This window comes from Brevundimonas sp., assembly GCF_032055285.1.
GTDB lineage: Bacteria > Pseudomonadota > Alphaproteobacteria > Caulobacterales > Caulobacteraceae > Brevundimonas.
Genome location: NZ_DAMBRE010000007.1, coordinates 1 through 55,610, shown reverse-complemented (window position 1 = coordinate 55,610; position 55,610 = coordinate 1). Strand labels below are relative to the sequence as shown.

Here is a 55,610-nt window from a genome sequence, read left to right as displayed (position 1 = left end):
GCTCCGGCCGTGGCCGCGCTCGACCTGGGCCAGTCCAAGGTCGCTTGCTTCATCATGAAGCCCGAGGGCGTGCGCCACGCCGACCGCACCATCCGCGTCGCCGGGGCCAGCCACGTTCAGTCGCGCGGCGTGCGCGGCGGGGCCATCGTCAACATGGACGAGGCGGCCCAGGCCATCGGTCACGCCGTCGAGCGGGCGGAACGCGCCGCCGGTTCACCCGTCTCCGGCGTCATCGTCACCACGGCGATCGGCCAGATGGCCAGCCACCGGGTCCAGGCCCGCGTTTCGCTCGGCGCCCATCCAATCAGCGACAGCGACCTGGCGCGCGCCATCGGCATGGCCCTGGCCCAGATCCGCCTGCCCAACCGCCGCCCGATCCACGTCCTGCCCATCGCCTGGTCGGTGGACGGGGCGCGCGGCGTCCATGACCCTCGCTCGATGCGCGGCGGTTCGCTCGGCCTCGATCTGCTGGTCGTCTCCATGTCCGAGGGCTCCTTCGGTGCCCTCAGCCACTGCTTGGAGTTGGCCCACCTCGACCTGCAAGGCGTCGCCGCCGCCCCCGTCGTCTCCTCGCTCGCCGCGCTGGAAGAGGACGAGATGGAGCTGGGCAGCGTCTGCATCGACATGGGCGGCGGCTCGACCTCGGCGGCGGTCTGGGGCGGGCGCAGCCTGCTGCATATCGAATCGCTGAACGTCGGCGGCGATCACGTCACCGCCGACATCGCGCGCGGCCTGTCGACCTCCAAGGTCGGCGCCGAGCGCCTGAAGACCTTGCATGGCTCCGCCATGGCTTCGGCGAACGAGGACCGCGAGATGCTGGAGGCCCCGCCGCGCGGCGAGGACCCGTCCGCCGGTCCCGTCATCGTCCCGCGCGCCATGCTGAAGACCGTCATCGCCCCGCGCGTCGAGGAGACGCTGGAGCTCCTGCGCGACCGGCTGAAGCACGCCGGCGTCGGCATGGACCCCGGCGCGGGCATCGTCCTGACCGGCGGCGCCAGCCAGTTGAACGGCGTGCGTGAACTGGCCGTGCGCGTGTTCGACCGCCCGGTCCGTCTGGGCAAGCCGCAACGCGCGCCCCACCTGGCCGACGCCGCGTCCGGTCCGGCCTTCTGCTCGGCCTCGGGCGTCCTGCTGCGCGCCGCCTACGGCCCGCGCGAGGCCGTCTCCGCCCGCAAGCTGATGTCCCGTCAGATCACCGCCGCCGACGCCCCCAAGGTGCACCGCGGCGGCATGGTGGCCCGCGCCGCCGGCTGGCTGCGCGACAACTTGTAGCGCTTTGGCGGCGCTGACGCGCCGTTCACGCCGTAATTTGGACCTATTTACGCAATCGTCGTCACGCGAGTGTAGACGAACAATTTCGTCCATTGGCGATTTATAGGCAAAATAAGCCTCAAATTGATCGAAATTTGAGCCAATTTTCGTTCAGTGAACAGGTTTCGGTCATATGTGACCTTGGTGTGTCCTGATTGTTACAGGTTTGACGCTCAATGGCCCGATTTGGGTCACAAAGCTTGTCCGTGGTTCATTTTGCATTAGAGGGGGACTTCTGTCGGGGGGACGCCTGCGCGTCTTCGCCGTGCTGCAGTTCAATTTAGGTTGGGGCCAGAATCCAAATGCATTTGAAGCGCAACTATCTATTCGGGACGACCGTCCTGGCCGGCTTGATCGCCGTTTCGGCTCCGGCCTTCGCCCAGCAGGCGGAAGAACGTCCGGTTGTGATCGCCCCTGTTCAGGTGAACGAACAGGCGACCCAGGTCGGCGAGATCGTCGTCACGGGTTCGCGTATCCGTCGTGACCCGGTCAACGCCCCGACGCCGCTGATCCAAGTGAGCCAGCAGCAGCTGATGGACACTGGCATGACCAGCGTCATCGACTATCTGGCGACCATTCCGGCCCTGTCGAACTCCCTGGTTCCGTCGGACACCACCGGTTCGCTGAACATCGCCGGCGTTTCGGCCGCCAACCTGCGCACGCTGGGCACGGACCGCGTGCTGACGCTGATCGACGGTCGCCGTCAGGTCGGTGCTCAGGTCGGCCGCCTGCTGGTCGACGTCGACACCATTCCGCGCCTGCTGATCGAGAACATCGAGATCATCACCGGCGGCGCTTCGTCGGTTTACGGCGCTGACGCCGTTTCGGGCGTGCTGAACTACAACCTGCGCAAGGACTTCGAAGGCCTCGAGATCGACGCCAACGTGGGTCAGATCGCGGGCGACGACTTCGACGCGCCGCTGACGCGCCGCATCTCGGGCTTGATCGGTAAGAACTTCTTTGACGACCGTCTGAACCTCTACGCCTTCGCTGAATACGAGAAGATCGACCACGTCGAGGGTGAAGACCTGGCCTGGCTGCGCGACGGCCGCACGGTCGTCGCCGTGGACGCGGATCCGACCAACCCGGCGATCGGCCCTGCTGCTGACGGCAACTACGACAACGGTCTGTTCTACGACGTGCGCTACGTCGGTCGTCCGCGCTGGGGCGTCACCAACGTGGCCAACAGCCAGCAGCCTTCGGCGACTTCGAACCCGCTGATCCCGCTGGCCAACTGCACCAGCTTCACCGCAGCCGCCTGCTTCGCCATCGATCCGGCCAAGACCTACTGGTACGAAAACGGCCAGGCGCGCCTCGTCAATATGGGTACGCGTATCGGCGCGGTCGGCACCAACCGCCCGTTCAACATCGGCGGCGACGGCGACAACTCGAACACCACTTTTGGGGGCTTCTCGCGGACGCCGGAATCGGAGTCGGCGCGCTTCCAGGTCGGCGCCAACTTCAAGGTGACCGACAATGTCACCGCCTATGTCGAAGCCAAGTATGTGGATGAAGAGAGCTTCATCCGCACCCAGCCCAGCTTCTTCGACGTCTATATCTCGAACACCTACACGGCGAACGCCGTTCAGCCGCTGTTGAGCTCGTCGGCCTTCACGACGCGTATCGACGACAACGCCTTCCTGCCGGCCATCGTGCGCGCCGCCCTGCAGAACAACGTCGTCAACACCTATGGTTCGCCGACGGCTACGACGCCGGGCGTCGTCACCGGCACGGCGGTTCGCAACTTCGCGCGTCACCAGGCCTTCGGCATCGACCGCACCCAGGAAAACTCGCGTCAGGTTCAGCGCTACGTCGCGGCCCTGAACGGCAGCTATGACCAGGTCGGCTTCATCCGCAACTTCGGATGGGACGTGTCCTACACCTTCGGGCAGATGGACAACTACAACCAGGAAACCGGCATGGACGTGCTGCGGACGGCGCTTGCGCTGGACGCCGTCGTCGACAGCGCGGGCATCGTGGCCGGCAAGCCGGGCCAGATCGTCTGCCGCGCCCAACTGCTGGCCGCCCAAGGCCGTCCGGTCGACAACTGGAGTGGCAACCTGGACGACAAGCGTGAGTTCCTGTCCAAGACCGATCCGGAAGTCGCCCAGTGCGCTCCGCTGAACGTCTTCGGCGCCGGCAACCAGTCGGCCGAAGCCATCGACTACATCACGGCGTCGATCTTCCTGGACGAGCGCAACCGTCAGCAGAACTTCATCGCTTCGCAGTCGGGTCAGCTGTGGGACTTCTGGGGCGCCGGTCCGCTGGGCTACGCCGTGGGCGTCGAATGGCGCAAGGAAGAGGCTCAGGGCCTCGGCCGCACCAACTCTACGGCGGGTCGTTACCTGCAGTTGAACACGGGCGGCGACTTCCTGCCGTCCTCGTACGACAGCAACGAAGCCTTCGCTGAAATCGCGATCCCCCTGCTGCGTGACAGCTGGCTGGGCGAGTTCGCCGAACTGAGCGGTTCCTACCGCTACTTCGACTACTCGCAGGCCGGAACGGGCGACGTCTATGGCGTGAACCTGATCTATCGTCCGATCCAGGACATCACGTTCAAGACCAGCTTCAACACCTCGTTCCGTTCGCCGAACCTGGCTGAAACCAACTCGCCGCTGACCCAGACGTTCGCCAACGGCTTCGTCGATCCTTGCGACACGCGTCAGATCAACTCGTCGGCGCGTACCGGCGACGAGCGCGCCAACCGCATCGCCAACTGTCAGGCGCTGGCTGCGGCCAAGGGTCTGTCGTTCAACTGGACCGACATCACGGCGGCCAACGCCTATCTGCCGACCTACTCGTCGGGCATCGCCGGCGTGAACGGCGGCAACCCGGAACTGAAGCCGGAAACCTCGGAATCCTTCACCTTCTCGACGGTTCTGCAGCCGCGCTTCATCCCGAACTTCTCGGTCGTTCTCGACTACTATGAGATCAAGATCGAGAACGTCATCCAGTCGGTTTCGGCTCAGATCCTGGCCAACCAGTGCGTTGATGGTCCGGCTCTGGACACCTTCGCCTGCGAGCGCATCTTCCGCGAAACGGGCGCGGCTGACGCCACGGAAGCCTTCAAGGTGGGTCGCCCCAGCGGCGACGCAGTCGGCGGCTTCATCCAGGTGCCGCTGAACTACGCACGTCGTGAAGTCCGCGGTCTGGACTTCAAGGCCCGCTACGGCATCGAAACGGCTGACGTCATCGGTCGCGACTGGGGTTCGATCACCTGGGATCTGGGTGGTTCGTGGCTCATCGAGCAGAAGAACTACAACAGCTTCACCTCGCCGGACACCTTCACGGAATCGGCTTCGGCGCTGTACTATCCGCGCGTGCGCATGACGAACCGGTTCACCTGGCAGCCGACCCCGGACCTGTCGATGACCTGGACCACCGACTGGCAGACCGCGCAGAACATCATCTTCATGCGTGACTTCGTCGCCGGCGGTAACACGGACTCGCGTCCGGTCGACAAGCTGGATACGGGCAACTTCGCTCGTAACGACTTCTCGGTCCGTTACTCGGTGAACGATGAAGTCACGGTTCGTGCTGGTGTGACGAACATCTTCAACAAGGAGCAGAACCCCTGGCTGGGCGATGCTCTCTACTCGAACTTCGACCCCTACGGTCGTCGCTTCTACCTCGGCCTGAACTTCCGTCCCTGGTAAGTTCGGTTCGATCCGACAACGGAAAGGGCGGCTCGCAGGAGCCGCCCTTTTTGCATCTCGAGACCGAAGCGCTCGAAAAAATGAAGGATATCTGCGGCCAAGCTAGAGAACAGGCTGTCACAATCGCCGACTCATATTACCGAGGTAACACTCCGTTAACGCAAAGAGGGTTTTCCTTAACGCGCTCATAACCAATGCGATTCGGCGGGGATTTCGCATTGGGGTTAACGGGCAGGGTCGGAAAGTCGGAACAACAATCATGTCTCTCTCGCTGGTGAAGCCGCAACACACGGAACTGAAGCCCCGGATCGTCGTCTTCGGCGTCGGCGGCGCGGGCGGAAACGCCGTGAACAACATGATCGACGCCGGCCTCGAAGGGGTCGAGTTCGTCGTCGCCAACACCGACGCCCAGCACCTCAGCTTCGCCAAGACCGATCGCCGCATTCAACTGGGCGAGACCATCACCCAGGGCCTCGGCGCCGGCGCCCACCCCGAAGTCGGCATGAACGCCGCCGAGGAGAGCGCTGATGAAATCCACGCGCATCTGGACGGCGCGCACATGGTCTTCATCACCTGCGGCATGGGCGGCGGCACCGGCACCGGCGCGGCCCCCGTCATCGCCAAGTGCGCGCGCGATCGCGGCATCCTGACCGTCGGCGTCGTGACCAAGCCCTTCACCTTTGAAGGCCGTCACCGCATGCGTCTGGCGGACTCGGGCGTGGCCGAGCTGCAACGCTACGTCGACACCCTGATCGTCATTCCGAACCAGAACCTGTTCCGCGTCGCCAACGAGCGCACGACCTTCGCCGACGCCTTCGGCATGGCTGACCAGGTCCTGCACTCGGGCGTGCGCTCGATCACCGACCTGATGATCCTGCCGGGCCTGATCAACCTCGACTTCGCCGACGTCCGCGCCGTCATGTCCGAAATGGGCAAGGCGATGATGGGCACGGGCGAGGCCACCGGCGACGATCGCGCCCTTCTGGCCGCCCAGAACGCCATCGCCAATCCGCTGCTGGACGAGACCAGCCTCAAGGGCGCCAAGGCCGTGCTGGTGAACATCACCGGCGGCCTGGACATGACCCTGCTGGAAGTGGATGAGGCCGCCAACGCCATCGCCGCCGAAGTGGACGGCGACGCCAACATCATTTTCGGCGCCGCCTTCGACCCGGCCCTGGACGGCAAGATCCGCGTCTCGGTCGTCGCGACCGGCATGGACGAGGCCGTCATCCAGAAGATCGAACCCCAGGGCTCGGCCTTCTCGGACCGGCGTCCGGCGACGACCGCCGCGGCGCCGCGCCAGCCCGAAGTCCGCATCGACCCGGTTCGCGAACCGGTCCGCGCGCCCGAGCCCGCCCCGGTCTATGAGGCCCCGGCCGCCCGCGCCGCGCCCGAGCCGCGTCCCGATCCGGTCATCCATGACGCGCCCCGCAATCTGGAGCCGATCGTCGATCCCTGGGTCGAGGAATACGAATCCGGCGCCGTCCGCGCTCAACCGGCCGCCGCCTCGCAGGGCGACCTCTACTTCGACCGCGCCCAGCCTGAGCAGCCGGCGGCCCGTCCGGCCCCGCGTCGCGAAGAGCCGGTGGCTGAAGAAGAATACTACGACGACCGCGATCACCGCCGCAGCGGCTGGAGCCTGTTCGGCAAGAAGCGCCAACAGCCGCAACAGCAACAGCAGCAGCCGTCCTACGCGCCGCCGCCGTCGTCGAACCGCACGACCCAGCAACTGCGCCAGTCCCAGTCCGTCCAGCCGACCCTGGACTATCAGGCCGGCCAGGCTGAAGACGACGACCTGGAAATCCCGTCCTTCCTTCGCCGTCTCGCGAACTGATCGGACGAAAGCCTGATTGAAACGCCCCGGAGCCCGGCTCCGGGGCGTTTTTCATTGTTACGCCCTGTCGTCAGACCGAAACATTTCGAAACCCATCTTTCATTTCGCGCTTGAGCCGTCGTGGTTAAACGACAGGCGAGGCGAACTCCGCACGACTGCGCGGAGCCGCGCAACACAGAGAGTTTCAGCTTGTCGGTCCGCAACGACCATCACGAACAGACCATCGTCGCCCCGGCCATCACGGCCGGCGTGGGCGTTCATACCGGCCAGCGCGTCAAGCTGGTCGTGCGTCCGGCTGCGCCCGGCGCGGGCATCGTCTTCGTGCGCACCGACATCACCGACCGGGACAACCGCATCCCCGTCTCGGGCGAGGCCGTCGTCGACGCCCGCCTGAACACCATGATCGAGAATGCGGCGGGCGTGCGCCTGTCGACCATCGAGCACCTGATGGCCGCCTTGTGCGCGCTTGGCGTCTCCAACGCCGTGATCGAGGTCGATGGTCCTGAGCTGCCGATCCTGGACGGTTCGGCCCTGCAGTTCGTGCAACTGCTCGATCGCGCCGGCTTCCGCCGTCAGGAAGCCCCGATCCGCTACATCGAGATCCTGAAGCCGATCCGGGTGGAGGAGGGCGACAAGTCCGCCGTTCTTCTGCCCTGCGACCGCTATGAGATGCGCTTCGAGATCGACTTCCCCACGCCGGTCATCGGCAATCAGGTGGTGGACTTCGTCGTGGACGAGGCGACCTTCCGCTCGGACATCATGGCCGCCCGCACCTTTGGCTTCGCCCACGAGGTCGAGGCCCTGCGTCAGGCCGGTCTGGCCCGCGGCGGTTCGCTGGAAAACGCCGTGGTCATCGACGGCGACGAGATCCTGAACCCCGGCGGTCTGCGCATGGAACGCGAGTTCGTGCGTCACAAGGCCCTGGACGCCATCGGCGACCTCTACGTCCTCGGCGCGCCCCTGCTGGGCCGCTACGAAGGCGTCAAGGCGGGCCACGCCCTGAACAACAAGCTGGTCCGCGCCCTGCTGGCCCAGCCCGACGCCTGGCGCGTCACCACCCGCGTCCCCGACATGGCCATGGCGGGCTAGTTCAGCCCAGGCTGATCGTCGAAATCAGCCGCCCGAAATCAGGCTCTCCCGCCAGAAACGCCCGACGGTTCGAGTAGAACCGCGCCGCGTCCGCGCGCGTGTCGTCGCCGGTCCAGGCGGCATCGCCGACGCCGGACTGCTCCAGCCGCCACAGGACGAAGCCGGGCAGGTCGAACAGGCGCTTGTCCTGGGCGCCGCCGGGGGTGAAGAAGCGTTCGCTGCCGGGATCATGGTGGGCGAAGCGCTCTTGATAGTCGGCGCCGACCTCATAGCTGGCCTGGGCGATGCAGGGGCCGACCACGGCGACCATGCGCTCGGGCCGGGCACCCAGGGCCTCCATGGCGGCCACCGTCGAGTGGATGATCCCTCCCAGCGCCCCTTTCCAGCCCGCATGGGCCGCGCCGACCACGCCCGCCTCGGCGTCGGCGAACAGGACGGGCGCGCAATCGGCAGTCAGAACGGAGGCGATGGGGCCGCGCACGGCGCTGACCACGGCGTCGCCTTCCGGCCGTTCGCCCGCCCAGCCCGCCTCGGCTACCCGGGCCACGGCGGAGTGGATCTGATAGCAGCCGCACAGGTCGTCGAGCCCGCCGCCCATCCATTCGGCCACACGGCGACGGTTTTCGGCCACCAGCGCGGGCTCGTCCTTGGACCCCACGCCGGTGTTCAGCCCGGCGTAGATGCCCTCGGACACGCCGCCCTCGCGGGTGAAGAAGCCGTGACGGACCCCGGCCTTGTCCAGCAGGGGATGGGTGATGGGGTTCAGGCTCATGCGGCCTCCAGCGAGGTACGGGCGGCGGCGACGGCGGCCTCGATGGCCTTGCGGGCCTGGGGGCTGTTCTTCCAGCAGGTCGAGCCGACACTGACGGCGGCCCCGGCGCAAATCGCGGCGGGGTCGGCCTGCGCCAGCCGCTCGAAGGCGCCCAACCCCTGTTCCTCCAGCCGCTCGACCACTTTCGGTCCAACGCCTTTGACGGCCAGAAGCACGGCCCGTTCCCGGTCGGAAAAACGCATCGTCTCACTCCCTGCGGAAATCGTCCGCAGTCCTCAGAAGCCTGGCAGGGCCAGCGCGCGGGGCGAGAAGATCGCCGCCGCCTTGAACAGCTCGCCCATCTGGTCCGGCGCGGTCAGGCGGTCCAGTTGGCGCTGGATGACCGGCGCGGCGTCCGGGCGGGCCTGCATCAACTTCTGGGCCCGGGCTTCGATCCCCAAGGCCTTGAGGAAGGCGCCCTGGCTGACGCAGCCGGTGACGTCGGCGCCGGTCCGCACGGCGGCCTCCAGCACCAGCGGATAGTCGGCCCATTGCGTCAGGTCGGCCTCGCCGGGGGTGGCCAGAGGGTCGACCTTCTGGTGCCGTCTCAGGCCCTGCAGGGTGTCGCCCGCGCCGGGCTGGCTGCGGCCATAGTCGATCAGCAGGGCGGCGCCGGAAGCCGCCTTCACGAGCGTCGCCAGATCGCGGGCGAAGGCGGCCTGCTGTTCCGAAATCTCGACCACCTGACCCGGCTCGACGTCGTACTCGGGCCGGTCGAAGCCGCCGGAAATGGCGACCAGGCCGAAGGTCAGATCATTGTCGTCGGTGACGCCGACGCGGCGCTCGGCCCAACCGCCTTCGGTCTTCATGAACTGGCGCGCGGGCATGCAGTCCAGCACCTCGTTGCCGATAAGAATGATCGGGGCGTCGGTCTCGATCTGGTGCAGGGCGCTGAGCCAGCGCGGATGGACGTCGGCGTCGGCCAGCCGCCGCGCCTGCTCGGCGCGCAGCGGGGCGCTGGGCTCGATCAGGATCAGGTCCACGGCCTCGAGGAAGCCGGGAACCAGCCGCGCGGCGCGCAGGGCGTCGGACATCAGCGTCCCGTCGCCGGGCCCGACCTCGACCAGCCGCACCCGCTCGGGCGCGCCCAGGCGGCTCCAGGTCTCGACGGCCCACAGGCCGATCAGCTCGCCGAACATTTGGCTGACGAGAGGGGCGGTGATGAAGTCGCCGCCTTCGCCCAGGGCCGGACGCGTGGCGTAGTAGCCGCCCTTGGGGTCGTGAAGGCAGCGGGTGACATAGTCCGCCACCGTCATCGGCCCGGTCAGCACGATCTCGCGGACCAGACGGTCCTTGAGGGTCTCGGTCATGACGCCTTACGCCTCCGTGACGGCCGGCTTCTTCAGCGCCCGCCAGATCAGCCAGGCGCCGACCAGCATCATCGGGATCGACAGGATCATGCCCATGGTCAGGCCCAGCGGCAGGTGCTCGAACCCGACGTCGGGCTGGCGCACGTTCTCCAGCGCGGCGCGGCACACGCCGTAGCCCAGAAGGAACAGGCCGGTGACGAAGCCCGGACGCTTCAGCATCTTCCACTTCCAGATGGCCAGGGACAGGATGACGAACAGCAGCAGGCCCTCGAGGCCGGCTTCATACAGCTGGCTGGGGTGGCGCGGCTCGTTGCCGGCGGGGCAGAAGCCGTACATCTGTTCGATGCGGGCGTTGCAGAAGCGGATGGCCCAGGGAACCGTCGTCTCGCGGCCCCACAGCTCGCCGTTGATGAAGTTGGCGATGCGGCCGAAGAACAGGCCCAGCGGCGCGACCGGCGCGATCAGGTCGCCCAGGCTCAGCGGATTGATCTTCTGGCGGTTGGCGTAGATCGCAATGGCGATGACGACGCCCAGGAAGCCGCCGTGGAAGCTCATCCCGCCGGTCCACAGCTGCAGCAGCTCCAGCCGTTCGCCCCAGCTGTCGCCGGTGAACAACTGGGCGAACATCGCCGGCTTGTAGAAGAGGGCGTAGCCGAAACGGCCGCCCAGGATGACGCCGAGCGTGATCCACAGCACGAGGTCGTCCAGTTGCGGTCCCGTCACCGGCGGCTTGCCCGGCGCCCACAGCCGTTCCGTCTTGGCCAGGCGTGAGGCGTACCACCAGCCCAGCACGATCCCGGCGACATAGGCCAGGGCGTACCAGCGGATGGGAAGGGGGCCGAGATGGATCAGGACAGGGTCGAATTCGGGGAAGGGCACAGAGCCTCCGTCAGCGCCGTTTGGGACCCGAAATCATCTAGCAAGCGAGACTGCATTCGTCGCGCGCTTTTCCCGCGAAGCAGTTTATAGCCGGTTCGGACGGCAAGGTTTCGTTCACCCAATTTACGGCGCCATTAACCATATACTGGTGTGGCAAAGACGCGAGATTTCATCATGCAGACGCGCAATCCGATCCTCGACGAGTTCGCCAAGCTGACGACGGGCGCCATGGGTCTGGCCCAGGCCGCGGGCGACGAGGCCAAGGCCGCCTGGCGGGCCCAGACCGATCGTTTCGTCGCCGAGATGGACCTGGTTCGCCGCGACGAGTTCGACGTGCTGAAGGACGAGATCGCCGCCCTGCGCGCCGAGTTGGCGGAGCTTAAGGCTCAGAAATCGCCGACGAAAAAGGCGTCGGCCGGAACGTCCACAGCCGCGAAGCCTGACGTCGATACAGCCGGTTGAGCCGAATCTGCGAACACGTTTACCGTTCGTTTGCAGGTCGTGAGTCGCGACCCCCGAGTAAGAATGTGAACTCCTGATGGATGCAGCCCGGCCCGAAGAGGTCGACGTTCCCTACGACCCCCTGGATGTCGTGGAGCACGTCCTCAACGCGGAGAACCTGCCGTTCGACCGCACGGACGACGGCGACCTGGCCTTCGCCCTCGCGGGCGACTGGAAGGACTATGAGCTGTGGTTCGCCTGGCGGCCCGAGGGCGACTGCCTTCAGCTGTGCTGTGCGCTCGATCTTCGCGTCATGAAGACGCGCCGCGCCGCCGCCTATGAACTGGTGTCGATGATCAATCAGCGCACCTGGCTGGGGCATTTCGAGATCTGGCCGGACGAGGGCGAGATCGTGTTCCGTCATTCCCTGGCCCTGCCGCACAGTGAGCGCCCAACCCTGGCCCAGGCCGCGTCCATGATCGACGCCGCTATCGAGGCCGCCGACCGTTACTATCCCGCTTTCGACTTCATGGTGCGCGGCTCCAAGAAGGCGCAGGAAGCCATCGACGCCTGCCTCTTCGAAACCGTGGGCACCGCGTAATGAGTCGCCCTGTCGTCCTGCAAGGCGTGGGGCGGCTGGGCTCGGCCATCCTCGAAGGCTGGCTCAAGACCGGCGCGGTCGATCCCGCCGATCTCATCATCCTGACCCCGTCCGAGAAGCCCGCCGCCGAGGCCGCGCGGGTCCTGGGCGCGCGGATCAATCCGCCGCTGGACGCCCTGGCCGAGGCCCGCGCTTTCGTCATCGGCGTCAAACCGGCCAAGTGGTTCGAGGCCTCGCGCCCCATCCTGCCGCACCTGGCGCCCGACGCCGTCATCGTCTCGGTCATGGCCGGGGTGAGGGGCGAGACCATTTCCGAGGGTTTCGGGGGTCGTTCCGTCGTCCGCATCATGCCGACGACGGGCGTGGCTCAAGCCCAGGGTGTGGCCACCCTTTGGGCCGCTGACGTCGCCGCGCGCTCAGTGGGCGAGGCCCTGTTCGCGCCCATCGCCGAGACCGTCCATCTGGACGACGAGGCCGCCATGCACGCGGCGACCGCCGTGTCCGGCTGCGGCCCGGCCTACTACTTCGCCTTCACTCGCGCCCTGGCTCAGGCCGGGGTCGAGGAGGGCCTGACGCCGGAGGCCGCCGTGCGATTGGCGCGCGCCACCCTTCGGTCCGCCGCGGCGGGCGTTGAAGGGACGGAAGCCCTGGACGCCCTGATCGACCGCGTGGCCTCGCCCGGCGGCGTGACCCAGGCCGGGCTTGCAGCCCTGAACGAAAACGGCGCTCTCGACCGGGCGGTCGAGAGCGCCGTTCAGGCGGCTGTGGCCAAGTCGACCGAACTCAGCGGGTGACGTAGCGTCCGGAGGCCAGATTGCGCGCCAGCCGGTCATAGGCGGTGTTGGCGTCCTGCCAGGTGGAGTAGCCGCGGACATCGGCCAGGGTATTGGAATAATAGTCGTACTTGACCGGGTGGACCTCGCCCGAAGCGGTCATGACCCTACCCTCGATGGCGGCTCCGCCGATCGAGATGCTGCGAATGGGGTCCAGGCCGGGCTTGTCGCTGATCTGCTGCATCGTCGGCCGGTTCGGCTTCAGGTCGGTGATGACCAGCTCGATGCGGGCGCCGTCCAAGGCTTGGCGGTCGGTCAGCACGCGTTCGACCTTTCGCGTCAGGTCCTCGATCTGTTGCTGGACATCGCGCTGGCCGAGTTCTTCGGCGGTCTTGGCGAAGTCGGGGCTGACGGTGACGACGACGGCGGAAGGTTGGGCTGCGGCGGCGCCGGCGAGGGTCAGAGCGGCGGTGAGCGGTGCGAAAAACGTAAAACGACGCATTATGCGGACTCCTGATCCAGGCCCCCCTGGAACAGGTACAAGATGGCGATGATTTTACAGTCACGCCAGAGGGGCGCGGCGATTTATCCCGGCAGGCGGATCGAGGCCTTCAGCCCGCCGAGGTCGCTGCGGCTCAGGGTGATGTCGCCGCCGTGGCCACGCGCCACGTCGCGGGCGATGGCCAGCCCCAGGCCGACGCCCTTGCTGTTCTGATTGCGCGAGGCGTCCAGTCGGGAGAAGGGCCGGAAGGCCTCTTCATGCATGTCTTCGGGGATGCCCGGACCGTCGTCCTCGACGGCGATCTCGAGTCCGCCCGAAGGCAGGGGGCGGGCCGACAGGCGCACATGTTCGCCATGGACGGCGGCGTTGCCGGCCAGGTTGTTCAGGGCGCGACGGAAGGCGAGGGGGCGAAGTTGGGCGTCCAGTTCGTCGGGCGTCTCGACCGTGACCTCGGCGCCGGCGCGACGGGCGTCCTCGGCGGCGCGACGCAGCATCTCGGGCACCGACACGGCCTGCATGGCTTCTCCGGCCTCGCCACGCGCGAAGGCCAGGTATTCGTCGATCATGTGCTCCATCTCGTCCAGGTCGCCTTTCATGGCCTCGGCGCGCTTGAAGGGCGGGGCCAGGGCCAGTTCGAGGCGCAGGCGGGTCAGGGGCGTGCGCAGGTCATGGCTGACCGAGGCCAGCAGGGCTGTGCGCTGGTCGATATGGCGCTGGATGCGGGCGCGCATGTCGAGGAAGGCCGAGGCGGCGGCGCGCACCTCGCGCGCGCCGTGCGGCTTGAAGCGCGGCACGCTTTCGCCCCGGCCAAAGGCTTCGGCGGCGTCGGCCAGGCGCTCGATGGCCCGCACCTGATTGCGGATGAACAGCACCGCCACGCCCAGCAGCAGGATGGTGGCGATCATCAGCCACAGGACGAAGATATGGGCCTGGGTCGCCACGGCCCGTTCGCGCGGTGCGATGACGCGCAGCACCCCGCCCGGCTCCTGCACCCGGATGTCGACATAGGCGGGGTAGCGGGTCGTATCGAACCAGAAGGGTTGATCCAGGCGTGAGGCCAGGGCCTTCTCCATGGCGCGATCGACCACGCCGATGGCCCCGCGACGCTGTTCCTTGGGCAGGATCGCGCCTTCCTGGAAGGCGACGGACAACTGCATGGAACGCTCGGCCCTGTCGGCGATGACGTGCAGGTTCTGCGGCGTCGGCTGGTCGCGATAGCTTTCGGCCGCCCAAGCCACGTCCCCGGCCAGACCCTCGGACAGGCGCGCGGTCACCGCCTGCCAGTGGGCGTCGAAGAAGGCCCAGGTCACGGCCCCCTGCATGATCAACACCGGCAGGACGATGATCAGCAGCGACCGACCCCATAGCGAGGTCGGCAGGCGGCGCTTGATCATTCGCGCCCAGAGAGGAAGGGGCAGCAGCCTCATGACCGGATCAGTCCGGGGCCAGCATATAGCCGACGCCGCGCACGGTCTGCAGATAGCGCGGGTTCTTGGGGTCGGCCTCCAGCTTGCGGCGCAGGCGGGTCACCTGGACGTCCACGGCGCGGCCAGTGATGTCGGCGGTGTCGGGCGACAGGTTCATTCGCTCGACCGGCGAGTGGGCGTGAATGGCCAGGGTCTTGAGCAGTTGAGCCTCGGCCTCGGTCAGGCGCTGCAGTTCGCCGTCGCGGGTCAGCTCCAGCCGCTCCATGTCGAAGACCGCCGGCCCCATGCGAATCTCGCGCGGGGTCATCGGCTTGCCGCCGGTGCGGCGCAGGATGGCTTCGACCCGCAGCGCCAGTTCGCGCGGGTCGAAGGGCTTGGACATGTAATCGTCGGCGCCGCGCGACAGGCCCTCGATGCGATCGTCGGGATCGCCCTTGGCGGTCAGCAGCAGGACCGGCGTCTTGGACAGGGTGGCCTGGCTGCGGATCCAGCTGGTCAGGTCGAAGCCGGTCTCGCCCGGCATCATGACGTCCAGCACGATCAGGTCGAACTCGATCAACTCGACCAGGCGCCGCGCCGCGCCCGCGTGGGCGGCGCCGGTGACGCGATAGCCTTCGCGGGTCAGGAACTCTTTCAGCAGCTCACGGATTCTGTCGTCGTCGTCGACAACCAGCAGATGGCGGCCGGCGCCGGGAGCAGCGATGGGGCCGGAGCGGCCGTTCGAGCGCGTATCAGTCATGTCTTAGGCGATCCTGCCGAACGCAAAGGCGTTGACGGCGGCGGGAGAGAAGAGTGTAACCGGACCACATCCCGAGGAGACGTTATTCAATGGCCTTCGTTCCTTTCGACGATCGTGACGGCTGGATCTGGTTTGACGGCGCGTTCGTGCCCTGGAGGGACGCGAAAACGCACGTTCTGACCCATGGCCTTCACTACGGCTCGTCGGTGTTCGAGGGTGAGCGTATGTATGGCGGCGAAATCTTCAAGCTGACGGCGCACAGCCAACGGCTGAAGCGCTCGGCCGAGCTGCTGGACTTCGACATTCCCTACAGCGTGGCCGAGATCGACGCCGCCTGCAAGGAAACCTGTGAAAAGAACGGTCTGACCGACTGCTACATCCGTCCTGTGGCCTATCTGGGCGCCGAACAGCTGAGCGTCTCCTCGTTGAATAGCAAGGTCCACCTGGCCATCGCGGCGTGGGAATGGCCCAGCTATTTCGACCCCGAGGTCAAGAAGAAGGGCATCCGTCTGGAGTGGGCCAAGTGGCGCCGTCCTGACCCGGCCACCGCCCCCTCGACGGCCAAGGCCGGCGGCCTCTACATGATCTGCACCATGTCCAAGACGGCGGCCGAGAAGCGCGGCTTCGCCGACGCCATGATGCTGGACTGGCGCGGCTATGTCGCCGAAGCCACCGGCGCCAACGTCTTTTTCGTCCAGAACGGCGCCCTGCACACCCCGCGCGTCGACCACATCCTGGACGGCATCACCCGCCAGACCGTGATCGAGATGGCCCAGGCCAAGGGCATCGAGGTCGTGATCCGCGACATCCTGCCGGAAGAGCTGTCGGACTTCTCGGAATGCTTCCTCACCGGCTCGGCCGCCGAGGTCACGCCGGTCAGCGAGATCGGCGACTATCGCTTCACGCCGGGCGAACTGTCGCTGAGCCTGATGGACGACTACGGAAAGCTGGTCCGCGGCCAGCTCTGAGCCATCTCCCCATGGAATGGGGAGGAAAGAAAAGTGCGATCAGGCGGAGGGTTCACCCTCCGCCTTTTTCGTGCGCGCCGCCTCGGCGGTCTTGCGGATGCGCACGCTCTTGCGCCAGCGCCACAGCAGCCAGATCAGCGGAACCCCGACCAGCAGGACCGGCAGGACGCTGGCGACGAGCAGGATCAGCACCCCCAGCGACGACATGAAGGCGTAGGAAGCCGAGTTCAGGGCGTCCACGACCGGCCGCACCGCGCTGTCCGGCGCCAACCGCCCCGCCGCGCTGTAGGTCACGTCCAGCTTCGAGGTCTGCACCCGCGTCCGCATGACGGCCAGGGCCGAGCGCGTCGCGTCCAGTTCGCCCTGCACCCGCGCCAGCTCGCGCTCGACCTGCAGCAACTGCTCCAGCGTGCCGCTACGCGTGGCCAGAAGTTGCTGCAGCCGGTCGCGCAGGGTCTCCATCGCCCGCATCCGGGCCTCAGTGTCGATCAGTTGGCGGGTCAGGTCCTCGCTCTCGACGGTCTGCTGGGCCACGCGCCCGCCTGCGCCCTTGGTCTCCCCGTCCAGCGCCGCGCGGAAGCGGGCGACATAGGCGGGGGTCGCTCGCATCTCGAGGCGGGCCTCGATGGAATCGCGGCCCACGCGGCTGGAGCTCGCGCCGATCACCTGACAGACCGCCGGCCCGGCGGCGACGCAGGCCTGTTCGTGTCGCTCCATGACGGTCGGCACGGCGTCGGCCGGAAGCTCAAGCCCGAAACGATAGGCGTAGGCGATACTGGGCGCGACGATGGGGACGTCGGCGCTGCTCGGCGCGGACGCGGCGGTCTCAGCGGTCGGCGCCGGTTCCATCAGGGCCGTGTCGACAGACTCTTCAAGGTGCTGGCGCGACGCATCCTGACATCCCGCGAGCAAGGCGCTCGCCGCCGCCGCCCAGATCAGTTCCTTGCGCATCCGACCTCTCCCCGTTGATGACATAACGGTGATTGACATATCGCATAACGGCGAAGTTTGGGCCGCGGCGAGGCTTTGGCGCGGCAGGACGCCGCATGCGCTCTTGACCAGAAGGCGCGCGGTAGCGTTCAAGCAGCTTTCAAGGGCGGCTGCTGGCCGTCGGCCGGTCGCGGAGCCGCCTTTCCCCATGTTCAGCCTTCTGAATCTGCAGAGCCTGTTCGGCCTGGTCGTCATCATCGCCGTCTGCTGGGCGATGTCCGAGAACCGCAAGGTCTTCCCGTGGCGGTTGGCCATCGGGGCGGTGCTGGTGCAGGCGGCGCTGATCCTGGCGACCTTCGCCATTCCCGGCTCGCAGGTGGTGCTGGACGGGATCAACAACGCCGTGAAGGGGCTGGAGCTGGCCACCGAGGAGGGAACCAAGTTCGTCTTCGGCTACCTGGCGGGCGGGGATCAGCCCTATGCCGTGGCCAACGAAGGCGCCCTGTTCACCTTCGCCTTCAAGGTCCTGCCGCTGATCCTGGTCATCTCGGCCCTGTCGGCCCTGCTGTGGCACTGGAAGATCCTGAAGTGGATCACCCTGGGCTTCGGCTTCCTGTTCCAGCGCACCATGGGTCTGGGCGGCGCCTCGGCCCTGGCGGTCGCGGCCAATGTCTTCCTGGGCATGATCGAGAGCCCCATCGTCATCCGCGCCTATCTGGACAAGCTGACCCGGTCGGAACTCTATCTGATGATGGTGGTCGGTCTGGCCACCGTCGCCGGATCGACCATGGTGGCCTACGCGACCATACTGGCGCCGGTCCTGACCAATGCGGCGGGGCATGTCCTAGTGGCCTCCATCGTCTCGGCCCCGGCCGGCGTCCTTTTGGCCCGCGTCATCATCCCCGAGAAGCCGGGCGAGGGCGGCGCGGTCGCCGACTACAACTCGGCGCTGAAATACGACAGCGCCATCGACGCCATCGTAAAAGGCACGTCCGACGGCCTGATGGTGGTGCTGAACATCTCGGCCGTGCTGATCGTCTTCGTGGCCCTGGTCGCCCTGGCCAATGTCATGCTGGGCGCCTTCTGGATCGGCGGCGAGGCCTTGAGCGTCGAGCGCATCCTGGGCGTGGTCTTCTCGCCCGTGGCCTGGCTGATCGGGGTGGAATGGGCCGACGCGCAGAAGGCCGGATGGCTGCTGGGCGTCAAGCTGACGCTGACCGAGTTCGTCGCCTTCATCAAACTGGGCGCGGTGCCGGACGGCGACATGAGCGAACGCACGCGGATGCTGATGACCTACGCCCTGTGTGGTTTCGCCAACATCGGCTCGGTCGGCATCACGGTCACCGGCCTGTCGGTGCTGATGCCGGAGCGCCGTGAGGAAGTCCTGGGTCTGGTGTGGAAGGCCTTGTTCGCAGGCTTCCTGGCCACCCTGATGACCGCCTGCATCGTCGGGGCCATGCCGGCCTCGGTGTTCGGGCAATAGGGTTCGTCTGCAGGGTTTCTGACCCCCATCGGAGGGCTGTTCCATGAAGCTGTATGAAAGCCGCCGCGCCCCCAATCCGCGCCGCGTTCGATGGGTCATGGCGGAAAAGGGCGTCACCGACGTCGAAGGGGTTGAGATCGACCTGCTGGCGGGGGAGCATCGCACCGTAGCCTATCGCGCCAAGTTCGGCGTACCGCATGTTCCGGCCCTGGAGTTGGACGATGGAACCTGCATCTCTGAATCCATCGCCATCTGCCGCTATCTGGAGGCTCTGCATCCCGAGCCGAACCTGTTCGGCCGCGATCCGAAGGAACAGGCGCTGATCGAGATGTGGACGCGTCGGTGCGAAATGTACCTGGCCAATCCCATGATGCTGAACGTGCGCTTCAGCCATCCGGCCCTGGCTGCGCTGGAGGCCCCGCAACCGCAGGTGGCGGAATACAGCCGCCTCGGCGCCGAGAAGTTCATGCGCCTGCTGGATCGTCAACTGGCCGAGCATGAGTTCATCGCCGCCGATCGCTTCACCATCGCCGACATCGTCGCGGCGGTCGGTCTGGACTTCGCTCGACTGGTCAAATACCGCCCGCCGGAAGAGTTCACCCATCTGGCTCGCTGGCTCGAGGCCTGCCGCGCCCGCCCGGCGGCGAAAGCCGGGGTCTAGAGGCTTTTCGACCCCCGTTCGTCGTGCCAAGCTGTGCGGCATGAACAGAGCCGTCACCATCGCCCTTGTCCTTGGTCTCGCCGTATCGGCCGCCGCCTGCACGGAAAGCCGGCGTGCGCGCAATGACGCGACCTTCAGCGACCGCCCCGCCGACATCACCTGCTGGACCTATGGCGTCGAGACCTTCAAGGGCCGCTCGACCGGCAAGGTCGAGTATAACGACGGCGGCCGCATCGCCTTCGTGGACGCCGCCAGCGGCCGTTACACCACGGTCGACGGCGAGTGCCGCGTGGTCTACGCGGCGCCGGCCAAGTAGGGACCTCAGTCTCGCGGCGTGAACTTTCGGATCACGCCCGAGAAGGTCATCAGCAGCCGCTCGCCGGTGGTGATCTGGCCCCGCACGAAGATCAGGCTCTTGCCCGCCTTGGTGACCTGGCCGGTCGCTTCGATCAGTTCGCCCACATAGGCGCCGTCGATGAAGGTGGAATCCAGCTGAACCGTCACGCCAGACGCCCCCTCCATCTCCTGATAGGCGATCTGGAACATGGCGATGTCGGCGAAGGTCATCAGGCAGCCGCCGTGCATCCGCCCGCCGAAATTCATGTGCTTCTGTTCGGCGCGGAAGGCGCAGCGCATCGACCCGTCGGGGTCTGGCTTGCGATAGAAGGGGCCGACGGTGGAATCGAAGGTGGTGTTCGAGATTTCATAGGTCGTCCAGCCGGCGAACTCGCCTTCGCTGACTGTGATTTTCTCGACCATGTCGGTTTCGCCTTCTTTCCGGTCCTGCAGTGCAGCATATAGGCGCAATGAGCGATCCAATCGAAGCGGCCATTTTCGAAAAACTGGCCAAGGCCGACCCCAAGAACGTCGGCGGCAAGAGCATTGAACCGGCCGAGGTGGCCAAGGACCTGCAGCCCGAGCAGTGGCAGCGCATGCTGCCCAAGGTGCGCGCCGTGGCCTTGGGCTTGATGCGTCAGGGCAAGCTGACCATTACCAAGAAGGGCAAGGCGGTCGACCCGAACGCCTTCAAGGGCGTGATCCGTCTGCGTCTGCCGACCGAGGCCGAGACGGCCGCGGCTCTGGCGGCCCTGCCGCCGGTCGAAGCCTCGGATGACGATTTCGACTGAAACGGACACCGGCCTGGATGACCTCCTGGCCGAAATCCGCGCCTGCCGGGCGTGTCTGGGGCAGTTGCCCCACACGCCGCGCCCGGTGGTCATGGTTGCGCCCGAAACGCGCCTGCTGATCTGCGGCCAGGCGCCGGGACGACGGGTGCATGAAAGCGGTCTGCCCTTTACCGATCCGTCCGGCGACCGTCTGCGCGACTGGCTGGGCGTGGATCAGGCGACCTTCTATGGCGATCTGCGCCTCGGCGTTGCGGCCCAGGCCTTCTGTTTTCCCGGCACAGACCCCAAAGGCGGCGACTATCCCCCGCCACGCCGCTGCGCCGAGCTGTGGCGGCCCCGCCTGCTGGCCGCACTGCCGAACGTCGAGCTGACCCTGCTGGTCGGCGGCTACGCCCAGGCCTGGGCGCTGGGCGACCGGGCCAGGGCCACCATGACCGAGACGGTTCGCGCCTGGCGCGACTACGCCCCTGCCGTCCTGCCCCTGCCGCACCCCTCATGGCGCAATACCGCCTGGCTGAAGAAAAACCCGTGGTTCGAGGTCGAGGTTCTGCCCTACCTTCGCCAGAGGACAGCGGAGATTCTGGCGTGACCATTTGGCGTAGCGGACTGACGGCAGGCCTTCTGGCCCTCTCCCTCGCCCTGTCCGCCTGCGCCACGCCGCATCTGCAAGGACCGGAAACGCCTCCGGTCGGCTTCAACGGTCCGCGCATCGAGGCTGGAACCGAAGGGCGCGGCGCCTTCGTGGTTCAGGACGGCGCGCGGCTGCCCTATCTGCGCTGGAGTCCGCAGGATCAGCAGCCCTGGGCCGTCATCGTCGCCCTGCATGGCTTCAACGACCACTACGCCTCCTTCCGGCTGGCGGGGCCGTGGTGGGCGACGCGGGGCATCGAGACCTGGGCCTATGATCAGCGCGGCTTTGGCCTGTCGCCCCATCGCGGCGAGTTTGCGCCCGAAAGCCTGACCAGCGCCGACCTGCGCACCATCGTGTCTCTGGTGCGCGCCGAACGGCCCAACGCCATGATCGTGGTGGCGGGGGAAAGCATGGGCGGCTCCTCGACCATCGCCGCCTTCGGGGGCGAAGCGCCGCCCGACGCCGATCGGGTCGTCCTGCTCGCCCCCGGTGTCTGGGGCTGGTCCAGCCAGAGCCCGTTCAACCGCGCCGGCCTGTGGGCCGCCGCCCGTCTGATGGGCGGAAAGGCGGTCGAACCGCCAGCCTTCGCCGTCCGTAACATTCGCGCCTCCGACAATACCCTGGAGCTGATCCGCAACGGGCGCGATCCGCAGAGCATCATCTCCACCCGCTTTGATTCCATGCACGGCCTGGTCGACCTGATGGAGGCGGCGTCGTTGCGTCTGGGCGCGGTCGAGAAGCCGACCCTGCTGCTCTACGGCGCCCACGACCAGATCGTGCGCAAGGGGCCGATGCGGCTGGCGCTGGAGCGGGCGGGCGAGCGGCCCAACCTGCGCACGGGCTATTATCCGAACGGCTGGCACATCCTGAACCGCGACCTGCAGGGTGAGGTCGTCTATCGGGATGTCGAGGCCTGGTTGCGCGACGCCGCCGCCCCCTTGCCGTCCGGCGCCGGACCGGTGCTTCCGGCCCTGCGGGCTGACCCCAAGGCGCGCTGAACCCGCCTTTTCCTGACGCGAAACCGACACGCTTGCCCTGTAGGCGGGCGCGGCGTATCTCCACGCGCATAAAAAATACCCCAGGAAAGGCCTGTCATGGGCAAGACGCTGTTTGATTCCCCCTCTTTCTCGAACCATGAAGGCGTCCACGCCTTCCATGACGAGAAAACCGGCCTGAAGGCCATCGTCGCGGTTCACTCCACCGCGCGCGGTCCGGCCGTCGGCGGCACCCGCATGTGGAACTACGCCACCGCCGCCGAGGCGCTGGAGGACGTCCTGCGTCTGTCCAAGGGCATGAGCTACAAGAACGCCGTCGCGGACCTGGAAATGGGCGGCGGCAAGTCGGTCATCATCGGCGACAGCCGCACCCAGAAGTCGCCAGAGCTGTTCCGCGCCTTCGGCCGCGCCCTGAACGGCCTGGGCGGCAACTACTACGCCGCCGAAGACGTCGGCACCTCGGTCGAGGACATCGCCGAGGCCCGCAAGGTCACGGAATACGTCCTGGGCCTGAAGGACGGCCCGGAAGCCTCGGGCGACCCGAGCCCTGTCACCGCCGAGGGCGTGTTCCGCTCGAACCTGGTCGTGGCTCGTCGCCTGTTCAAGCAGGACGACATGACCGGCCTGACCGTCGCCATCCAGGGCGTGGGCCACGTCGGCGCCTATCTGGCCGAGAAGCTGCACAAGGCCGGCGCCAGGCTGATCATCACCGACGTCAACCAGGCCAATCTGGAAGCCGTCGCCGCCGCGACCGGCGCCGAGATCGTCGCCCCGGACGCCATCTATGATGTCGCCGCCGACATCTATGCGCCCTGCGCCCTGGGCGCGACGTTGAACCTGCAGACCCTGGACCGCCTCAAGGTCAAGGCCGTCTGCGGCGCCGCCAACAACCAGCTGGCCACGGCCGACATCGGCGACGAACTGTTCCGTCGCGGCGTGCTCTACGCCCCCGACTACGTCGTCAACGGCGGCGGCATCATCAACGTCGCCTCGGAAATGAACGCCCGCCAGTCGGGCGGCGTCTATGACGCCTCGTGGGTCGAAGGCAAGCTGTCGCGCCTGATGGAGACCTTCGAGGAGATCCTCGAACGCTCGGTCGTCGAGAACAAGCCGACCCACCTGATCGCCGACGCCATCGCCGAAGCTCGCATCCATGCAGCGGCGGATCAGAAGGCCGAACTGCTGAAGGCGGCCTAAGCGCAAATATGCGTCCTTCTCCCCTTGAGGGAGAAGGTGGGCGCCGCAGGCGCTCGGATGAGGGGTGTGAGCATTGCCGGTGCCGGCAGGGCCGCACCCCTTTTTCGTGCCTGACTCTCGTCGGTCGCGCCGCCACCCCTCATCCGTCTCGCTTCGCGGTCCCCCTCCCCATGCAATGGGGAGGAAAGGCAAAGTCGGATTCCCTCAATCTTTAACGCATCTTAACGCGGCGTTTACCATCCAGGCGGCAGTTTCTGCCTAGCGGGGCCAGTTCGACCCGCCAGTGGATGGGCGGGGACGCGTGGGCGGCTTCACGGCGGCGTTGCAGAAGTTCGGGATCGGCCGCTTGGCCGCGTTGCTTGGCGTCGCCGCGGGCGTTGCAGCCGTGCTGGTCGCCGTCATGCTGCGGGTGGGCCAGGCGCCTGATGCGCTGCTTTATTCCAACCTCGACCTGCGCGAAGCCTCCGAGATCACCGCCGCCCTGGACCAGGCCGCGATCAAGTACAGCTCCAAGGGCGACGGCTCGACCATCTTTGTCAGCCGCGATGAAGTCGGCACGGCGCGTCTGCTGCTGGCCGGCAAGGGGCTCGTGACCTCGGGCAGCGTCGGCTACGAGATCTTCGACAACCAGTCGGTGCTGGGCCAGACCGAGTTCCAGCAGAATCTGAACGAGCAGCGCGCCCTGCAAGGCGAGCTGTCGCGCACCATCATGTCGATGCGCGGCATCACCTCGGCCCGCGTCCACATCACCATGCCGCGCCGGGAAATGTTCCAGGCCGCCGCCGCCGACCCGACCGCCGCCGTGGTCGTGGGCGTGGGCGGTCGTGACCTTTCCGCCGACCAGGTCCGCGCCATCCGCAACGTCGTCGCCTCCTCGGTGCCGAACCTGAAGCCGGACAAGGTCACGGTGACGGACCAGTCGAACCGCACGCTCGCAGCGGGTTCAGAAGACACCGGCTTCACCTCGGCCACCGCCGAGGCGGCCAAGGCCACGACCGAGGCCCAACTGCAGACCCGCATCAAGGACATCGTCGAGGGCGTCGTCGGCGCCGGCGCGGCTCGCGTCCAGGTGACGGCCGACATCGACCACAGCCGCTCGACCACCCAGGAGCAGAAGTTCGATCCCGACGGCCAGGTCGTCCGCTCGACCTCGACCAACGGTTCGCAGTCCCAGGACACGACCGGCCAGGCCGACGGCGGCGTCACCGCCACCAACAACATCCCCGGCGGTCAGGCCCCGAACACCACGCCGATCGGCTCGACCAACTCGGAAAACACCGAGACGACCAACTACGAGATCTCCAACACCACCACCACGACGGTCAAGGAGCCGGGCGAGGTCAAGAAGCTGTCGGTCTCGGTCGCCGTGGACGGCAAATACACCCCCGCCGCGGACGGCAAGGGCGAGCCGACCTACGCCCCGCGCACGGCGGAAGAAGTCCAGCAGATCAAGACCCTGGTCGCCGCCGCCGTCGGCATCGACGAGACGCGGGGCGACAAGATCGAGGTGGTCAACGTGCGCTTCAACCGCGAGCCCTCGGCGGCGCCGGGCGCGGACGAAGGCTCGTCGATGTTCAACTTCGACAAGAACGACATCATGCGCGGGGTAGAGCTGCTGGTCCTGCTGATCACCGGTCTGCTGCTGATCTTCTTCGTCGTGCGCCCCCTGCTGAAGACGGCCTCGGGCGGCGCTGGCGCACCGGCTCTGGCCGGCGCCAACGGCATGCCGGTGACGCCGCTGGACACCCAGCTGGTCGGCGGCGTCCTGCCGGGCCAGCCTCAGATGCTGGCCGGTCCTAGCGAAATGGATCAGCGCCTGGACATCGCCCGCATCGAGGGGCAGGTGAAGGCCTCCTCGATCAAGAAGGTCGCTGACTTCGTGGACACCCATCCGGAGGAATCCACCGCGATCCTCCGCTCCTGGGTGCATGAAAGCTGATGACCCGGCTTGTGGAAAAAAAGGGTCCGATCGACGACATCCGCAAGCTGACGGGGCCTGAAAAGGCGGCTGTCGTCCTGCTGTCGCTGGGCGAAGAACATACCATTCTCTGGCAGCAGCTCGACGAGGAGGAGATCAAGGAGATCTCCCAGGCCATGGCCGGTCTTGGCACCGTGGCCGCCCAGGTGGTCGAGGAGGTCCTGGTCGAGTTCGTCTCGGGCATCGGCGGCGCGGGCGCCCTGATGGGCAGCTACGAGCAGACCCAGCGTCTGCTGGCCTCCTTCATGCCGGGCGACCGCGTGGACGCCCTGATGGAGGAGATCCGCGGCCCCGCCGGGCGGACCATGTGGGACAAGCTCGGCAATGTGAACGAGGCCGTCCTCGCCAACTATCTGAAGAACGAATATCCGCAGACGGTCGCCGTCATCCTGTCCAAGGTGAAGCCCGACCACGCCTCGCGCGTGCTGACGGCCCTGCCGGAGGACTTCGCCCTGGAATGCGTCCAGCGGATGCTGCGCATGGAGCCGGTGCAGCGCGACATCCTCGACAAGATCGAGCAGACCCTGCGCACCGAGTTCATGTCCAACCTGGCCCGCACCTCCAAGCGCGACAGCCACGAACTGATGGCGGACATCTTCAACAGCTTCGACCGTCAGACCGAGGCCCGGTTCATCGGCGCCCTGGAGGAGCGCAGCCGCGACTCGGCCGAGCGCATCCGCTCGCTGATGTTCGTCTTCGAGGATCTGTCCAAGCTGGACCCAGGCGGCGTCCAGACCCTGCTGCGGGCGGTCGAGAAGGACCAGCTGGGCCTGGCGCTGAAGGGCGCCTCGGAATCCTTGCGGGAAATGTTCTTCTCCAACATGTCCGAACGCGCCTCGAAGATCATGCGCGAGGACATGGAGTCGATGGGGCCTGTCCGCCTCAAGGACGTCGACGCCGCCCAGATGACCATGGTCCAGGTGGCCAAGGATCTGGCTGCGCGCGGCGACATCATGCTGGCCGGCCAGGGCGCTGACGACGAGTTGATCTACTGACATGACCGGCATCCCCTCCACCGCGCGTCCCTTCATCTTCGACACCGAGTTCGACGCCTCGGGCGACGTCGTGCGCCCCTCGGCCTGGCAGCCGGTCAAGCGGTCGTTCGCCCCCGCCGAGGTCGACGCCCTGGTCGCCCAGGCCCGTCTGGAAGCCCGCCAGCAGGCCCTGGCCGAGGTCGAGGCCCTGCGCGCCGACGCCCTGTCGACCCTGGCCCAGCAGGCAGCCCATGCCGCCGGCGCCCTCAGCACCATCGCCGAGGCCCATCGTCGTCAGTCGGCCGAGCTGGCGGTCGCCGCCGCCCGCGTCCTGGCCTCGGCCGCCTTCGACCGCTTCCCGCGCCGTCCGCTGGAGGCCGCCATCGAGCAACTGGGCCAGGAGATCGACGCCTCGCCGCGCCTGCTGGTCCGCGCCGCCGGTCTGGACGAGACGACCCGCGCCCATATCGAGGCCCTGTGCGCCGACGCCGGCTTCACCGGCCTGATCGCCTTCCGCGAGGATGTCGGCGCGCCCGCCGCCGCCTTCGCCCTGGAATGGGCCGACGGCCGCGCCGAGTTCGATCCCGAGGGCGTCGCCGCCCGCGTTTCCGCCGCCCTGGAGGCCGCGCTCGCGGCCGAGGCCGGCCATGCTGAATCCCTCGACAGGAGCGCCTTCTGATGGCCACCGACGATCTCTCGCTGGAAGAGTTCGGCGACTCCACCGCCCTGACCCTCGCCGACGAGGGCGGGGACAAGTCCGCTGCCGACCTGGCCACCGTCTTCGACGTGCCGGTCAACATCTCCGCCGTTTTGGGCAAGGCCCACATGTCGGTCGCCCAGCTGCTGAAGCTGAACCGCGGCAGCGTGCTGGAGCTGGACCGCAAGGTCGGCGAGGCCATCGACATCTTCGTCAACAACCGCCTGGTCGCCCGCGGGGAGGTCGTCGTCGTCGAGGACCGCCTGGGCGTGACCATGACGGAAATCATCAAGACCGAGGATTCTGGCGCCTGATCGGCCGCCGGATCCTGATGCAGAATTAGAGGAGAAGACCCATGCGGCTTCTGGTGGTTGGCAGGCTCAGCGGACAGCTGGCGACGGCGGTGAAGATGGCCATGGCGCACGGCGCCAAGGTCCAGCACGTCGAACGCGCCGATCAGGCGACCGAGCAACTGCGGCGCGGGCAGGGGGCCGACCTGATGATGGTCGACTACCGCATCGACATCGCCGCCCTGATCGCCGCCAACGACGCCGAGCGCATCCACGTCCCGGTCGTGGCCTGCGGCGTGGACGCCGACGCTCGCGAAGCCGCCGACGCCATCCGCGCCGGGGCCAAGGAGTTCATCCCCCTGCCGCCCGAGGCGGACCTGATCGCCGCCGTCCTCTCGGCCGTGGCCGACGACGAACGGCCGATGATTTCGGCCGACCCGGCGATGAAGGCGGTCATCAGCTTGGCCGATCAGGTGGCGCGTTCGGAAGCCTCCATCCTGATCACCGGCGAAAGCGGCGTCGGCAAGGAGGTGATGGCCCGTCACCTGCACACTGGCTCGAAGCGCGCGGACAAGCCCTTCATCAGCGTCAACTGCGCCGCCATTCCAGACAACCTGCTGGAATCCGAACTGTTCGGCCATGAGAAGGGCGCCTTCACCGGCGCCGTGGCCCGCCGCATCGGCAAGTTCGAAGAGGCCGACGGCGGCACCCTGCTGCTGGACGAAATCAGCGAGATGGATGCACGGCTTCAGGCCAAGCTGCTGCGCGCCATCCAGGAACGGGTCATCGACCGCGTCGGCGGCTCCAAGCCCGTGCCGGTCAACATCCGCATCATCGCCACCTCTAACCGCGACCTGGCCAAGGCCGTGGCCGAGGGCACGTTCCGCGAAGACCTGCTGTACCGCCTGAACGTGGTGAACCTGCGTCTGCCCAGCTTGCGCGAGCGTCCGGGCGATATCGCCGTCCTGTGCGACCACTTCATCCGCAAGTACGCTGCCGCCAACGGCGTGCCGCCGCGCCCGATCTCGGTCGAAGCCCGCCGCGCCCTGGTCGGCCACCGCTGGCCCGGCAACGTGCGCGAGCTGGAAAACGCCATGCACCGCGCCGTCCTGCTGGCGACCGGGGCCGAGATCGACATCGACGCCATCCGCCTGCCGGACGGTCGTCCCCTGCTGGAAGGCGGCGCGGCGGCTCCGTCGCCCATCGCCTCGACCTATGACGCCGGCGTCGCCGGCCATGCGGCCCAGATGGCCGACGCCATGACCCGCAGCTTCGTCGGTCAGACCGTGGCCGAGATGGAAAAGACCCTGATCCTGGACACCCTGAACCACTGCCTGGGCAACCGCACCCATGCGGCGACCATCCTGGGCATCTCGATCCGCACCCTGCGCAACAAGCTCAACGAATACGCCGACGAGGGCACGGCCATTCCGGCGCCCCAGTCGGGCGTGGCCGCCGCTTACGGCGCGGCGGGCTAGGCCCATGCGCGCCGACCGCCGCACGGTTCTGCTGGGCGCGGGCGCGCTTGGCCTGACGGCGGGGTGCGCCGAGGAGGTCCCGTCCAAGGTCGATCAGGCGCTGGACCTTTCAGGGCTGGAGGCCCGTCACGGCGGACGCCTCGGCTTCGTCCTGCAAGGGCCGCACGGCCGTCTGCTGTGGCGCGCCGACGAACGCTTCACCTATTGTTCGACCTTCAAGCTTTTCCTGGCGGCGGCCACCCTGCAACGGGTGGCGCGAGGCGAGGAGCGGCTGGATCGCGCCATCCCCATAACCGCCGCCGACATGATCAGCCACGCTCCGGTGACGGAACCGGCGGTCGGCTCAAGCCTGACTATTCAGAAGCTCTGCGAGGCGGCTGTGACGGTCAGCGACAACCCCGCCGCCAACATCCTGATCCGCGAGATGGGCGGGCTGGACGCCTGGCGGATGTGGTATCGCACGATCGGCGATCAGGTCACGCGGGTCGATCGCTGGGAGCCGCAGCTCAACATCGTTGGCGACGATCTGGATACGACCACGCCAGCGCAGACGGCGCATAATCTGGCCTGGCTCATTCCCGAGATAGTCGGCGCGGCCGGTCCGCCTCTTCTGATGGCGTGGCTGACCGCGACCAAGACGGGCGCCGAGCGGATAAGGGCCGCCGCGCCTGCAGATTGGCACGTGATGCATAAGACAGGGACCGGCGGTTCCGGGCCTACGAATGACATCGGCTATTTGCGACCGCCCGGTGAAGCGCCGATGCCTATCGCCGTCTATTATGAGGCGACGTCGGCATCGACGCAGGAACAACGGGACGCCGTCATCGCCGACGCGACCCGTCTGGCGCTCAAGGCGCTGGGGCATGGCTGAGACCACGCGAATCCTGTCATCTGGCCCGATGACCCTCGTCCGCCGCCATGGTTGATGCGCCGATCCTGATGAAGGACGGCTATGCGCGCCCCACCGGGCGCGACGCGCTCGGCTGGCTGCTGCGCGGCGACGTGGGGCTGGCGATCGGCGTGATCGGCGTGATCATGCTGCTGATCCTGCCGATCCCGAAGATGTTTCTGGATCTGCTGCTGGCGATCTCGCTGGTGTCCAGCGTGCTGATCCTGATGACGGCCGTGATGATGAAGCGGCCGCTGGACTTCGCCATCTTCCCTACGGTGTTGCTGGTTTCGACCCTGTACCGGCTGGGGCTCAACCTGGCCTCGACGCGCCTGATCCTGACCCACGGTCAGGAAGGTCACGACAGCGCCGGTCAGGTCATCAACGCCTTTGGCGAGCTGATGATGGGCGGCAACTTCATCATCGGGGTGATCATCTTCGCCATCATCCTGGTGGTGAACTTCGTCGTCATCACCAAGGGCTCGACCCGTATCGCCGAGGTTTCGGCCCGCTTCACCCTGGACTCCATGCCGGGCAAGCAGATGGCCATCGACGCCGACCTGTCGTCGGGCTTGATCGACGAGGAGCAGGCCAAGCTGCGCCGCAAGGAGCTGGAACAGGAGTCCACCTTCTTCGGGGCCATGGACGGTGCGTCCAAATTCGTGCGCGGCGACGCCGTGGCGGGCCTGATCATCACCTTCATCAACGCCATCGGCGGTCTGCTGATCGGGGTGACGCAGCACGGCATGCCGGTAGGCGAGGCGGCCAACACCTATGTCCAGCTGACCGTCGGCGACGGTCTGGTGACCCAGATCCCGGCCATCATCGTCTCGGTCGCCGCCGGCTTCCTGGTGTCGAAGGCGGGCGTCGAGGGCTCGGCGGACAAGGCCCTGGTCAGCCAGCTGGCCAGCAACCCGGTCAGTCTAGGCGTCGTCTCCGGCGCGGCGGGCCTGATCGGCCTGATCCCCGGCATGCCGCTGATCCCCTTCGCGGCCCTGGCTCTGGGCTCGGGCTTCATGGCCTGGAAGTTGGGGCGTGATCGTCTGAAGCCCGCCCCCGTTGAGGGGGCCGTGGACCTGGGCAAACCCAAGGAAGACGTCGAGGAGCCGATCTCGACCGCTCTGACCATCGACGAGGTCAAGATCGAGCTGGGCTACGCCCTGCTGTCCCTGATCAATGACCTGGAAGGCCGCCGCCTGACCGACCAGATCCGCGCCCTGCGCCGCTCGCTGGCCCAGGAGTATGGCTTCGTCATGCCCAGCGTGCGCATCCTCGACAACATGCGCCTGCCCAATCAGGGCTACGCCATCCGCATCAAGGAAATGGAGGCCGGGGCCGGCGAGGTGCGTTTGTCGTCCCTGATGGCCATGGACCCGGCCGGCCGTCAGGTCGAACTGCCGGGCGAGCACACGCGCGAGCCCGCCTTCGGCCTGCCCGCCACCTGGATTGACGAGAGCTTGCGCGAAGAGGCCACCTTCCGCGGCTACACCCTGGTCGATCCCTCGACGGTGCTGACCACGCACCTGACCGAGATCCTCAAGGAGAACATGGCCGAGCTGCTGTCCTACGCCGAGGTGCAGAAGCTGCTCAACGAACTGAACGGCGAAGAGAAGAAGCTGGTCGAGGAGTTGATCCCCGGCGTGGTCACCGTCACCACCCTGCAGCGCGTCCTGCAGAGCCTGCTGCGCGAGAAGGTCTCGATCCGCGACCTGCCAGCCATCCTGGAAGGTCTGGCCGAGGCCGCGCCCCACACCACCAGCGTCACCACCCTGGTCGAGCACGTCCGCACCCGCCTGGCGCGCCAGCTGTGCTGGGCCAACCGCGGCGACGATGGGGCTCTGCCCATCATCACCCTGTCGCCGGACTGGGAGCAGGCCTTCGCCGAGAGCCTGATCGGCCCCGGCGAGGACAAGCAACTGGCCATGGCTCCGAGCCGCCTGCAGGACTTCATCCGCAACGTTCGCGACGTCTTCGAGCGCGCCGCCATGGCGGGCGAGAATCCGGTCCTGCTGACGGGCCCCCAGGTCCGCCCCTACGTCCGTTCCATCATCGAGCGTTTCCGCGGCCAGACGGTGGTGATGAGCCAGAACGAGGTCCACCCCAAGGCCCGCCTGCGCACCGTCGGTTCGGTCTGACCGGGATCGAGGTTAACGACTGGACTCAAGGGGTTCGGTCGATAAGCTGGCGCCCATGAAACGTATTCGGCCGGCCCTGCGGACCCTTGGCGCCTTTTTGCGCACGCCGACCCTCAGTCGTTCGATCATCGCTCTGTTGGCCCTGGCCATCCTGCTGCTGCTGGCGGTGAACGCCGCCACCTTCGTCATGATCCAGCGGACGACGGCCTATAACGACACCGTGGATCACAGTCAGCAGGTCCGGCTGGCGGCCAAGGACATGCTCAGCCTTCTGGTCGACGCCGAAACCGGCCAGCGGGGCTTCATGCTGACGGCGCGGTCCGAGTATCTCACGGTGCACGATCGCGCCGTGGCCGCCTTGCCGGCGGTGATGACGCGGTTGGAAGATCTGATCGGCGAGGATCCGGAATTGTCGCCTCGCCTGGGCTTGGTTCAGACGCTGTATCACGATCGCATGACGCTGATGGGCGAGACGATCGACCTGACGCGCGCGGGTCGGATCGGCGAGGCCGTGTCGCTGATCCGAGGCGGGCGCGGAAAGGCCTTGATGGACGCCATGCGCGTCGAGCTGACGGAGATCGACGCCGTCGAGGCGCGCCGCCTGGTCGAACGCACGCGTCAGTCAGAACGGGCTTCGGCGGTCACAGTCTCGGTCAACGCCCTGGCGGGAATCCTGATCCTGATCCTTGCCGGCATCAGCGTCTGGCTGGTGCGGCGCTATGTCGATGAGATCCAAACCGCACACTTTGAGCTGGATCGGCTGAACGCGGGCCTGGAAGATCAAGTGCGCGACCGCACCGCTGAACTGACCCGCGCCAATGAGGAAATCCAGCGCTTCGCCTATATCGTCAGCCACGACCTGCGTTCGCCCCTGGTCAATGTCATGGGCTACACCTCAGAGCTGGAACAGGTCGGCAAGGTCTTCGATCGCCAACTGACCCTGCTCGAAGAATCCCATCCTGACGCCATCGAGCCCGAGGCCATCCGCGCCGTGCGCGAAGACGTGCCCGAGGCCGTAGGCTTCATCCGCGCCTCGACGGCCAAGATGGACCGCCTGATCAACGCCATCTTGCAACTGTCGCGTCAGGGGCGCAGGGCCCTGACGCCGGAGACACTGCCGATGACCGCCCTGGTTCAGGCCATTGCCGACAGTGTCCATCACCAGGTCGCCGAGGCGGGCGGCGAAATCCTGGTGCGCAACTTGCCCGTTCTGGAGAGCGACAGACTGTCGATCGAGCAGATCTTCGGCAATCTGATGGACAATGCGGTCAAGTATCAGGAGCCGGGACGTCCCGTCCGCATCGTGGTCGAGGGCGAACTCGGGGATGATCAGCATGTTCACTACCGCATCATCGACAACGGCCGAGGCGTATCCGAGCGCGATCACGAGCGGATCTTCGAACTGTTCCGTCGGGCCGGAAAGCAGGACCAGCCCGGCGAAGGCCTCGGCCTGGCCTTCGTCCGCAGCAGCGTCCGCCGTCTGGGCGGGTCGATCTCACTGGAGTCCGCCCTGGGCCAGGGCTCGACATTCCACCTGAAATTCCCCACACGCTTAATGGTGTTGGGGACCGCCGGAGACAATCTATGAGCCATTCCGTGAAGATCGTCATGGTCGAGGACGACCACGGCCACGCCAAGCTCATCGAAAAGAACATCCGTCGCGCCAATATCGCCAACGACATCGTCCACTTCGATCATGGCGACGCCGCCTTGAACTATCTGTTCAGCGAAGAGGTGCGCGCCCACGGGCCGCTGCTGATCCTGCTGGACCTCAACCTGCCGGACATGTCGGGCACCGACATCCTGGAGAAGGTGAAGTCGGATGAGCGCCTGCGCCGCGCGCCGGTGGTCATCCTGACCACGACCGACGACAAGATCGAAATCCAGCGCTGCTACGATCTTGGCTGCAACGTCTACATCACCAAGCCGGTGGACTATGAGGCCTTCGCTGGAGCGATCCAGCAGTTGGGCCTCTTCCTGTCCGTCATGCAGGCGCCGGAGATCTGAACCGCGTGATCGATACGGGGGCTTCCATCCGCCTGCTCTACATCGACGACGACCGCGGCTTGTCCCGGCTGGTCCAGAAGGAACTGAGCCGCCACGGCTATGAGGTGACCTGCGCGCCTGACGCCGACAGCGGCTATGAGGCCCTTCAGGCCGGAGAGTACGACGTCTGCGCCCTGGATCATTACATGCCGGGTCGCGAAGGGCTGGACGTCCTGCCCGACATCCTGGCGCTGCCGAGCCCGCCGCCGGTGGTCTACGTCACCGGAGCGCAGGATGGGCGCATCGCCGTGGCGGCCCTGCGGGCTGGCGCCGCCGACTATGTCATCAAGGACGTGTCGGAGGACTTCACGGCCCTGCTGCGTTCGGCCGTCGAGGACGCCTTGCTGCGCCGCCGTCTGGAACGCGAGAACGAGGCCGCCCAGGAAGAGGTTCGGCTCGCCCGTGATCGCGCCGAGGCCATGCTGCGTGAGGTCAATCATCGCGTCGGCAACTCCCTGCAACTGGTGTCCAGCTTCATCTCGCTGCAACTGCGCCAACTGGCGGACGAGGGCGCTCGATCGGCCTTGCGCGAGGCCCAGGTGCGGATCGAGGCCGTGGCTCATGTTCACCGCCGCCTCTACACTTCGTCGGACATGGCCACCGTCGCGATGGACGAATACCTGGCGGGGTTGGTGGATGAGTTGGCCAAGTCGGTGGGGCCGGACGATGCGTCTCCCAAGCTGTCCCTGCGCGCAGACGCCATGCGGGTGAGCACTGACCAGGCCGTCTCCTTGGGCGTCATCGTCACGGAGCTGGTCACCAACGCCGTCAAGTACGCCTATGAACCGGGTGAGGGCGGCGAGATCCGCGTGGTGCTGGAAACCGCCGCGGAAGGGCGCGCTATCCTGACCGTTGAAGACGATGGACCCGGCCTGGGCGGCGGCGCGCCCAAGGGGACGGGTCTGGGGGCCAAGATCGTGTCGGCCATGGCCGGCGGCCTGCGTTCGGCGGTGGAGTTCGACGCCGACCATCCTGGTGTGCGGGCGCGGCTGGTCTTCGACCTCTAGGGCCTTTCGCATCAGCTTCGCGGCGCGTTAGTCTGTGGGCATGCAGCTTCAGTTTGGAACGGCCCGACCCGGCCTTGATTACCTTCATCGCCCTGCGACTTTCGGCCTGGCCCTAAAAGACGGCAAGCTGGCCTGTGTGCGCGTGGATCGCGGCGAGGGCAGCTACTTCGACCTGCCCGGCGGCGCCGTCGACGGCGAGGAAAGCGAGCAGCAGGCCATCGTTCGCGAGTTCGCCGAGGAAACCGGCCTGATCGTCGAACCCGAGGATCGCCTGGCCGAAGCCGCCCAGTATTTCCGCAAGACGGATGGCTCCCCAGTCAACAACGCCGGGGGTTTCTGGACAGTTCGTTTGAGCGGTTTCGATCCCTCGACCCAGTGCGAGGCCGACCACGAACTGGTCTGGCTGGAGCCGCTGGAAGCGATCGCTCGCCTGCGCCACGAAGCCCACGCCTGGGCCGTGGCCAGGTGGCTGCGGTCTCGCGGATAGATGCCGTTATATTGCCAAGCTTGACCCGTCCTGTAGCGTCGCACCCAGGTGAAGCGGAGGAGCGGCAGGCTCATGGTGTCACGTCGATCGGTATTTCTGGCGGTCGCCGGGCTGAGCCTGACGCCTGCGGCGCCGGGGATCGCGCAGGAGGCCTTGTCGAATGATGATCGGCTCTACGCCGAAGGCCGCTATCTGCCGGCCTACCTGGACCTGAAGGCCCGGTCTGAAGCCGGCGACGAGGCTGCGCGTCAGATGCTGAGCCAGTTCGCCTCCTTCCTCGGCGACGAAGCTACCGCTGTCGGGGTGGTGGAACGACCCCCGCATCCTTCGCTCGCTCGCCCCGATCTCAATGACGCCTTGGCGCGTGACGCGATCGAGGCGATCGTGGAGGCGGCGCGCAACACGCGCATCGTCATTCTCAATGAGGCCCATAATGTTTCCGGACACCGCGCCTTCGCGGCCCAGGTAATCCGGGCGCTGCGCCCGCTAGGCTACGACTGGTTCGCAGCCGAGACATTCACGTCGCCACAGCCCGAGCCCTATGTTCGGATCGCCAGCTATGCACAGGGTGCGCCCTTTCTGGCGAGCTATGGCTACTATACCCACGATCCCGTTTTCGCTGAAACGGTAAGGGAGGCGGCGCAACTCGGCTATCGCTTCGCTGACTATGAGCAACGCTTCGATCAGAGGGCGTCGGACGACGCAGCCGGCGAAGTACAGATCGCGACACGCGAAGAGGCTCAGGCCGACAACCTGATCGCCAATGTCCTCGCCGCCCACCCCGAAGCACGCGTCTTTGTCTTCGTTGGCTACAGCCACGCCATGGAGAAGCCTGGTCGGGGCGGAACCTGGTTCGCCGCGCGACTCAAGGCGAAGACGGGGGTTGACCCATTGACGATCGAGCAGTCGATGAACTGGCCGGCGATCATGCCCGAGAACGACGCACCGCATGTGGCGGCCGTCCTGGAGCGCTTTGCGCCTGACAAGTCCATTGTGGTGTCGCGAGGCGGCGTGAGCGTCGCATCGCCTCGCTATGCCGGCCAGATGGATATGTCGGTCTTCCATCCTCGCAGGGCGCCCGTTGCGGGGCGGCCCGGCTGGCTGGCGGCGGACCCTGAACGCCGCAAGGTCGCGATTACAGTTCCGCCCTTGGATGAAGTCGTGCTGATCCAGGCTCTGCGGATGCAGGAGGGGACCGCCGGGCCGCCCTCGGACCACTATCTGCTGCCGCCAGGTGCGACAGAGGCGACCTTCTTCCTTCGGCCTGGCCGCTATGTCTTCCGTCAGGAGACGGCGGCCGGAATACACCCAGCCCTTGGCTCCATAAGCATCGACTAGGCGCTCAGTCGCCGCCCAGTCGAATGCGCAAGCCATCCTGCGCGCGTACGTCTCCCGGCGCCGGACGGCATTCGCTGTTGAAGGCTATGGCGCCGCTGGGGGTGCGCTGGGGGCGGCTGTCGCAGATCTTTTCCGGGGGGGCGGCGCGCCTAGGGCCGCCACCGGGCGCGGCCCGCACTGGATGGCGTAGCCGTTCGCCGCCGTGCCGGGGGTGCAGTTCTCCAGCGCCTTCGACGGACGCAGGCCGTCAGGCAGGCGGTCGCCCATGGCGGCGGCCAACGTCACCCGCACCCTGGCCTGGCAATGCTCCAGCGGTTCGTCCTTGCGGATGAAGGGGCTGCACTGCGACCGCTCCCAGCCATAGGGATCGGCCAGGGCGTGGGCCGGCAGGACGGGAAGGGGCGCGGCGACGGCGACCTCTTCGACGGGGGCGGGCGGATCGTCCGACCAGACCACGCCGGGCGCGGCCTGTTGCAGAACCAGGGCGAAAAGCAGAGCCGTCGTCATCGCGTCCCTCCTTGATCGGGGTCTCCCAGACCAGACCTCTACCGTGTCAGCGCGCGCATGGCCTTGTCCAGCCCGTCCAGCGTCAGGGGGAACATCCTCTGATCCATGACCTCGCGGATCAGGCCGACCGACTGGGTGTAGCTCCAGTAGCGTTCGGTCACCGGGTTCAGCCAGACCGACTTATCCCACTGCTGGCGGGCGCGTTTCAGCCAGACGGCGCCGGCCTCCTCGTTCCAGTGCTCGACCGAGCCGCCCGGCATGGTGATTTCATAGGGGGACATGGTGGCGTCGCCGACGAAGATGGCGCGCCAGTCGCCGGGGTATTTGTTCAGCACGTCCCAGGTCGGGGTCTTTTCATTGTGACGCCGCCGGTTGTCCTTCCACACCCCCTCATAGAGGCAGTTGTGGAAATAGAAGAACTCCAGGTTCTTGAACTCGGTCCTGGCCGCCGAGAACAGTTCCTCGCATAGCTTGATATGGCCATCCATCGAGCCGCCGATGTCGAGGAAGAGCAGGACCTTGATGGTGTTGCGCCGCTCGGGCCGCATCTGGATGTCCAGCCAGCCCTGACGCGCCGTGCCGTCGATGGTGCCGTCCAGATCCAGTTCCTCGGCCGCGCCCTCGCGCGCAAAGCGGCGCAGACGGCGCAGGGCCACCTTGATGTTGCGGGTGCCCAACTCGACCGTGTCGTCCAGGTTCCTGTATTCGCGCTTTTCCCAGACCTTCACCGCGCGGCCATGCTTGCCGGGGCCGCCGATGCGCACGCCTTCGGGATTATAGCCGCCGTGGCCGAAGGGGCTGGTCCCGCCGGTGCCGATCCAGCGATTGCCGCCTTCGTGTCGGCCCTTCTGCTCCTCCAGACGCTGCTTCAGCGTCTCCATCAGCTTGTCGAAGCCGCCGAGCGCCTCGATCTGGGCCTTCTCCTCGTCAGTCAGGAACTTTTCCGTCAGCAGCCGCAGCCAGTCCTCGGGAATATCGGTGGTCAGGTCCTCGCCCGCGCCCACCGTCTCCAGCCCGTTGAACACCTTGGCGAAGACCTGATCGAACCGGTCATAGTGTTTCTCGTCCTTGACCAGCACCGCCCGCGACAGGTGGTAGAAGGCCTCGACGTCCCGCCCGGCCACATCCTTGTCCATGGCCTCCATCAGATGGAGCCATTCCTTCAGCGAAACCGGCACACGGGCTTCGCGCAGGGCGGTGAAGAAGGGCAGGAGCATTAGTGGTTTCTCGAAGGTGTTTCGCACGACCAGCGGGCGCAGTATCGGCCCCTCAAGCTGATCCACTTGGCCTCATCGCCTTCGTCTGGAAAGTCCGAGGTGACGCGCATCCAGTCGTCGTTGGACGGCGTCGCGGAAGGGGTTCCGTCTGAAAGATAGGCAGACATTTCCTCCTCCGAGGACAGGCGCGCGATAGCTAATGCCGATCTCTCGACGTATTTTTCGTCTCCTAGGGGGCGCTTCTCCCGCATCCACCCACGTACGATTTCGATGCGGTCGGGCGCGAGGCCATCCAGAAGGTAATCCTCTTCATTCGCAACTATCTCCTCGAGATCCCGGATGACGATCCGTTTCGCCAACGCCAGGGCGGCGGCTGAGGGTGGCGGTCCGGTATACGCGACGGGCAGATTCGACGTCTCTTCGATGGTTTCCGTTTGAAACAGGATGTTGAAGGCAATCCGTTTCGGCACTTGCACGCCGTCCACGACTGCGGGCCTGACTATGCCCGTTGCGGCTACGGCGAGGCCTGCTCTATCGAAGCCGAGTCCTTCTGGTGCAACTGCCGTGACTCTGCAGTTTCGAGGCGGCCCGGAAGCGACCGCCACGCATTCCAAAGATACCCTGCCTGAAATCCCGATGGCGCTGGCGAAGCCGGGGTAATTCTCGGCCACGGCGTCGGGGGAGGGCGGGGTGCGCCAACCGGGATTGGCAAGATTGACGGCAGAGGGGGGCTGCTGGAGCTCCATCCGTACCCCAGCCGTGCTTGGCGCTGTCATGCTGACTGTCAGGGCGCCTGCGAGTGCGACTTTGGCCAACATCGGTTGCCCTTTGGACTTTTTATATGTTCACCATCCCCATAAATGCGGCAAATCAGCCCCGCCGCAAGATGAACTCGTGGTCGTTCCAGGCGCCGACCGGGTAGTCGTATTCGCCGGCCTTCTCGAAGCCGTAGGCGGCATACAGCTTCTGGGCCTTCTCGTTGCCGCTCCAGACGCCGACCCACAGGGGGCCGTCGGTGTTCGCCTCCATCCAGTCCAGGGCCAGTTTCAGCAGTTGGGTGCCCAGCCCCAGGCCTTGGGCGTGGCGGCCGATGTAGAGACGGCGCAGTTCGGCGTGGCTGGGTCGCGCGTCGGGATGGGGCAGGGTGTTCGGCCCGGTGTTGGCGAAGCCCAGGATTTCGCCGTCGCGGTCGGCCACCCACCAGGCGGAGCCGGGCTCGGCTAGCTTGGCCGAAATGGTCTCGACGCTGAAGCTCTTGTCGAGGAAGGCGGCCAGGTCGTCGGCGGGGTAGGGGATGCCGAAACCCGTCACGAAGGTGTCCACGAACGTCTGTCGCCCCAGCACGGCCAGGGCGGCGGCGTCGTCGGGTCGGGCGGGGCGGATCAGGGCTTCGGTCATGGCTTCGGCCATAGCGCCGCCGAAGGCCGCGGTCGAGGCCGCAGGGGCTGCTCGCGAGCCTGTCATAGCTTGGTGGTTGCAGGGGCGCGCGGCGGGAGCTACCACCATCTTCCAAGGGGCGGACGACATGCCTGCCCCGTCAACCGCAATCGGGGGGATTGAGGGACGCCAAAGCCTTGATTTCACAGGCTGCTCCCCGTGCTATGACGTCTCCCGCTCTCATGACTCACACCGAATCCGCCGCATCGACGCCTTCTGAGGCGCCCCGCGCCATCCAGGCGACGCCGGCCTTCGGCGCCATCATCCTGGCCCGCCACGGCGAGCCGGCCCTGTCGCGCAAATGTCTGATCACTTCGGATGATTATCGTGACTGGTGGGGCCGTTATGAGGTTGGCGGCCTGCGCGCCGGTCAGACTCCGCCCCAGGCCCTGCTGAGCGCCGCCGAGGGCGCGGGGGCCATCTACGCCTCCACTCGTCCGCGCGCCCAGGAAACGGCCCGCGCCGTGGCCCGGGACCGAGAAGTCCTGGTCGACGCCCTGTTCATCGAGGCGCCCCTGCCGCCGCCGCATTTCCCGGCGTGGATCAAGCTGTCGCCGCGCTACTGGGGCGTGATCTCGCGCTTCTGGTGGCACGTCTTCAACCACCACGAAGGCCAGGAAACTCGCGCCGAGGCCGAAGCCCGCGCTGATCAAGCCGCCCGCGTCCTGATCGCCCGCGCCTCGGAAGGCCATGACGTCCTGGTTCTGGCCCATGGCTATTTCAACCACATGGTCGGCCAGAAGTTGAAGCTCCACGGCTGGCGCCTGGCCCACAACCAGGGCTTCAAATACTGGTCACAACGTCGCTACGAGAAGCGCTGACGCCTTTCGTCGTTGATGCGCCGCGCCTGCCTCTCTAGGTTGCGGCCATCATGACCGACGTCTCCGCTTCCCCCGCCGTTTCCACCGATCTCAGCTTCGAGGACGCCCTGTCGCGCCTGGAGGGCATCGTCTCGCGTCTGGAGTCCGGCCAGGCCCCGCTGGAAGAGTCCATCGCCCTTTACGAAGAAGGCGCGCGCCTCAAGGCCCACTGCGAGGCCCGGCTGAAAGCCGCCCAGTTGCGGGTCGAGAAGATCGTCGTCGGCGTCGACGGCCAGGCCAAGGGCGTCGAACCGGCCGAGTTCGGTTGATGTCGGACGCCGACCTCGCGCCGCCCATCGGCTTCGACGACTTCCTCAAGGTCGATGTCCGCGTCGGCCAGATCGTCAAGGCCGAGCCCTTCCCCGAAGCGCGCAAGCCCGCCTACAAGCTGACCATCGACTTCGGCCCCGCCATTGGCGTCAAGAAGTCTTCGGCCCAGATCACCCATCACTACACCCTCGACGAACTGCACGGTCGCAAGGTCGCCGCGGTGGTCAACTTCCCGCCGCGCCAGATCGGGCCGGTGAAGTCCGAGGTTCTGACCCTGGGCTTCCCCGATGCAGACGGCGAGGTCGTTCTGGTCGGCGTCGATCGCGACCTGCCGCTGGGCGGGAGACTGTTTTGACCATGCTCGCCGCCAACTCCCCGGAACAGGCCGTCATCGACCGGGTGGCCGAGATCGCCGATCTGGTCACTGTCGCCCTGGACGAGTTGCTGCCCCGCGCCGACGGCCCGGAATCGCGTCTGACCGAGGCCATGCGCTACGCCGCGCTCGGCCCCGGCAAGCGTCTGCGTCCCTTCTTCGCTATCGAGGCGGGCCGGATGCTGGAGGTCGACGAGCAGGCCGTCCTGCGCGCCGCCTGCGCCCTGGAATGCGTCCACGCCTATTCCCTGGTGCATGACGACCTGCCGGCCATGGACGACGACGACGTGCGTCGCGGCCGTCCGACCCTGCACATCGCCTATGACGAGGCGACCGCCATCCTGGCCGGCGACGCGCTGCAGACCGCCGCCTTCGACATCATCCTGGACGAAGATACCCACGACGACGCGGTCGTGCGCTGCGAGCTGGCGCGGCGCCTGTCCTTTGCCTCCGGCGCACGCGGCATGGCCGGCGGCCAGATGATCGACCTGCTGGGCGTTCGCGACGACCTCGGCGGCGTCGCGCGGATGCAGCGTCTGAAGACCGGCGCCCTGTTCGCCTACGCCTTCGAGATCCCGCTGATCATCTCGCGCGGTGGCGAGGACGCCTGGCACGCCCTGACCAGCTTCGCCCACGACGTGGGTCTGGCCTATCAGATCATCGACGATGTTCTGGACGCGGAAGGTTCGGCCGAGGAGATGGGCAAGGCCGCCGGCGGCAAGGACGCGGCGCTCGGCAAGACCAATTTCGTCACCCTGCTGGGCGTCGAGGCGGCGCGACAGAGGGTCGCGCACCTGGCCGATCAGGCCCGCTCGCACCTTGACCTGTTCGGCCACGAGGCCGAAATCCTCAAGGCCAGCGTGGACTTTGTGCTTAAACGCCGGTCCTGATAGGAAACGCGCCCGCCTCCCGCGGGTTAGAATATGACGTCCCGCGTCAAAGGCCTCCGATACCCATGCCCCACACCCCGCTACTCGACACCGTCAAGTTTCCCGCCGACACGCGGGGCTTGGACGTTCACCAGCTGAAACAGCTGGCGGACGAGGTGCGGGCCGAGACCATCGACGCGGTCTCCGTCACCGGCGGCCACCTGGGCTCGGCGCTGGGCGTGGTCGAGCTGACCGTCGCCCTGCACCATGTGTTCGAGACGCCCAAGGACATCCTGATCTGGGACGTCGGCCATCAGTGCTATCCGCACAAGATTCTGACCGGGCGTCGCGACCGCATCCGCACCCTGCGCCAGGGCGGCGGCCTGTCCGGCTTCACCAAGCGTTCGGAAAGCGAATACGACCCCTTCGGCGCGGCCCACGCCTCGACCTCGATCAGCGCTGCGCTGGGCTTCGCCGCCGCCCGCGACGCCAAGGGCGAGAAGAACCGGGTCGTGGCCGTGATCGGCGACGGCTCCATGTCGGCGGGCATGGCCTATGAGGCGATGAACAACGCCGCCGAGGCCACCCACGGCCAGCTGATGGTGGTGCTGAACGACAACGACATGTCGATCGCTCCGCCCGTCGGCGGCATGAGCGCCTATCTGGCCAAACAGGTCTCGGGCGGCGCCTATCAGAACATCCGCAAGGTCGGAAAGAAGTTCGTCGACCACATGCCGCGCCCCTTCCGCGATGCGGCGCGCAAGGCCGAGGAATACGCCCGCGGCATGATCGTCGGCGGCACCTTCTTCGAGGAGCTGGGCTTCTACTACATCGGGCCGATCGACGGTCACGACATGGAGAACCTGGTCCCCATCCTGAAGAACGCCGCCGCCATCACTGACCGTCCGGTGTTGGTCCACGTCGTCACGCAAAAGGGCAAGGGCTACGCCCCCGCCGAGAACAGCGCCGACAAGTATCACGGCGTGGTCAAGTTCGACGTGGTCTCGGGCAAGCAGGCCAAGGCCGTCTCCAACGCCCCCAGCTACACCAAGGTCTTCGGCACGGAGCTGATCAAGCACGCGCAGAACGATCCCAGCATCGTGGCCATCACCGCCGCCATGCCGACCGGCACCGGGCTGGACCTGTTCGGTCAGGCCTTCCCCGACCGCACCTTCGACGTCGGCATCGCCGAGCAGCACGCCGTGACCTTCGCCGCCGGTCTGGCCGCCGACGGGATCAAGCCGGTCTGCGCCATCTATTCGACCTTCCTGCAGCGCGGTTATGATCAGGTCGTCCACGACGTGGCGATCCAGTCCCTGCCGGTGCGCTTCGCCATGGACCGCGCCGGTCTGGTCGGCGCTGACGGCGCCACCCATGCGGGCAGCTTCGACATCGGCTTCATGGGGGCTCTGCCCGGCATGGTGCTGATGGCCGCCTCGGATGAGGCCGAACTGGCGGCCATGATCTCGACCTCCCTGGCCATCGACGACCGGCCCAGCGCCTTCCGTTACCCGCGCGGCGACGGCGTCGGCGTGGAAATCCCCGAACTGGCCGCCCCGCTGGAGATCGGCAAGGGCCGCATCGTCCGCGAAGGCACGTCCGTCGCCATCCTGTCGCTGGGCACCCGCCTGCAGGAATCGCTGAAAGCCGCCGACCTGCTGGCCGCGCGCGGCGTCTCGGCCACCGTCGCCGACGCCCGTTTCGCCAAGCCGCTGGACGCCGACATGATCCTGCGCCTGGCGCGCGAACACGAATGCCTGATCACGGTGGAAGAGGGTGCCATGGGCGGCTTCGGCGCCTTCGTGCTTCAGTTGCTGGCCGAGAAGGGCGCGCTGGACGGCGGCCTCAAGATCCGCACGCTCAACCTGCCCGACATCTTCCAGGATCAGGACAAGCCTGAGATCATGTACGCCCAGGCCGGCCTCGACGCCGACCACATCGCCGCCACGGCCCTGGCCGCCCTCGGGGTCGACGCCAGCCGGGCGGTCAGGGCGTAGCTCACTCGACTTACCGCTCATCCCGGCGAAGATCGGGATGAGCGAGTGGGGCATTCCGCGACCCGTCGTCGCGCACGCAACTTTGACTGTTCCAAATCGGTTTCATCCCGGTAAAATGGAGATGAAAGCCTTGCCGTGGCGGCCTCGCGCCCCCAGATGAAGGCTTCCAGCCCCAAGGAAACCCTTCACCGATGCAGGAGCGCCGATGCCGCATGCCGACAGCCTGATTATCACCCTGGTCGGAGGCTTCGTCCTCGCCTTCGTGTTCGGCATGTTGGCCAATCGGCTGAAGCTGTCGCCCCTGGTCGGCTATCTGGTCGCCGGCGTGGCGGTCGGCCCCTATACGGGCGGCTTCGTCGCCGACACCGAGCTGGCGCCCCAGTTGGCCGAGATCGGCGTCATCCTTCTGATGTTCGGGGTCGGGCTGCACTTCTCGCTGGCGGACCTGATGAAGGTGCGCAAGGTCGCCATCCCCGGCGCCCTGGTCCAGATCGCCGCCGCCACTGTCCTGGGTTGGGTTCTGGGCCGCTTCCTGCTCGGTCTCGGCGACGTCGAGGCCCTGCTGCTGGGCTTCTCCTTGTCGGTCGCCTCGACCGTGGTCCTGCTGCGGGCGCTGGAAGAGCGCAAACAGCTCAAGAGCGACGCCGGGCGCATCGCCATGGGCTGGCTGATCGTAGAGGACCTGGTGATCGTTATCGCCCTGGTCATGCTGCCCCTGCTGATCATCCAGCCGGGCGAGACGCTGAGCGGCGCAGAACTGGCCAAGTCCATCGGCTGGACCCTGGTCAAGGTCGCCGGCTTCGTCAGCGTCATGCTGGTGGTCGGCGCCAAGGTCCTGCCCTGGGTGCTGGTGCGCATCGCCCACACCAAGTCGCGCGAACTGTTCACCCTCGGCGTTCTGGCCATCGCCCTGGGAATCGCCTGGGTCGCCTACTACCTGTTCCACTCGTTTGCTCTAGGCGCCTTCCTGGCCGGTCTGGTGCTGAACAGCTCGCCGCTGGGCCACAACGCCGCCGAGCGCTCGCTGCCGTTGCGCGACGCTTTTGCGGTGCTCTTCTTCGTCTCGGTGGGCATGCTGTTCGATCCCATGATCCTGGTGCGCGAGCCCCTGGCGGTCTTGGGCGTCCTCGGCATCGTCATCGTCGGCAAGTCGCTGGCGGCCCTGGCCATCACCACGGCGTTCAAGCTGGACCGCCCGACCAGCCTGACCGTCGCCGCCGCCCTGGCCCAGATCGGGGAATTCTCCTTCATCCTGGCCGCCATCTCGGTGTCCCTGGGCGCCATGAGCCGCGAGACCCACGACCTGATCCTGGCTGCGGCCCTGCTGTCGATCTCGCTCAATCCCTTCGTCTTCGCCCTGATCGACCGGATGGGCGGGCGGGTGGTCACGCCGCCCAAGAAGGAAGAGCCTAAAGCGACCCTGGCCGACGTCATGTGATGAGAAGAGGCCCGGAGATCGCCCTCCGGGCCTCTTCCGCACCCGCGTCCTGACAGGGGGGCTTACAGGACGCCGATCATGCTCGCGACCAAGGGGTGGCGCACGATGTCGCGTTCGGCCAGGCGGACCACGGCGATCTCGGGCACGGCCTCCAGCCGCTCGGCGATGTCCGACAGGCCTGACACGCCCGGCAGCAGGTCCGACTGATGCGGATCGCCCGTCACCACCATGGTCGAGTGCCAGCCCAGCCGGGTCAGCAGCATCTTGAGCTGGACGTAGGTGCAGTTCTGGGCCTCATCCACCACGATGAAGGCATTGTTCAGCGTACGGCCGCGCATGTAGCCGATGGGGGCGATCTCGATCAGGCCCTCGGCCATCAGAGCCTTGACCCGCTTCATGCTGAGACGGTCGGAAAGGGCGTCGTAGAGGGGGCGCAGATAGGGGGCCAGCTTGTCCTCCATGTCGCCCGGCAGGAAGCCGATCGACTCCCCGGCCTCGACGGCGGGGCGCGACAGGACGATGCGCCCGACCTTGCCCGCCTCCAGCGCCTCGACCGCCTTGGCCACGGCCAGATAGGTCTTGCCGGTCCCGGCCGGGCCCAGGGCCAGAACCAGGTTGGCGTGGTCGACGGCGGTCATCAACTCGGCCTGGCCGTCCGACTTGGGCTTCAGCGTCTTGAGATAGCCCTGGTCGCGCTCGTCGTTGGAGGGGTAGGGCGACCAGCCGTTGCGCGGCGGCAATCGCCGGACTTTGGCGTCCTGCAGGAACTCCCGCGAGTCCAGCACGCCTTCACGGACTTGATGCTTGATGGCCGAACGCTTCGTCATGAACGCCTCCAGGGCATGAAAAAAGGCGCGCCCGGCAGGGACACGCCTTGGTCGTCGGTGGGGGAGGAGGGGACCGGAGCCACGCAGCAGCCGCCCGGATCAGCAGCAGGATCGTCGCCGCAGCAGAGGCGTCGTCCCGGAACCGGTCGCGAACACGCCACGCGCATTCTCCAGTATCTGACCGGACCGGGCTTGATCCGGCTTCGGATCCGGGGCCGAAATGGCGACCTCGAATCGCATCAACAATTTGATGCTAGCGTAGTTTATGAAGGCTTAAAGCCATCATTTTCTGAAACATAGGCGGTGTTCGGATGAGTGTTTACAGTCTTGGCGACAGCAAGCCGCAGCTTCCGCCGGAGGGCGAATACTGGATCGCGCCGAATGCAACGGTCTTAGGGAATGTGATTCTGCATCCCGGCGCCAGCATCTGGTTCAACACGGTTTTGCGAGGCGACAATGATCCCATCGTGATCGGCCGCGACAGCAATATTCAGGACGGCAGCATCCTGCACACCGACGTCGGTTCTCCTCTGACCATCGGTGCAGGGGTCACCGTGGGGCACAAGGCCATGCTGCATGGCTGCACTATCGGCGACAACAGCCTGGTCGGCATCGGGGCGGTGATCCTGAACGGGGCGCGCATCGGTAAGAACTGCCTGATCGGCGCCAACGCCCTGATCACGGAGGGCAAGGTCATTCCTGACAACTCCCTGGTCATGGGTCAGCCCGGCAAGGTGGTGCGGGACCTTGACCAGGGACAGATCGAGGCCCTGCGTATCTCAGCCCAGCACTATGTGCAGAACTGGAAACGCTATGTGCAGGACCTGCATCCGCTGGCCTGAACCCCGGAATTCGGACGGCGCATCAGGATGGCACAGTTTGCGGACCAAGTTGCGCCTTCAGGGCAACGGAAACGCAAGGCTTTTGCGCTTTCATCCTGCATTGGACCGGCCCGCGACTTGCAAGGCGCGGCGCGAAGAACAATGCAGGAGCCCAACCCATGCGGGTGCGGATCAAGACTTTGCTGGCGTCGGTTGGAGCCTTTGCGGGCTTCATGGCGATGGCCGACGCTGCTGCGGCCCAGTGCGGCGGCAATACCTGCCAACCGCCGCCGCCGCCGCCTCCGCCCCCGATCCCGGGCGGGCCTTGCGGCGGAGGCGGCTGTCAGCCGCCGGTGACTCCGCCGTGCTGCGGCTCGGGCGGCAATGTGAACGTCAACGTCAATGTAAATGCTAGCGCGAACGCCTCGGCTACGGCCCGCGCCTTTGCGGGTTCGCGCAGCGGCGCCACGGTGATCGTCGGCGGTGGCGGCGGCGCCTACTTCAACGTCGACCAGCCCTATCCCACGACGATCCAGGGCCTGTCGGTCGAAGGCAAGACCATGGAAATGGTCCGCGTCCCCTACATGGCCTCGCGCCGGATGGAGAAGCGGGTGGTCATCCAGGCCGTCTGCATCGACGATCGCGCCGTGCCGCATCCGGCCTCTCAGGTTCGTCCGGGTCGCGACGTGGCGATGGACTATGAGGGTGAGCTGTATCGCTGCATCGCCGGCACCAAGCTGCAATGGACCATCGCTGACGAGGCTGGCGGTTCGGGTGAGACCATCAACTGCAACAAGCGCGAGGCCCTGTGGTATGGCCGCGGCGGTCAGTTGGAGTGTCGTCCCGAGAAGCAGGAACGGGACTGCAACGAGCGCTCGCTGCTGCGCCGCTATGGCGCGGGCGTGAAGGTGCTGACCATGATCCGCGAGGAAACCTACACCGAATACCGTGAGGAGATGGTCGAGACCGCCGGGACTGTCGCCTCGGGTGCGGTCATCATGCTGGACGGCGGCGTCGGCGGCCGGGTCTTCTGAACAGGGCGTTCAGCCTGGCGTCAGGCAGACTGACCTAGATTGCCGCCATCGGCTCTCCGTCGATAGGCCAAAAGACTTGGGGCCCCGATCCGCTGGATCGGGGCCCTCTTTCTTTCTGACCTTACTGGGCCGCAGCCTTGTCCGACACGACCTCGGCCTTCCACGCCGTGTCCGCCTTCAGGTACTGCCGTGCGGCGGCCTGAATATCGGCGGCGGTGAAGGATTCCAGATCGCTGATGTGCGTCTGGATCTGTTCCAGCGAAGCCGGCTCGGCGGCCAGGTCTTCGAGTTGGCCCAGCCAGTACTCGTTGCCGGCCTGGCTGCGACGCAGGGACTCGATGACCGGCAGACGCGCACGGTTCAGTTCGTCCTCGGTCACGGGGGCGTCGCGCAAGGAGGCGGTGATCGCATCCACAGTCGCGTAGAAGGCGGGCAGCTTGTCCGCCGCCGTCTCGGCCATCACGAAGATGGAGCCATAGCCCTTGAACACGTCCGAGGACGAGGAGGAGACGCGCGGAGAATAGGCCAGGGCCTGTTTCTCACGGATTTCCTCCAGCACCCGCAGCTTGAAGACCTCGGACAGGATGCTGACCTTGCGGGCCTCGGTGCGGTCATCGACGGCGTCGGTCGTCGGCCAGGCAATATAGCCCAATGCCTGTTCTGCCGGACCCGAGTGGGTCAGGCGCACCGGCTGGGCGGTCGGCGCCGGGAAGCGACGCTGGTCCGAACCCGGCAGGGGCTGGGCCGCCGGCGCGCGGGTCGGCAGGGCGGCGAAGGTCGAGGCCACGGCCTTGATCGCATCATCGACCGTGACGTCGCCGACCATGACGATGTCGATCGGGCCGGACGACAGGCCCTGAACGACGCCTTGCTTCAGCTCATCCAGGGTGAAGGCGGCGATGTCCGAAGCCGCCGGCACCGTCTCACGCTTGTCGCCGCTGGCCAGCAGGCCGGCGGCCTGGATGCCGAAGGCGCCGCCGGGCGTGGCCACCTGTTGGGCCAGGATCTGCGGGAAGAAGGCCTTGATCTGCTCGAACGGGGCCGGGCGCAGGCCCGGATCGGTCAGATAGGCGGCCAGCACCTGCATCTGCAGTTGCAGATCGGCGGGGCGGGTCGCGCCCGACAGCTGATAGGCGTCGCCGTCGATCGAGAAGCCGGCGCTGTAGATCTTGCCGGTCAGGACGCGGCTCAGTTCATCCGCCGTCAGCTTGCCGAGGCCGCCCTGGGTGAAGACCATCGGGGCCAGCATCTGGGAGGTGAAGCGGTCGGTCGGCAGGCCTTCTTCGCCGATGCCGGTGCGAACCGTCATCAGGATCTGCTCGTCCTTGAAGTCGGTCGGTTTGACCGTCAGGCGTACGCCATTGGGGAAGGTGACGACCGTGGCGCCGACGGCGGCGACCTCCGTGCGGCTGCTCGGAACTGCGGCGGCGCCGAAGTCGGCGTAGGGCCATTCCAACTGGGCCTGTTCGGCGCGGGCTGTGACGGCGACGGCGCGGCTGGCTTCCAGGGCGGCGGTGACGCCCGCTTCGCCGCCTTCGATTGCTTCGGGCGTGATGACCAGAGCCAGAGGGCCGTAGCCTTCGAACACGGCCTTGACCGCCGTGCTGACCTGCTCGGCCTTCAGATCCTTCACGCTGGCCTCGAAGCGGGCGAGGTTATCGGCCGGGGAGGAGAAGACCTTGTCGTCGTTGGCCGAACCCAGCAGGGCGTTGGCCAGGGCCGGGGTGCTGCGCGTTGCGGCGGCCTGGACGGCGTTCTCAAGCGCCGTGCGGGTATTGGCGATCTCGCGGTCCAGCTCGGTCTGGGTCACGCCGAACTGCACCAGGCGGCGCTGCTCCTGCTCAATGGTTTCCAGCGCACGCTTGAGGCCGCCGGGGTTGAAGCTGGCCGAGACGCTGCCGAGGTCGACCGTGTCGAACAGGCTGCCCTTGCTGGCGCTGGCGCCGATGAAGGGCGGATTGTCGGCGCGGGCGATCTCGCCCAGACGACGGTTCAGAACCGCGAGGCCCAGGTTCTGCACCAGGGCTTCACGACGTTCGGCGACGGTGTCGGGGTCCAGGTCAGGGTTGCGGATCCAGTTCAACTGGATCGAGGACTGGATGCCCGGCTCGACCAGGATGCGGGTTTCGGCCGAACGCGGCGCGACGGTTCCCAGATCGGGATTCGGGCCGTCCGGGGCCTTGGGCGTCCAGTCGCCGAAGGTCGCCTTGATCTTGGCTTCCATCTGATCGACGTCGAAGTCGCCGACCGCGATCATGGTGGCGCGTTCGGGGCGGTAATAGGCGTTGTAGAACTCGACGAAGCGTTCGCGCGGGGCCGTGCGGATGATGCTGAGGTCGCCGATCGGCAGGCGGTTGGCCAGGCGCTGTCCGGGCGCCAGCAGGGCGATCTGAGCTTTGAGCGAGCGCAGGCCCGGCGTGTTGCGCAGGCGCTCTTCGCCCTCGATGACGCCGCGTTCGTCGTCGATGTCCTTGGCGTTCATCAGGGCCTCCGAGACCTGCTCGCGCATGATGCGCAGCGAGGTATCGACGGTCTCGTCGTTGGTGCGCGGCAGCTCCAGGGTATAGGCGGTCTGGTCGAAGCTGGTGAAGGCGTTGGTGTCGGCGCCGAAGGCCAGACCGAGACGTTCCAGGATTCGCAGCAGCTCGTTCTCGGGCACATTGGTCGTGCCGTTGAAGGCCATGTGCTCCATGAAGTGGGCCAGACCCAGCTGGTCGTCGTTCTCCATCAGCGAACCGGCCGCGATCCGCAGGCGCAGCGATGCCTGTCCGGGGGGAGTGGCGTTCTTCATGATGGCGTAGCGCATGCCGTTCGGCAGGGTGCCGAAGCGCACGTTCTGATCGACGGGAATGTCGCTGGCGCCCTGGGCCCAGGGGCTGGACGGCAGGGCGTCCTGGGCGGCGGCGGGCAGGGCGGCCCCGCCCAGGAGGGCGAGGCTGGAGGCGGCAAGCAGCAACAGACGGCGAGGGGAACGCATTCAGTAGTCTCCGAACCGTGCGATCAGGCTGCCCCCGGGACTGACTGCGGCCCTGCACGGTGATGGTCGCGTGCAATGGCATATGCACGTTCGATCAACGTGACAAAGGTCCTTGACTGCCTCAAGTTACCGAAAGTTAATTTCCGCCGGTCCGGGTGACATAGAAGGTCGCCGTGTTGCCCACAGCATTGGCGCCGGCGATGACATTGCGGCCCGACCCATTGATCGTCGTGTTGGCGAAGGCGCTGACATTGCCGCTGTTGGTCTGGACGTTGCGAGCGTTCAGGTCTCCGCCGCAGTCCCCGCAGGCATAGCCTGTGACCGAGTTGCCTGCCGCATTGGCGCCTACATAGGCGTCATAGCCCTTCTGTCCGACAAAGGAGGCCGTTGCTTCTACGCCGCCCGTGTTCAGCTGGGTATTGTCGATGTCGACATAGATGTCGTTGTTGCCGACGTTCACCTCGTTGGCGATGGCGCTGGCAGAGGCTGTGGCCTTGCCGAAGTCATAGGAACTGAGTTCCGCTTCGCTGCGGATGACGGCGCTGTTGGCCTGATCCGTAGTAGTCACCAGGGACCCGCCCTGATTGTAGAAGCCCGCCTGGTTGCCGCCTGCATGAGCGCGCGCCGCCAGGTTCCAGCCATTGCCGGCGTAGATCCCGGTATCGGCTTCGACCAGGGCGCCCGAAGACCGCTGGCGCACTTCCAGTTCTTGATTGGCCGAAGGGCCGGAGGTGGTCTGCACCGCATTGGCGACGGCCTGGCTGGAGAACTCCGCTGGATCGCGCACGAAGCGAGGCGAGGCCGTATTGGTCGCGCGCACAACGCCCGTGGCGGTCTGATCGATGGTCCCGAGGAGGGCGGCGCGGTTGCTGCCGGATCCGTTGCCCGCAAGCGCTACTGTGTTGCCGAGCGCCGAGGCGGCGATCGTGCCGCCGCCGACCAGTTGGGCGTCTTGCCCCGTGATCTCGGTGGAGGCCGTCACGTCGCCGCTGACCCCTTGGGTTGCATCAATCCCCATCTGCGCCTGGGTCGCTGTCCCGGCTAGATAGTTGCCACGCGCCTGGGTGACGCTGGTCACGCGTCCCGTGGGGCCGTCTAACGTCAGAACAGTCGCAGCGGAGACGTCATTGCGGGCGTCTTGCGACGAGCGGACGTCGAAATCCCGCCCGTCGCCCGCGCCGATCAGTTCATTGCCCTGAGCGACGTTGGACACGGTGACCTGATCGCTGACGTCCACGACGTTCAACGTCTGGCCGGCCACCACGTCGCCGAGCTGAAGCTGCTGGTTCAGGACCAGACCGCGGTCCTGGGCCGCGACCTCAGTAGCGGCCGCGGCGCACATCGCCGTCGCGGCGATCGTGCCAGCGAGACGGATCCGCGCGAGTCTGACCATTGTTCGTTTCCGTATTTGCATAGGCGGGGTAGTAGCCGCCGGTCGGGCCGACAGGAGAGTCGCCCAGAGGATCATTGGCGGGATTGAGGCAGACCTCAGGACCCGGTGCGCCATAGAGGTTGGCCATGAACTCGACAGTGGCGCGTTCCACCAGGGCGCGGACGGCCAGTTGCACCGGCTCCATCCCGCTGGTGCCGGCGGAAATGTCGAAGACGTTGCCGTTCAGGAAGTCGAACACGCCCGCTGAGATCTCACGGCCGACGATCTGCTTCTGATAGGAGACGACATCGACCACCTCGAGCGTCGTCGTCTGAACCAGGCGCAGGTCGATGGCGACGTTCATGACGAAGACCTTGCGGGTCAGCAGGCCCGAGCCGCCGTTGTCCTCGACCTCGCCGCCGGCGATGTCGAAGCCGCCCGAACGGATGTTGTAGTTCACCTCGGTGATGCCGCCGACGACATAGAAGTCCGAGCCTGGCACCTGACCGGCCAGAATCCGGCGATAGGCCGCGTCTTCGGGCGCGCCATTGGGTTGATCGTCGCTGATCAGCTTGTTGTTGGCGTAGCGCAGCTCAAGCTCGGACACCGAGGTGTCATAGCGTTCGACAATACGCGCACCGGCCTTGGCCAGGGCCGTATTCGCCATCAGGGAGGCGCCTTGGGTGATCTGACGCCCGCCGTCCGTGGAAATGGAGCCCGTGTAGTCGCTGATCCGACCGACCGCCATGCGCGGCGAGGGCAGGTTATAGCGGCGGGCATAGTCGGCCAGGCAATAGAGCGCCGTGGAATAGGGCGTGGGATTCGACGTCACCGGGGCGTTGCCGATCGGTGTCGCATAGTTGCCCGACGGCCCAGCACTGGTGGCGCATCCGGCCAGAAGGCTGGCGACGGCGGCCACGACGGCGGCGGCTCGCAGCGGGCGATTGAAGCGATATGCGGTCATCAGAAATTCAAGGTCCCGTTCAGAGCGGTCCCGGCGGTGATGTTTCCGGTGTTGTTCTGTGTGGAGTTGACGATCACCGTGTTCCGATTGCCCTGGACCACGACGTTCAGATTGTTGCCGATGGCGGTGGCGCCGCCGATGGTCGTCCTGCCGTTGGCGGCTCCAGCGTAGCCGCTCGAAACCCCGGCGGTTGAGCTGGAGTAGCTGCTTGCCCCCGATTGGATGATGCCGTTGACGATCAGGCGGTTGCCGTTGGCGTCGCGGGTCGAGCCGCTGGAAGGCTGGGCGGTGGTGTAGCGCGATGCGCCATAGCCCGCTTGAAACTGAGCGGCGCCGGCAGAACCGGTCGACTGGGCGGACGCTGCGCCGGCCGCCACGATGGGCAGGGCCAGGGCGGCGACGGTCAGGATCAGTTTTTGAAACGGCATGAAGCACTCCGCAGGTCGATGCGGGTCGCCAAGCAACCCGCGTGCCACTCTGGAACGCGGGTCTTAAGATCGGCTTGAGATTGCGCGGGTCTTTGTCCATCAAGGGCTTATGCAGACTTCAACCGACGGCCCGAACGATCCCACGCGAGAGCGGATCTTCAACGCCCCCTTCTTGCCGGTGCTGATCGCCGCCTCCATGCCTGCTCTGTACTGGTTCCAGGAGCGGTTGCCGGACCAGGGCATGTCCATGGCCTTTCGGGCTATTGACCTGGAACAGGGGCGCTGGACGGGCCTGCTCACCTCCATGCTGCTGCACGGCGGCTGGGCTCATGTCGCGATGAACGCGGTCGGCGCCCTGGCCTTCGGCGCGCCGGTCGCCCGGCTGCTTTCGCGCGGCCTGGGGCCTTTGGCCTTTGCGGCCCTCTATATTGTCAGCGGCGTGGCGGCGGCGGGGGGGTATGCACTGTGCCATCCGGGGAGCGAAAGCTATCTGATCGGCGCCTCCGGTGCGGTTTTCGGTCTGATCGGGGCGGCGACCCGTCTCATGGGGGGACATGGCCGGGTGATGCCCTTGTTCCATTCCGCCGTCCTGAAGCAGGCGGGGGCCTGGATGGCCGCCAACCTGATCATCGGCCTGATCGGCCTGGCGCCTGGGCTAGGCGGCGCCAGCATCGCCTGGGAGGCCCACGCCTTCGGCTTCCTGTTCGGCATATTGGCGATTGGCCCGTTGGGGCGCTGGTTTGGGTCGCGACCGGATTTGCGTCTCGCCGATGTCTGAGCGATCCTGTCCCAGGTAGCGGCCGGTCCGCGGTCGCCTCTCTGTGAGACGGGAAGGAGCCGCCATGCTGGTCGCCGAGATTCTCAAGGGTAAGGGGCAGGCTGTTTTCACCCTGTCGCCCGAAACGCCGTTGATCGAGGCCTGCGCCGAACTGGACCGCAGGCGGGTCGGCGCTCTGATCGTCTGTCAGGATGATAACGTGGTGGGCGTTCTCTCGGAACGGGACATCGTTCGAGCCATCTCTCAGGATGGCGCGGCGGCGCTGTCGCATCCTTCGTCCCTCTATATGACAACCGAGGTGATCTTCGCGGAGCCGACGGAAACGGTGGCGATCTTGATGGGGCGGATGACGGATCGGCGTGTGCGCCACCTGCCTGTTCTGAGCGGCCGTAAACTAGCGGGCGTCATCTCGATCGGCGATGTCGTCAAATGCCAGATTGCCGAAGCCACTCAGGAAGCCGAGAGCCTGCGCACCTACATAGCGGCTGGCTGACGCGGTTCTGTGGATTCGCGTTCGTTGAGATAGTTGGAGTTTGTGTGATTTGAGGCTTGTGGACTCGGGGTGGTGTCCGTATATCCGCCGCTCGCTCGGAAACGGGCGGGGCGCAGGGCTCGGCGACGGGGTCTGCGAAGTGGATTTGGGAGCTTCGGTTTCCGGGTTTGCGGAAAGGCTGAAAAGCCTGGTTGACATGGAGGATTGCTTTCCTTAGAAGGCCGCCTCCGCTGGGGTCTTCGGGTTCCGGGAGTGTTGAGAAAG

At 66.7% G+C, this 55,610-nt stretch carries 55 protein-coding genes (1 of these 55 running past the window's edge); 37 read left to right on the top strand and 18 right to left on the bottom strand.

Going from position 1 to position 55,610, the window contains the following annotated elements; all coding sequences use genetic code 11:
- From ftsA to lpxC, 4 genes are all read left to right on the top strand, one after another.
- On the top strand, positions 1-1,272 hold the 3' portion of the coding sequence (gene ftsA / locus RTY13_RS14905; RefSeq protein ID WP_312784575.1) for a cell division protein FtsA. 54 nt of this gene lie to the left of the window's left edge; the window shows 1,272 of its 1,326 coding nt (coding positions 55-1,326); its start codon lies beyond the left edge, outside the window; the stop codon is at positions 1,270-1,272.
- Positions 1,273-1,613: 341 nt separating this feature from the next.
- Positions 1,614-4,967: a TonB-dependent receptor domain-containing protein gene (locus RTY13_RS14900; RefSeq protein ID WP_312784574.1), complete on the top strand. Its 3,354-nt coding sequence runs from the start codon at positions 1,614-1,616 to the stop codon at positions 4,965-4,967.
- 259 nt (positions 4,968-5,226) lie between these two features.
- Entirely contained in the window at positions 5,227-6,801 is a 1,575-nt protein-coding gene (ftsZ, locus tag RTY13_RS14895; protein WP_312784573.1) for a cell division protein FtsZ, read from the top strand.
- 189 nt (positions 6,802-6,990) lie between these two features.
- Complete coding sequence (lpxC, locus tag RTY13_RS14890) at positions 6,991-7,890, top strand: UDP-3-O-acyl-N-acetylglucosamine deacetylase (protein ID WP_312063931.1); 900 nt, start codon at positions 6,991-6,993, stop codon at positions 7,888-7,890.
- A gap of 1 nt (position 7,891) precedes the next feature.
- Here the strand turns inward: lpxC and RTY13_RS14885 are convergent, their stop codons facing one another.
- Genes RTY13_RS14885 through lgt form a run of 4 tightly spaced genes read right to left on the bottom strand, consistent with a single transcriptional unit; the run spans position 7,892 to position 10,890 of the window.
- On the bottom strand, positions 7,892-8,662 hold the full coding sequence (locus RTY13_RS14885; RefSeq protein WP_312784572.1) for a polyphenol oxidase family protein: 771 nt from the start codon (positions 8,660-8,662) through the stop codon (positions 7,892-7,894).
- Positions 8,659-8,904 (bottom strand): helix-hairpin-helix domain-containing protein, encoded by a 246-nt coding sequence (locus tag RTY13_RS14880; protein ID WP_312784570.1) that lies wholly within the window; start codon positions 8,902-8,904, stop codon positions 8,659-8,661. Before RTY13_RS14880 ends, RTY13_RS14885 begins: the two co-directional genes overlap by 4 nt.
- A 33-nt stretch (positions 8,905-8,937) precedes the next feature.
- A complete protein-coding gene (locus RTY13_RS14875; RefSeq protein WP_312784569.1) occupies positions 8,938-10,011 on the bottom strand; it encodes an SAM-dependent methyltransferase in 1,074 nt (357 codons plus the stop codon).
- A 6-nt stretch (positions 10,012-10,017) separates the two neighbouring features.
- Entirely contained in the window at positions 10,018-10,890 is an 873-nt protein-coding gene (lgt, locus tag RTY13_RS14870) for a prolipoprotein diacylglyceryl transferase (protein WP_312784567.1), read from the bottom strand.
- 174 nt (positions 10,891-11,064) lie between these two features.
- On the opposite strand from lgt, the gene RTY13_RS14865 reads away from it, so the two are divergent.
- The 3 genes from RTY13_RS14865 to RTY13_RS14855 all read left to right on the top strand — a co-directional run bounded on the left by RTY13_RS14865 (position 11,065) and on the right by RTY13_RS14855 (position 12,726).
- On the top strand, positions 11,065-11,352 hold the full coding sequence (locus RTY13_RS14865) for an accessory factor UbiK family protein (protein WP_312784565.1): 288 nt from the start codon (positions 11,065-11,067) through the stop codon (positions 11,350-11,352).
- A 76-nt stretch (positions 11,353-11,428) separates the two neighbouring features.
- Positions 11,429-11,932, top strand: a complete 504-nt coding sequence (locus RTY13_RS14860; RefSeq protein ID WP_207822535.1) for a YbjN domain-containing protein — start codon at positions 11,429-11,431, stop codon at positions 11,930-11,932.
- Positions 11,932-12,726: a pyrroline-5-carboxylate reductase dimerization domain-containing protein gene (locus RTY13_RS14855; RefSeq protein WP_312784564.1), complete on the top strand. Its 795-nt coding sequence runs from the start codon at positions 11,932-11,934 to the stop codon at positions 12,724-12,726. The genes RTY13_RS14860 and RTY13_RS14855 overlap by 1 nt, the downstream gene beginning before the upstream one ends.
- On the opposite strand, the gene RTY13_RS14850 is transcribed toward RTY13_RS14855, so the two are convergent.
- The 3 genes from RTY13_RS14850 to RTY13_RS14840 all read right to left on the bottom strand — a co-directional run bounded on the left by RTY13_RS14850 (position 12,716) and on the right by RTY13_RS14840 (position 15,373).
- Complete coding sequence (locus tag RTY13_RS14850) at positions 12,716-13,207, bottom strand: hypothetical protein (RefSeq protein WP_312784563.1); 492 nt, start codon at positions 13,205-13,207, stop codon at positions 12,716-12,718. The genes RTY13_RS14855 and RTY13_RS14850 overlap by 11 nt on opposite strands.
- An 83-nt stretch (positions 13,208-13,290) precedes the next feature.
- Positions 13,291-14,634 (bottom strand): ATP-binding protein, encoded by a 1,344-nt coding sequence (locus tag RTY13_RS14845; RefSeq protein ID WP_312784562.1) that lies wholly within the window; start codon positions 14,632-14,634, stop codon positions 13,291-13,293.
- A gap of 7 nt (positions 14,635-14,641) precedes the next feature.
- A complete protein-coding gene (locus tag RTY13_RS14840) occupies positions 14,642-15,373 on the bottom strand; it encodes a response regulator transcription factor (protein WP_312784561.1) in 732 nt (243 codons plus the stop codon).
- A gap of 89 nt (positions 15,374-15,462) precedes the next feature.
- Between RTY13_RS14840 and RTY13_RS14835 the strand changes: the two genes are divergently transcribed.
- Positions 15,463-16,341: a branched-chain amino acid aminotransferase gene (locus RTY13_RS14835; protein WP_312784559.1), complete on the top strand. Its 879-nt coding sequence runs from the start codon at positions 15,463-15,465 to the stop codon at positions 16,339-16,341.
- 39 nt (positions 16,342-16,380) lie between these two features.
- Here the strand turns inward: RTY13_RS14835 and RTY13_RS14830 are convergent, their stop codons facing one another.
- On the bottom strand, positions 16,381-17,292 hold the full coding sequence (locus tag RTY13_RS14830; protein WP_312784557.1) for a DUF4349 domain-containing protein: 912 nt from the start codon (positions 17,290-17,292) through the stop codon (positions 16,381-16,383).
- A gap of 187 nt (positions 17,293-17,479) precedes the next feature.
- Here RTY13_RS14830 and RTY13_RS14825 point away from each other — a divergent pair, with 187 nt between their 5' ends.
- From RTY13_RS14825 to RTY13_RS14815, 3 genes are read left to right on the top strand one after another with little or no spacing between them, the layout of a single operon-like run.
- On the top strand, positions 17,480-18,754 hold the full coding sequence (locus RTY13_RS14825) for a nucleoside transporter C-terminal domain-containing protein (protein ID WP_312784554.1): 1,275 nt from the start codon (positions 17,480-17,482) through the stop codon (positions 18,752-18,754).
- A gap of 43 nt (positions 18,755-18,797) precedes the next feature.
- Positions 18,798-19,415, top strand: a complete 618-nt coding sequence (locus RTY13_RS14820; RefSeq protein ID WP_312784551.1) for a glutathione S-transferase — start codon at positions 18,798-18,800, stop codon at positions 19,413-19,415.
- Between the two features lie 40 nt (positions 19,416-19,455).
- Complete coding sequence (locus tag RTY13_RS14815; RefSeq protein WP_312784549.1) at positions 19,456-19,731, top strand: hypothetical protein; 276 nt, start codon at positions 19,456-19,458, stop codon at positions 19,729-19,731.
- 5 nt (positions 19,732-19,736) lie between these two features.
- Here RTY13_RS14815 and RTY13_RS14810 read toward each other — a convergent pair whose 3' ends face one another.
- On the bottom strand, positions 19,737-20,174 hold the full coding sequence (locus RTY13_RS14810; protein WP_312784547.1) for a PaaI family thioesterase: 438 nt from the start codon (positions 20,172-20,174) through the stop codon (positions 19,737-19,739).
- A 47-nt stretch (positions 20,175-20,221) separates the two neighbouring features.
- On the opposite strand from RTY13_RS14810, the gene RTY13_RS14805 reads away from it, so the two are divergent.
- The 16 genes from RTY13_RS14805 to RTY13_RS14730 all read left to right on the top strand — a co-directional run bounded on the left by RTY13_RS14805 (position 20,222) and on the right by RTY13_RS14730 (position 36,684).
- Positions 20,222-20,542 carry a DUF3253 domain-containing protein gene (locus RTY13_RS14805; RefSeq protein ID WP_312784545.1) on the top strand — a complete coding sequence of 107 codons (321 nt, stop codon included), beginning with the start codon at positions 20,222-20,224 and terminating at the stop codon, positions 20,540-20,542.
- On the top strand, positions 20,526-21,131 hold the full coding sequence (locus tag RTY13_RS14800; protein ID WP_312784543.1) for a uracil-DNA glycosylase family protein: 606 nt from the start codon (positions 20,526-20,528) through the stop codon (positions 21,129-21,131). Before RTY13_RS14805 ends, RTY13_RS14800 begins: the two co-directional genes overlap by 17 nt.
- Complete coding sequence (locus RTY13_RS14795) at positions 21,128-22,171, top strand: alpha/beta fold hydrolase (RefSeq protein WP_312784541.1); 1,044 nt, start codon at positions 21,128-21,130, stop codon at positions 22,169-22,171. Before RTY13_RS14800 ends, RTY13_RS14795 begins: the two co-directional genes overlap by 4 nt.
- A gap of 96 nt (positions 22,172-22,267) precedes the next feature.
- The gene (locus RTY13_RS14790) at positions 22,268-23,365 is read left to right on the top strand and encodes a Glu/Leu/Phe/Val dehydrogenase (RefSeq protein WP_312784540.1); all 1,098 of its coding nucleotides are present in this window, start codon (positions 22,268-22,270) and stop codon (positions 23,363-23,365) included.
- A gap of 301 nt (positions 23,366-23,666) precedes the next feature.
- Complete coding sequence (fliF, locus tag RTY13_RS14785; protein ID WP_312784538.1) at positions 23,667-25,304, top strand: flagellar basal-body MS-ring/collar protein FliF; 1,638 nt, start codon at positions 23,667-23,669, stop codon at positions 25,302-25,304.
- Positions 25,304-26,338 carry a flagellar motor switch protein FliG gene (fliG, locus tag RTY13_RS14780; RefSeq protein WP_312784536.1) on the top strand — a complete coding sequence of 345 codons (1,035 nt, stop codon included), beginning with the start codon at positions 25,304-25,306 and terminating at the stop codon, positions 26,336-26,338. Before fliF ends, fliG begins: the two co-directional genes overlap by 1 nt.
- A gap of 1 nt (position 26,339) precedes the next feature.
- Positions 26,340-26,996 carry a flagellar assembly protein FlbE gene (locus RTY13_RS14775; protein WP_312784535.1) on the top strand — a complete coding sequence of 219 codons (657 nt, stop codon included), beginning with the start codon at positions 26,340-26,342 and terminating at the stop codon, positions 26,994-26,996.
- The gene (fliN, locus tag RTY13_RS14770; RefSeq protein ID WP_292083895.1) at positions 26,996-27,328 is read left to right on the top strand and encodes a flagellar motor switch protein FliN; all 333 of its coding nucleotides are present in this window, start codon (positions 26,996-26,998) and stop codon (positions 27,326-27,328) included. The genes RTY13_RS14775 and fliN overlap by 1 nt, the downstream gene beginning before the upstream one ends.
- 41 nt (positions 27,329-27,369) lie before the next feature.
- Positions 27,370-28,782, top strand: coding sequence for a sigma-54 dependent transcriptional regulator (locus RTY13_RS14765; RefSeq protein WP_312063898.1), 1,413 nt, complete (start codon positions 27,370-27,372; stop codon positions 28,780-28,782).
- A gap of 4 nt (positions 28,783-28,786) precedes the next feature.
- Positions 28,787-29,653 carry a class A beta-lactamase gene (gene bla / locus RTY13_RS14760; protein WP_312784534.1) on the top strand — a complete coding sequence of 289 codons (867 nt, stop codon included), beginning with the start codon at positions 28,787-28,789 and terminating at the stop codon, positions 29,651-29,653.
- A 68-nt stretch (positions 29,654-29,721) separates the two neighbouring features.
- On the top strand, positions 29,722-31,806 hold the full coding sequence (gene flhA, locus RTY13_RS14755) for a flagellar biosynthesis protein FlhA (RefSeq protein ID WP_312784678.1): 2,085 nt from the start codon (positions 29,722-29,724) through the stop codon (positions 31,804-31,806).
- Between the two features lie 55 nt (positions 31,807-31,861).
- Positions 31,862-33,394, top strand: coding sequence for a CHASE3 domain-containing protein (locus RTY13_RS14750; RefSeq protein WP_312784533.1), 1,533 nt, complete (start codon positions 31,862-31,864; stop codon positions 33,392-33,394).
- On the top strand, positions 33,391-33,813 hold the full coding sequence (locus RTY13_RS14745) for a response regulator (protein WP_312784531.1): 423 nt from the start codon (positions 33,391-33,393) through the stop codon (positions 33,811-33,813). The genes RTY13_RS14750 and RTY13_RS14745 overlap by 4 nt, the downstream gene beginning before the upstream one ends.
- A gap of 5 nt (positions 33,814-33,818) precedes the next feature.
- Positions 33,819-34,859, top strand: a complete 1,041-nt coding sequence (locus RTY13_RS14740; protein WP_312784529.1) for a sensor histidine kinase — start codon at positions 33,819-33,821, stop codon at positions 34,857-34,859.
- 40 nt (positions 34,860-34,899) lie between these two features.
- Entirely contained in the window at positions 34,900-35,346 is a 447-nt protein-coding gene (locus RTY13_RS14735; RefSeq protein ID WP_312784527.1) for an NUDIX domain-containing protein, read from the top strand.
- A gap of 72 nt (positions 35,347-35,418) precedes the next feature.
- Positions 35,419-36,684: a hypothetical protein gene (locus RTY13_RS14730; protein WP_312784525.1), complete on the top strand. Its 1,266-nt coding sequence runs from the start codon at positions 35,419-35,421 to the stop codon at positions 36,682-36,684.
- A gap of 84 nt (positions 36,685-36,768) precedes the next feature.
- On the opposite strand, the gene RTY13_RS14725 is transcribed toward RTY13_RS14730, so the two are convergent.
- The 4 genes from RTY13_RS14725 to RTY13_RS14710 all read right to left on the bottom strand — a co-directional run bounded on the left by RTY13_RS14725 (position 36,769) and on the right by RTY13_RS14710 (position 39,806).
- Positions 36,769-37,191, bottom strand: coding sequence for a hypothetical protein (locus tag RTY13_RS14725; RefSeq protein ID WP_312784523.1), 423 nt, complete (start codon positions 37,189-37,191; stop codon positions 36,769-36,771).
- A 38-nt stretch (positions 37,192-37,229) separates the two neighbouring features.
- On the bottom strand, positions 37,230-38,408 hold the full coding sequence (locus RTY13_RS14720) for a VWA domain-containing protein (protein WP_312784522.1): 1,179 nt from the start codon (positions 38,406-38,408) through the stop codon (positions 37,230-37,232).
- Positions 38,408-38,893: a hypothetical protein gene (locus RTY13_RS14715; protein WP_312784521.1), complete on the bottom strand. Its 486-nt coding sequence runs from the start codon at positions 38,891-38,893 to the stop codon at positions 38,408-38,410. The genes RTY13_RS14720 and RTY13_RS14715 overlap by 1 nt, the downstream gene beginning before the upstream one ends.
- A gap of 385 nt (positions 38,894-39,278) precedes the next feature.
- Positions 39,279-39,806 carry a GNAT family N-acetyltransferase gene (locus tag RTY13_RS14710; protein ID WP_312784520.1) on the bottom strand — a complete coding sequence of 176 codons (528 nt, stop codon included), beginning with the start codon at positions 39,804-39,806 and terminating at the stop codon, positions 39,279-39,281.
- 221 nt (positions 39,807-40,027) lie between these two features.
- Between RTY13_RS14710 and RTY13_RS14705 the strand changes: the two genes are divergently transcribed.
- The 6 genes from RTY13_RS14705 to RTY13_RS14680 all read left to right on the top strand — a co-directional run bounded on the left by RTY13_RS14705 (position 40,028) and on the right by RTY13_RS14680 (position 45,652).
- Complete coding sequence (locus tag RTY13_RS14705; protein WP_312784517.1) at positions 40,028-40,666, top strand: histidine phosphatase family protein; 639 nt, start codon at positions 40,028-40,030, stop codon at positions 40,664-40,666.
- A gap of 50 nt (positions 40,667-40,716) precedes the next feature.
- Positions 40,717-40,974, top strand: coding sequence for an exodeoxyribonuclease VII small subunit (locus RTY13_RS14700; RefSeq protein WP_312784515.1), 258 nt, complete (start codon positions 40,717-40,719; stop codon positions 40,972-40,974).
- Positions 40,974-41,330: a tRNA-binding protein gene (locus tag RTY13_RS14695; RefSeq protein ID WP_312784513.1), complete on the top strand. Its 357-nt coding sequence runs from the start codon at positions 40,974-40,976 to the stop codon at positions 41,328-41,330. The genes RTY13_RS14700 and RTY13_RS14695 overlap by 1 nt, the downstream gene beginning before the upstream one ends.
- Positions 41,331-41,332: 2 nt before the next feature.
- The gene (locus tag RTY13_RS14690) at positions 41,333-42,238 is read left to right on the top strand and encodes a farnesyl diphosphate synthase (protein WP_312784676.1); all 906 of its coding nucleotides are present in this window, start codon (positions 41,333-41,335) and stop codon (positions 42,236-42,238) included.
- Positions 42,239-42,303: 65 nt separating this feature from the next.
- On the top strand, positions 42,304-44,214 hold the full coding sequence (gene dxs / locus RTY13_RS14685; RefSeq protein ID WP_312784512.1) for a 1-deoxy-D-xylulose-5-phosphate synthase: 1,911 nt from the start codon (positions 42,304-42,306) through the stop codon (positions 44,212-44,214).
- A gap of 205 nt (positions 44,215-44,419) precedes the next feature.
- Complete coding sequence (locus RTY13_RS14680; protein WP_312784511.1) at positions 44,420-45,652, top strand: cation:proton antiporter; 1,233 nt, start codon at positions 44,420-44,422, stop codon at positions 45,650-45,652.
- Positions 45,653-45,714: 62 nt separating this feature from the next.
- Here the strand turns inward: RTY13_RS14680 and RTY13_RS14675 are convergent, their stop codons facing one another.
- Complete coding sequence (locus RTY13_RS14675; RefSeq protein ID WP_312784674.1) at positions 45,715-46,491, bottom strand: PhoH family protein; 777 nt, start codon at positions 46,489-46,491, stop codon at positions 45,715-45,717.
- A gap of 299 nt (positions 46,492-46,790) precedes the next feature.
- On the opposite strand from RTY13_RS14675, the gene RTY13_RS14670 reads away from it, so the two are divergent.
- Positions 46,791-47,321 (top strand): gamma carbonic anhydrase family protein, encoded by a 531-nt coding sequence (locus tag RTY13_RS14670; RefSeq protein ID WP_312784510.1) that lies wholly within the window; start codon positions 46,791-46,793, stop codon positions 47,319-47,321.
- Positions 47,322-47,479: 158 nt separating this feature from the next.
- Positions 47,480-48,334 carry a hypothetical protein gene (locus RTY13_RS14665; protein WP_312784509.1) on the top strand — a complete coding sequence of 285 codons (855 nt, stop codon included), beginning with the start codon at positions 47,480-47,482 and terminating at the stop codon, positions 48,332-48,334.
- Positions 48,335-48,455: 121 nt separating this feature from the next.
- Here the strand turns inward: RTY13_RS14665 and RTY13_RS14660 are convergent, their stop codons facing one another.
- The 4 genes from RTY13_RS14660 to hfaA all read right to left on the bottom strand — a co-directional run bounded on the left by RTY13_RS14660 (position 48,456) and on the right by hfaA (position 54,075).
- Positions 48,456-51,311, bottom strand: coding sequence for an insulinase family protein (locus tag RTY13_RS14660; RefSeq protein WP_312784508.1), 2,856 nt, complete (start codon positions 51,309-51,311; stop codon positions 48,456-48,458).
- A gap of 136 nt (positions 51,312-51,447) precedes the next feature.
- Positions 51,448-52,704, bottom strand: coding sequence for a holdfast anchor protein HfaD (gene hfaD, locus RTY13_RS14655; protein WP_312784507.1), 1,257 nt, complete (start codon positions 52,702-52,704; stop codon positions 51,448-51,450).
- Positions 52,631-53,647, bottom strand: a complete 1,017-nt coding sequence (gene hfaB / locus RTY13_RS14650; RefSeq protein ID WP_312784506.1) for a holdfast anchoring protein HfaB — start codon at positions 53,645-53,647, stop codon at positions 52,631-52,633. The genes hfaD and hfaB overlap by 74 nt, the downstream gene beginning before the upstream one ends.
- The gene (hfaA, locus tag RTY13_RS14645; protein ID WP_312784503.1) at positions 53,647-54,075 is read right to left on the bottom strand and encodes a holdfast anchoring protein HfaA; all 429 of its coding nucleotides are present in this window, start codon (positions 54,073-54,075) and stop codon (positions 53,647-53,649) included. Before hfaA ends, hfaB begins: the two co-directional genes overlap by 1 nt.
- A 109-nt stretch (positions 54,076-54,184) precedes the next feature.
- Here hfaA and RTY13_RS14640 point away from each other — a divergent pair, with 109 nt between their 5' ends.
- Both RTY13_RS14640 and RTY13_RS14635 read left to right on the top strand, forming a co-directional pair.
- Positions 54,185-54,853: a rhomboid family intramembrane serine protease gene (locus RTY13_RS14640; protein ID WP_312784501.1), complete on the top strand. Its 669-nt coding sequence runs from the start codon at positions 54,185-54,187 to the stop codon at positions 54,851-54,853.
- Between the two features lie 64 nt (positions 54,854-54,917).
- A complete protein-coding gene (locus RTY13_RS14635) occupies positions 54,918-55,346 on the top strand; it encodes a CBS domain-containing protein (protein WP_312784499.1) in 429 nt (142 codons plus the stop codon).
- Positions 55,347-55,610: the final 264 nt, after the last annotated feature.

Coding starts and splice junctions, on each gene's coding strand:
- hfaB (WP_312784506.1), bottom strand. CDS start 53,647: ATGACCGCATATCGCTTCAATCGCCCGCTGCGAGCCGCCGCCGTCGTG.
- RTY13_RS14900 (WP_312784574.1), top strand. CDS start 1,614: ATGCATTTGAAGCGCAACTATCTATTCGGGACGACCGTCCTGGCCGGC.
- RTY13_RS14680 (WP_312784511.1), top strand. CDS start 44,420: ATGCCGCATGCCGACAGCCTGATTATCACCCTGGTCGGAGGCTTCGTC.
- RTY13_RS14710 (WP_312784520.1), bottom strand. CDS start 39,806: ATGACCGAAGCCCTGATCCGCCCCGCCCGACCCGACGACGCCGCCGCC.
- fliN (WP_292083895.1), top strand. CDS start 26,996: ATGGCCACCGACGATCTCTCGCTGGAAGAGTTCGGCGACTCCACCGCC.
- RTY13_RS14835 (WP_312784559.1), top strand. CDS start 15,463: ATGGCCTTCGTTCCTTTCGACGATCGTGACGGCTGGATCTGGTTTGAC.
- RTY13_RS14665 (WP_312784509.1), top strand. CDS start 47,480: ATGCGGGTGCGGATCAAGACTTTGCTGGCGTCGGTTGGAGCCTTTGCG.
- RTY13_RS14720 (WP_312784522.1), bottom strand. CDS start 38,408: ATGCTCCTGCCCTTCTTCACCGCCCTGCGCGAAGCCCGTGTGCCGGTT.
- RTY13_RS14800 (WP_312784543.1), top strand. CDS start 20,526: ATGACGATTTCGACTGAAACGGACACCGGCCTGGATGACCTCCTGGCC.
- flhA (WP_312784678.1), top strand. CDS start 29,722: ATGAAGGACGGCTATGCGCGCCCCACCGGGCGCGACGCGCTCGGCTGG.
- bla (WP_312784534.1), top strand. CDS start 28,787: ATGCGCGCCGACCGCCGCACGGTTCTGCTGGGCGCGGGCGCGCTTGGC.
- RTY13_RS14690 (WP_312784676.1), top strand. CDS start 41,333: ATGCTCGCCGCCAACTCCCCGGAACAGGCCGTCATCGACCGGGTGGCC.
- RTY13_RS14735 (WP_312784527.1), top strand. CDS start 34,900: ATGCAGCTTCAGTTTGGAACGGCCCGACCCGGCCTTGATTACCTTCAT.
- hfaA (WP_312784503.1), bottom strand. CDS start 54,075: ATGCCGTTTCAAAAACTGATCCTGACCGTCGCCGCCCTGGCCCTGCCC.
- RTY13_RS14860 (WP_207822535.1), top strand. CDS start 11,429: ATGGATGCAGCCCGGCCCGAAGAGGTCGACGTTCCCTACGACCCCCTG.
- RTY13_RS14880 (WP_312784570.1), bottom strand. CDS start 8,904: ATGCGTTTTTCCGACCGGGAACGGGCCGTGCTTCTGGCCGTCAAAGGC.
- RTY13_RS14830 (WP_312784557.1), bottom strand. CDS start 17,292: ATGCGCAAGGAACTGATCTGGGCGGCGGCGGCGAGCGCCTTGCTCGCG.
- RTY13_RS14750 (WP_312784533.1), top strand. CDS start 31,862: ATGAAACGTATTCGGCCGGCCCTGCGGACCCTTGGCGCCTTTTTGCGC.
- RTY13_RS14825 (WP_312784554.1), top strand. CDS start 17,480: ATGTTCAGCCTTCTGAATCTGCAGAGCCTGTTCGGCCTGGTCGTCATC.
- RTY13_RS14820 (WP_312784551.1), top strand. CDS start 18,798: ATGAAGCTGTATGAAAGCCGCCGCGCCCCCAATCCGCGCCGCGTTCGA.
- dxs (WP_312784512.1), top strand. CDS start 42,304: ATGCCCCACACCCCGCTACTCGACACCGTCAAGTTTCCCGCCGACACG.
- RTY13_RS14635 (WP_312784499.1), top strand. CDS start 54,918: ATGCTGGTCGCCGAGATTCTCAAGGGTAAGGGGCAGGCTGTTTTCACC.
- RTY13_RS14855 (WP_312784564.1), top strand. CDS start 11,932: ATGAGTCGCCCTGTCGTCCTGCAAGGCGTGGGGCGGCTGGGCTCGGCC.
- RTY13_RS14850 (WP_312784563.1), bottom strand. CDS start 13,207: ATGCGTCGTTTTACGTTTTTCGCACCGCTCACCGCCGCTCTGACCCTC.
- RTY13_RS14875 (WP_312784569.1), bottom strand. CDS start 10,011: ATGACCGAGACCCTCAAGGACCGTCTGGTCCGCGAGATCGTGCTGACC.
- RTY13_RS14670 (WP_312784510.1), top strand. CDS start 46,791: ATGAGTGTTTACAGTCTTGGCGACAGCAAGCCGCAGCTTCCGCCGGAG.
- RTY13_RS14805 (WP_312784545.1), top strand. CDS start 20,222: ATGAGCGATCCAATCGAAGCGGCCATTTTCGAAAAACTGGCCAAGGCC.
- RTY13_RS14810 (WP_312784547.1), bottom strand. CDS start 20,174: ATGGTCGAGAAAATCACAGTCAGCGAAGGCGAGTTCGCCGGCTGGACG.
- RTY13_RS14700 (WP_312784515.1), top strand. CDS start 40,717: ATGACCGACGTCTCCGCTTCCCCCGCCGTTTCCACCGATCTCAGCTTC.
- RTY13_RS14790 (WP_312784540.1), top strand. CDS start 22,268: ATGGGCAAGACGCTGTTTGATTCCCCCTCTTTCTCGAACCATGAAGGC.
- RTY13_RS14745 (WP_312784531.1), top strand. CDS start 33,391: ATGAGCCATTCCGTGAAGATCGTCATGGTCGAGGACGACCACGGCCAC.
- RTY13_RS14885 (WP_312784572.1), bottom strand. CDS start 8,662: ATGAGCCTGAACCCCATCACCCATCCCCTGCTGGACAAGGCCGGGGTC.
- RTY13_RS14725 (WP_312784523.1), bottom strand. CDS start 37,191: ATGACGACGGCTCTGCTTTTCGCCCTGGTTCTGCAACAGGCCGCGCCC.
- RTY13_RS14865 (WP_312784565.1), top strand. CDS start 11,065: ATGCAGACGCGCAATCCGATCCTCGACGAGTTCGCCAAGCTGACGACG.
- RTY13_RS14695 (WP_312784513.1), top strand. CDS start 40,974: ATGTCGGACGCCGACCTCGCGCCGCCCATCGGCTTCGACGACTTCCTC.
- fliG (WP_312784536.1), top strand. CDS start 25,304: ATGACCCGGCTTGTGGAAAAAAAGGGTCCGATCGACGACATCCGCAAG.
- RTY13_RS14730 (WP_312784525.1), top strand. CDS start 35,419: ATGGTGTCACGTCGATCGGTATTTCTGGCGGTCGCCGGGCTGAGCCTG.
- RTY13_RS14845 (WP_312784562.1), bottom strand. CDS start 14,634: ATGAGGCTGCTGCCCCTTCCTCTCTGGGCGCGAATGATCAAGCGCCGC.
- RTY13_RS14705 (WP_312784517.1), top strand. CDS start 40,028: ATGACTCACACCGAATCCGCCGCATCGACGCCTTCTGAGGCGCCCCGC.
- RTY13_RS14775 (WP_312784535.1), top strand. CDS start 26,340: ATGACCGGCATCCCCTCCACCGCGCGTCCCTTCATCTTCGACACCGAG.
- RTY13_RS14765 (WP_312063898.1), top strand. CDS start 27,370: ATGCGGCTTCTGGTGGTTGGCAGGCTCAGCGGACAGCTGGCGACGGCG.
- RTY13_RS14815 (WP_312784549.1), top strand. CDS start 19,456: ATGAACAGAGCCGTCACCATCGCCCTTGTCCTTGGTCTCGCCGTATCG.
- RTY13_RS14640 (WP_312784501.1), top strand. CDS start 54,185: ATGCAGACTTCAACCGACGGCCCGAACGATCCCACGCGAGAGCGGATC.
- hfaD (WP_312784507.1), bottom strand. CDS start 52,704: ATGGTCAGACTCGCGCGGATCCGTCTCGCTGGCACGATCGCCGCGACG.
- RTY13_RS14840 (WP_312784561.1), bottom strand. CDS start 15,373: ATGACTGATACGCGCTCGAACGGCCGCTCCGGCCCCATCGCTGCTCCC.
- RTY13_RS14660 (WP_312784508.1), bottom strand. CDS start 51,311: ATGCGTTCCCCTCGCCGTCTGTTGCTGCTTGCCGCCTCCAGCCTCGCC.
- ftsZ (WP_312784573.1), top strand. CDS start 5,227: ATGTCTCTCTCGCTGGTGAAGCCGCAACACACGGAACTGAAGCCCCGG.